This window comes from Stenotrophomonas terrae (assembly GCF_001431465.1).
GTDB classification, from domain to species: domain Bacteria; phylum Pseudomonadota; class Gammaproteobacteria; order Xanthomonadales; family Xanthomonadaceae; genus Stenotrophomonas; species Stenotrophomonas terrae.
This window is the reverse complement of sequence record NZ_LDJJ01000063.1, coordinates 1-50377: the sequence shown is the minus strand read 5'-3', so window position 1 is coordinate 50377 and position 50377 is coordinate 1. Positions and strand designations below refer to the sequence as shown.

At 64.3% G+C, this 50377-nt stretch carries 38 protein-coding genes and 1 pseudogene; 19 read left to right on the top strand and 20 right to left on the bottom strand.

Annotated elements, in window-relative coordinates; all coding sequences use genetic code 11:
- The 8 genes and pseudogenes from ABB27_RS19450 to dnaA form a co-directional block, all read right to left on the bottom strand.
- Nucleotides 1–217: pseudogene (locus ABB27_RS19450) on the bottom strand (energy transducer TonB); the annotation flags it as partial.
- 146 nt (nt 218–363) lie between these two features.
- Nucleotides 364–1548, bottom strand: coding sequence for a heme biosynthesis protein HemY (locus ABB27_RS16540; protein WP_057629955.1), 1185 nt, complete (start codon nt 1546–1548; stop codon nt 364–366).
- 131 nt (nt 1549–1679) lie between these two features.
- Entirely contained in the window at nt 1680–2486 is an 807-nt protein-coding gene (locus tag ABB27_RS16535) for a M48 family metallopeptidase (protein WP_057629953.1), read from the bottom strand.
- 69 nt (nt 2487–2555) lie between these two features.
- Complete coding sequence (locus ABB27_RS16530; protein ID WP_057629950.1) at nt 2556–3380, bottom strand: CPBP family intramembrane glutamic endopeptidase; 825 nt, start codon at nt 3378–3380, stop codon at nt 2556–2558.
- Nucleotides 3381–3451: 71 nt separating this feature from the next.
- Complete coding sequence (gyrB, locus tag ABB27_RS16525; protein ID WP_057629948.1) at nt 3452–5911, bottom strand: DNA topoisomerase (ATP-hydrolyzing) subunit B; 2460 nt, start codon at nt 5909–5911, stop codon at nt 3452–3454.
- Between the two features lie 109 nt (nt 5912–6020).
- Nucleotides 6021–7121, bottom strand: coding sequence for a DNA replication/repair protein RecF (gene recF / locus ABB27_RS16520; RefSeq protein WP_057629946.1), 1101 nt, complete (start codon nt 7119–7121; stop codon nt 6021–6023).
- 1249 nt (nt 7122–8370) lie between these two features.
- The gene (dnaN, locus tag ABB27_RS16515; RefSeq protein ID WP_057629944.1) at nt 8371–9471 is read right to left on the bottom strand and encodes a DNA polymerase III subunit beta; all 1101 of its coding nucleotides are present in this window, start codon (nt 9469–9471) and stop codon (nt 8371–8373) included.
- A gap of 368 nt (nt 9472–9839) precedes the next feature.
- A complete protein-coding gene (gene dnaA, locus ABB27_RS16510) occupies nt 9840–11168 on the bottom strand; it encodes a chromosomal replication initiator protein DnaA (RefSeq protein WP_057629942.1) in 1329 nt (442 codons plus the stop codon).
- A gap of 252 nt (nt 11169–11420) precedes the next feature.
- Between dnaA and rpmH the strand changes: the two genes are divergently transcribed.
- From rpmH to ABB27_RS16465, 9 genes are all read left to right on the top strand, one after another.
- Complete coding sequence (rpmH, locus tag ABB27_RS16505) at nt 11421–11561, top strand: 50S ribosomal protein L34 (RefSeq protein WP_006404565.1); 141 nt, start codon at nt 11421–11423, stop codon at nt 11559–11561.
- A gap of 5 nt (nt 11562–11566) precedes the next feature.
- Nucleotides 11567–12061 (top strand): ribonuclease P protein component, encoded by a 495-nt coding sequence (gene rnpA / locus ABB27_RS16500; RefSeq protein ID WP_152984642.1) that lies wholly within the window; start codon nt 11567–11569, stop codon nt 12059–12061.
- Complete coding sequence (gene yidC / locus ABB27_RS16495) at nt 12061–13770, top strand: membrane protein insertase YidC (RefSeq protein WP_057629940.1); 1710 nt, start codon at nt 12061–12063, stop codon at nt 13768–13770. The genes rnpA and yidC overlap by 1 nt, the downstream gene beginning before the upstream one ends.
- Before the next feature lie 504 nt (nt 13771–14274).
- Complete coding sequence (locus ABB27_RS16490; protein WP_057629938.1) at nt 14275–16956, top strand: polysaccharide deacetylase family protein; 2682 nt, start codon at nt 14275–14277, stop codon at nt 16954–16956.
- 3 nt (nt 16957–16959) lie between these two features.
- On the top strand, nt 16960–18309 hold the full coding sequence (gene mnmE / locus ABB27_RS16485) for a tRNA uridine-5-carboxymethylaminomethyl(34) synthesis GTPase MnmE (RefSeq protein ID WP_057629936.1): 1350 nt from the start codon (nt 16960–16962) through the stop codon (nt 18307–18309).
- Nucleotides 18310–18367: 58 nt separating this feature from the next.
- Nucleotides 18368–18754 (top strand): VOC family protein, encoded by a 387-nt coding sequence (locus tag ABB27_RS16480; RefSeq protein ID WP_057629934.1) that lies wholly within the window; start codon nt 18368–18370, stop codon nt 18752–18754.
- Nucleotides 18755–18967: 213 nt separating this feature from the next.
- The gene (locus ABB27_RS16475) at nt 18968–20581 is read left to right on the top strand and encodes an ATP-binding cassette domain-containing protein (RefSeq protein WP_057629965.1); all 1614 of its coding nucleotides are present in this window, start codon (nt 18968–18970) and stop codon (nt 20579–20581) included.
- 130 nt (nt 20582–20711) lie between these two features.
- Nucleotides 20712–21743 (top strand): glycerophosphodiester phosphodiesterase, encoded by a 1032-nt coding sequence (locus ABB27_RS16470; protein WP_244479259.1) that lies wholly within the window; start codon nt 20712–20714, stop codon nt 21741–21743.
- A 138-nt stretch (nt 21744–21881) separates the two neighbouring features.
- Nucleotides 21882–22892 carry a hypothetical protein gene (locus ABB27_RS16465; protein WP_057629932.1) on the top strand — a complete coding sequence of 337 codons (1011 nt, stop codon included), beginning with the start codon at nt 21882–21884 and terminating at the stop codon, nt 22890–22892.
- Here the strand turns inward: ABB27_RS16465 and ABB27_RS16460 are convergent.
- Both ABB27_RS16460 and ABB27_RS16455 read right to left on the bottom strand, forming a co-directional pair.
- Nucleotides 22889–23674 (bottom strand): rhomboid family intramembrane serine protease, encoded by a 786-nt coding sequence (locus ABB27_RS16460; RefSeq protein WP_057629961.1) that lies wholly within the window; start codon nt 23672–23674, stop codon nt 22889–22891. The two genes, ABB27_RS16465 and ABB27_RS16460, sit on opposite strands and share 4 nt — an antisense overlap.
- 96 nt (nt 23675–23770) lie before the next feature.
- Nucleotides 23771–24730, bottom strand: a complete 960-nt coding sequence (locus tag ABB27_RS16455; protein WP_057629959.1) for a TerC family protein — start codon at nt 24728–24730, stop codon at nt 23771–23773.
- A gap of 282 nt (nt 24731–25012) precedes the next feature.
- Here ABB27_RS16455 and ABB27_RS16450 point away from each other — a divergent pair, with 282 nt between their 5' ends.
- The 3 genes from ABB27_RS16450 to ABB27_RS16440 all read left to right on the top strand — a co-directional run bounded on the left by ABB27_RS16450 (nt 25013) and on the right by ABB27_RS16440 (nt 29598).
- Nucleotides 25013–26182, top strand: coding sequence for a class I SAM-dependent rRNA methyltransferase (locus ABB27_RS16450; RefSeq protein WP_057629931.1), 1170 nt, complete (start codon nt 25013–25015; stop codon nt 26180–26182).
- A gap of 281 nt (nt 26183–26463) precedes the next feature.
- Nucleotides 26464–28203 carry a prealbumin-like fold domain-containing protein gene (locus ABB27_RS16445; RefSeq protein ID WP_057629929.1) on the top strand — a complete coding sequence of 580 codons (1740 nt, stop codon included), beginning with the start codon at nt 26464–26466 and terminating at the stop codon, nt 28201–28203.
- A gap of 153 nt (nt 28204–28356) precedes the next feature.
- A complete protein-coding gene (locus tag ABB27_RS16440) occupies nt 28357–29598 on the top strand; it encodes a dipeptidase (protein WP_057629927.1) in 1242 nt (413 codons plus the stop codon).
- A 302-nt stretch (nt 29599–29900) separates the two neighbouring features.
- Here the strand turns inward: ABB27_RS16440 and ABB27_RS16435 are convergent, their stop codons facing one another.
- The 3 genes from ABB27_RS16435 to ABB27_RS16425 all read right to left on the bottom strand — a co-directional run bounded on the left by ABB27_RS16435 (nt 29901) and on the right by ABB27_RS16425 (nt 32746).
- Nucleotides 29901–31337 carry an amino acid permease gene (locus ABB27_RS16435; protein WP_057629925.1) on the bottom strand — a complete coding sequence of 479 codons (1437 nt, stop codon included), beginning with the start codon at nt 31335–31337 and terminating at the stop codon, nt 29901–29903.
- Nucleotides 31338–31541: 204 nt separating this feature from the next.
- The gene (leuE, locus tag ABB27_RS16430) at nt 31542–32171 is read right to left on the bottom strand and encodes a leucine efflux protein LeuE (RefSeq protein WP_057629923.1); all 630 of its coding nucleotides are present in this window, start codon (nt 32169–32171) and stop codon (nt 31542–31544) included.
- Between the two features lie 29 nt (nt 32172–32200).
- Nucleotides 32201–32746, bottom strand: coding sequence for a nucleoside 2-deoxyribosyltransferase domain-containing protein (locus ABB27_RS16425; RefSeq protein WP_057629921.1), 546 nt, complete (start codon nt 32744–32746; stop codon nt 32201–32203).
- Nucleotides 32747–32865: 119 nt separating this feature from the next.
- Between ABB27_RS16425 and ABB27_RS16420 the strand changes: the two genes are divergently transcribed.
- Nucleotides 32866–34404, top strand: coding sequence for a DNA recombination protein RmuC (locus ABB27_RS16420; RefSeq protein WP_057629918.1), 1539 nt, complete (start codon nt 32866–32868; stop codon nt 34402–34404).
- Between the two features lie 289 nt (nt 34405–34693).
- Nucleotides 34694–35239 (top strand): glutathione peroxidase, encoded by a 546-nt coding sequence (locus ABB27_RS16415; RefSeq protein WP_057629916.1) that lies wholly within the window; start codon nt 34694–34696, stop codon nt 35237–35239.
- Nucleotides 35240–35437: 198 nt separating this feature from the next.
- Here the strand turns inward: ABB27_RS16415 and ABB27_RS16410 are convergent, their stop codons facing one another.
- The 6 genes from ABB27_RS16410 to ABB27_RS16385 all read right to left on the bottom strand — a co-directional run bounded on the left by ABB27_RS16410 (nt 35438) and on the right by ABB27_RS16385 (nt 39781).
- The gene (locus ABB27_RS16410; protein ID WP_057629914.1) at nt 35438–36436 is read right to left on the bottom strand and encodes an MlaA family lipoprotein; all 999 of its coding nucleotides are present in this window, start codon (nt 36434–36436) and stop codon (nt 35438–35440) included.
- Nucleotide 36437: 1 nt separating this feature from the next.
- Nucleotides 36438–36746 (bottom strand): STAS domain-containing protein, encoded by a 309-nt coding sequence (locus ABB27_RS16405; protein WP_057629912.1) that lies wholly within the window; start codon nt 36744–36746, stop codon nt 36438–36440.
- Nucleotides 36736–37404 carry an MlaC/ttg2D family ABC transporter substrate-binding protein gene (locus ABB27_RS16400; RefSeq protein WP_057629910.1) on the bottom strand — a complete coding sequence of 223 codons (669 nt, stop codon included), beginning with the start codon at nt 37402–37404 and terminating at the stop codon, nt 36736–36738. The genes ABB27_RS16405 and ABB27_RS16400 overlap by 11 nt, the downstream gene beginning before the upstream one ends.
- Nucleotides 37401–37925: an outer membrane lipid asymmetry maintenance protein MlaD gene (gene mlaD / locus ABB27_RS16395; protein ID WP_057629907.1), complete on the bottom strand. Its 525-nt coding sequence runs from the start codon at nt 37923–37925 to the stop codon at nt 37401–37403. The genes ABB27_RS16400 and mlaD overlap by 4 nt, the downstream gene beginning before the upstream one ends.
- A 109-nt stretch (nt 37926–38034) precedes the next feature.
- Complete coding sequence (locus ABB27_RS16390) at nt 38035–38784, bottom strand: MlaE family lipid ABC transporter permease subunit (protein ID WP_057629957.1); 750 nt, start codon at nt 38782–38784, stop codon at nt 38035–38037.
- Nucleotides 38785–38983: 199 nt separating this feature from the next.
- A complete protein-coding gene (locus ABB27_RS16385; protein ID WP_057629905.1) occupies nt 38984–39781 on the bottom strand; it encodes an ABC transporter ATP-binding protein in 798 nt (265 codons plus the stop codon).
- A gap of 354 nt (nt 39782–40135) precedes the next feature.
- Between ABB27_RS16385 and ABB27_RS20390 the strand changes: the two genes are divergently transcribed.
- The 5 genes from ABB27_RS20390 to recD all read left to right on the top strand — a co-directional run bounded on the left by ABB27_RS20390 (nt 40136) and on the right by recD (nt 50035).
- Nucleotides 40136–40324, top strand: a complete 189-nt coding sequence (locus ABB27_RS20390; protein ID WP_244479258.1) for a PAAR domain-containing protein — start codon at nt 40136–40138, stop codon at nt 40322–40324.
- Nucleotides 40325–40430: 106 nt separating this feature from the next.
- Nucleotides 40431–40838, top strand: coding sequence for a hypothetical protein (locus ABB27_RS20385; RefSeq protein WP_244479257.1), 408 nt, complete (start codon nt 40431–40433; stop codon nt 40836–40838).
- Between the two features lie 280 nt (nt 40839–41118).
- Nucleotides 41119–44481 (top strand): exodeoxyribonuclease V subunit gamma, encoded by a 3363-nt coding sequence (recC, locus tag ABB27_RS16375; RefSeq protein WP_057629903.1) that lies wholly within the window; start codon nt 41119–41121, stop codon nt 44479–44481.
- Entirely contained in the window at nt 44478–48104 is a 3627-nt protein-coding gene (locus ABB27_RS16370; protein ID WP_057629902.1) for a UvrD-helicase domain-containing protein, read from the top strand. Before recC ends, ABB27_RS16370 begins: the two co-directional genes overlap by 4 nt.
- Complete coding sequence (recD, locus tag ABB27_RS16365) at nt 48101–50035, top strand: exodeoxyribonuclease V subunit alpha (protein WP_057629899.1); 1935 nt, start codon at nt 48101–48103, stop codon at nt 50033–50035. The genes ABB27_RS16370 and recD overlap by 4 nt, the downstream gene beginning before the upstream one ends.
- A gap of 183 nt (nt 50036–50218) precedes the next feature.
- On the opposite strand, the gene ABB27_RS16360 is transcribed toward recD, so the two are convergent.
- The coding region (locus tag ABB27_RS16360) for a Smr/MutS family protein (protein ID WP_211263728.1) at nt 50219–50377 on the bottom strand (159 nt) is incomplete at its 5' end.

Below are 50377 nucleotides of genomic sequence, written 5' to 3'. Positions count from 1 at the left end.
GCGGCGGCGGTGGCGGCGGCGGTGCGTCGACCAGCGTCACCATGACGTTGCGTTCCTTTTCAGCAGCTGCCTTGGGGGCAACAGCCGGGATCAGAAGCATCATCAGGGCTGCAAGATGCAGTGCGATTACAAATGCGATACCCGCGATCCGAGGCCAGCTCAGGCCCGTTTCTTTCTGGGTGTCATACCTGTGGTGGAAGACCAGTTGTTCCGTCATGCGCCAAGAACTCTTTAGTGGGGTCGGGGCGGTGGTGTGGAACCGCCCCTGATTCAGCGGTGCATGACACCGCAGGAACCTCCAAGCTTATACCAATCCTGACCAGCTGCGCATCAAAAATGCAGCCGTTCAGGCGTTATTCCTGCTTACTTCAGGTTGATGATTTTGTTTGCATCGGCAGGGTTTTTGATGCCCTTTGCCAGTGCGTCACGCGCGGCCTGCTTTGCTTCGGGAATACGACCTTCCGCATGCAAAACCCGGGCCAGATTCAGGTACGTTTCACCGTCCTTGGACAGCGGCGCCGCGCTCCGCCAGGCTTCAATCGCCTGCGGCACCTGCTCGGTGTAGTAGTACGACTGGGCCAACGCCAGGTAAGTCTGGTAGTCCGGCTTGAGGATGCCCTTCGACATGCCCTCGTTGATCACCGCAATGACGTCCCGTTCCTTGTTGTCGGTGTTGGCGTAGATCGAATACAGCTGCTTGTATTCGCGCTCTTCGGTGAGCTGTCCAGCCGCGCGCAGCTTGTCCATCACTGCGGCAGCCTTGTCCATCTGGTCGGCCTGCATGTACATGCTGGCCAGGTTGAGCTGGGCCTTCTTGTCGGCCGGGTTCTTGGCCGCCAGCGCTTCTGCTTCCTTGACCGCTTCACCGGTCTGGCCGGCTTCGGCGTAGGAGGCCATCAACAGCTGGTTCCAGTTGTCCTTCGGCTCGGGCGAGGCAGCGATGGCCGCCTTCAGCACCGGGATCGCCTCGGCGTACTTTTCAGTCTGGTACAGCGCCTGGCCCTTGATGATCAGTTCTTCGGGCTTGTTCGACTTGGACTCGGCGAAGTACTTGTCCAGGTTGGCCAGGCCTTCCGGGTACTGCTCGTCCTGCAGCTGCAGCTGGGCCAGCATCAACATCGCCTGGAAGTGGCCGTTGTTGTCCAGCTGGTTCAGCGCGATGGCCTGCTGCAGGTACTGCTTGGCGGCGGCGTTGTCGTCCAGGTTGTAGGCACCCTGCGAAGCCAGCTGGTTGGCCACGGCCTTGTCGTAATCGTTGGCATCGGGCGAAGCGATGATTTCATCGGCCAGGGTGCGGGTTTCCGCGTATTCCTGCTTGTTGTAGGCAGCAAACAGCTTGTTGAGCTTGCTGCCCATCTTCGAGGAGGCCTTGCCCTTCGGATCGACGCGGGTCGCTTCCGGGTACAGCACTTCAGCCTTGGCGCTTTCCTTGTTGCCACGACGCTCGGACGAGCGCGACTGCGCCGCAGCGTCAGCGACGACAACACCGCCCAGTGCAGTGGCGATGAGGATGGAGAGCACGGCGTGCTTTTGGCTGCGGAAGATCATGTTTCACCTCGAAGGAGCCGCCGTGGCGGTAGAAATTCAAACTGTCGGAACGAAACCGAGCACACAAACGTATCAGAAATTATTTGACGGAGAAATCACTTCTGATGGTGTACTGCAGCATTTCCCTACAACTAACCACAGCGAGGGACTACACCAGAGCGCCGCGCCTGCTGATAGACAGGCTCCAACGCCGGGGTGTCGCGCTGCAATTCACGGATACGGTTGGCAGGGTCGGGATGGGTGGAAAGCCACTGGGGAGAACGGTTTCCACTGGCCGCCATCATGTTCTGCCATAGGTTCACCGCTTGTGAGGGGTCAAAGCCGGCCTGTGCCATCAGACGTTGCCCCACCACGTCAGCCTCACTTTCCTGAGTGCGTGAGCCGGGCAACAGGATCAGGCCCTGTGCGCCCATTCCACCGAACTGATTGACCGCGCTGGCGGCTGTATCGCCGTAGGCTGCGCCGGCCAGCGCGCCAAGAATGCCCAGGCCCAGCTGGGTGCTCTGCTGGCGGGTCAGGCGCTCTTCGTGGTGGCGCGAGATCACATGGCCGATTTCATGGCCGATCACCGCCGCCAGCTGGTCCTGGTTCTTGGCCACGCTGAAGATGCCGGTATTCACCCCGACCTTGCCACCGGGCAGGGCGAAGGCATTGGGTTCCTTCTCGACGAAAACGGCCGTTTCCCACCGTACGCCATGGTATTGAGGCGGCAGCTGCGCCACCAGCGCGTTGACCACGCATTGCACGTAGGCGTTCTGCTTGGCATCGCGGTTGAGGGTCTGCTTGGCCTTGGTTTCAGCAAAGGCCTGCGCACCGAGCTGATCCAGCTGTTGCTGGGAAATGCCACCTATGACCTGACGCCGCCCGGTAGGGGAGGTGGTGGTGGCACAAGCGCTGAGCAACAGCGCGGCGACAACGGCTAGTCCGACAGCTTTCATCCGGGTCCCCCAGGTTCACATCTGCAGTGTGCGAGCGTCTTGCTTAATTTTTCGTCAACCGCTGCCGATTTATTGCGTGCCGAACAGGACCATGGCCGCCAACGCAACCGCATTGTTCACAGCATGCGCTATCACCGCCGCCCATAACGTGCCGGTCTTGCGGTAAACCCAGGCGAAAGCTGCGCCCATGCCGCCGTAGATCAGCCACAGCTGCAGCATTGCCGGGAAGCTGTTGGGGCTGATGCCGGGGATTTCGTGCACCAGCGCAAATGCCAGGCTGCTGAGCACGATGCCCAGCAGCGGGCGGCCAGCCGACCACAGGCGCCCGAACAGCACACGGCGGAACAGCAGTTCTTCGTAGGCAGGGGCCAGCAGCACGGCGAAAGCCACCAGAAACACCGGGTATTGCGCCCATGCCTGCTGCATCAACAGCAGGTTGGTAGGCACCGGCTCCACGCCCATCTGCTTGGCCGCCCAGCCAATAAAGCTGCTGCCGAGAAACACGCCGGCAGCGACCAACGCGATCCAACCCCAGGTGGAAGCGCGGCGTAATGCCTGCCGCGAATCTGCACGTTCTGCCGCGCTGGCACGACGGCGCAGGAAATACAGCAGCAGCGCCGCACCACCGGTGGAAAACAGCGCAATCAACATCTGCGCCAATGCGCCAGGCGCGCCCAGCGCGCTGGCCATTCCGGCCGCTGCGGGTGCGGCACCACCGGCGGCGGCCGTTTCAACCGCGCGCCACAGGCCCCATGCCACAGCACCCAATGCACTCAAAAGCAGCAATACAGCGATGCCAATAAGCAGATCCAGGCCGAAGCCCAATAGCGGCGATCCTGACGACGACGGTGGCGAGGAGGGTGAAGAAAGCGGCACGTCGGGGAGGCTGGACATCGCGGACCTGGGAGTGGCACGGATAGGAAGTGGGCGCCGGTGTCGGCGCCCACGCTAGCGGCTGCGCTGGATCAGATATCCAGGTTCATGACCTTCAGCGCATTGCTCTCGATGAAGTCGCGACGCGGTTCCACCACATCGCCCATCAAGGTGCTGAAGATCTGATCGGCTTCCACGGCATCTTCGATACGGACCTGCAGCAGGCGCCGGGTATCCGGATTGACCGTGGTATCCCAGAGCTGCTCGGGGTTCATTTCACCCAGGCCCTTGAAGCGCTGGATCATGCGTCCCTTCTTGGCCTCTTCCATCAACCAGGCCTGGGCCTGGGCGAAGCCGGTGATCTCCGAGGACTTGTTGCCACGGTTGATGGTGGCACCTTCGCGCACCAGGCCGTGCAGCAGCTGCGAGGCCACGTGCAACTGGCGCAGTTCGCCGGATTCAAAGGCAGCCAACGGCAGCACCTGGGTATGTTCCTCACCCATGTGACGGCGGGTGACCAGCACCGCGGCCGGGCGCTGTTCGTTCGGTTCCTGCAGGACCAGGCTGTAACGCGGCGTACCCAGGCTGCCCTGGTTCAAACGCGTGGCCAAGGCGTCCAGGCCTTCGCCCGGGCCTGCAGTGCGCAGATGCTCCAGGTCCATCGGGGTGAAATCCACCAGTGCCTCGAGCAGGCTGCGATCGTAGCGGTGCGCGTTGCGGTTGATGGTTTCCTGCGCGGCGGCGTAGGTCATCAGCAGCTTTTCCAGCGCCACGCCTTCGATCGGCGGTTCGCCGGTGGCCGGAATCAGCGCCGCGTTTTCGACGGCGTTGTTGGCAAGGTAAGCATCCAGCGCCGGGTCGTCCTTCAGGTACAACTCGGTCTTGCCCTGCTTGATCTTGTACAGCGGCGGCAGGCCGATATACACAAAACCACGCTCGATCAGTTCCGGCATCTGCCGGTAGAAGAACGTCAACAGCAGCGTACGGATGTGCGCGCCGTCGACGTCGGCGTCGGTCATGATGATGATCTTGTGGTAACGCAGCTTGTCCGGGTTGTACTCGTCGCGGCCGATGCCAGTGCCCAGCGCGGTGATCAGCGTACCGACCTGATCGGAGGCCAACATGCGGTCGAAGCGGGCACGTTCCACGTTGAGGATCTTGCCGCGCAGCGGCAGCACCGCCTGGTTCTTGCGGTTGCGGCCCTGCTTGGCCGAGCCACCTGCCGAGTCACCCTCGACGATGAACAGTTCGGACAACGCCGGATCTTTTTCCTGGCAGTCGGCGAGCTTGCCGGGCAGGCCGGCGATATCCAGCGCGCCCTTGCGGCGGGTCAGATCGCGGGCCTTGCGCGCGGCTTCGCGGGCACGGGCAGCATCGACGATCTTGCCGGCAATGGCCTTGGCTTCGTTCGGGTTTTCCTGCAGGAATTCTTCCAGCTTGGCACCGAAGGTGCTTTCCACCGCCGGCTTGACGTCGGAGCTGACCAGCTTTTCCTTGGTCTGGCTGGAGAAGCTCGGGTCCGGCACCTTAACCGACAGCACCGCGATCATGCCTTCACGCATGTCGTCGCCGGTGAAGCTGATCTTGGCCTGCTTGGCGATACCGCTCTGCTCGATGTAGTTGTTGAGCGTACGGGTCAACGCGGCACGGAAGCCGGCAAGGTGGGTACCGCCGTCCTTCTGCGGAATGTTGTTGGTGAAGCAGTACATCGTTTCCTGGTAGGAATCGGTCCACTGCAGCGCAACTTCGACCACGATGCCATTGGCTTCGCCGGTCACCGCGATCACGTTCGGATGCAGCGGGGTCTTCACCTGCGCCAGATGCTCGACGAAGCTCTTGATGCCGCCTTCGTAGTGGTAGTCGTCGCGACGGCCTTCGCCGCGCTCGTCCACCAGAGTGATGTTGACGCCGGAGTTCAGGAACGACAGCTCGCGCAGACGGCGGGCCAGGATTTCGTAATGGAACTCGACGTTGCCGTGGAATGCCTTCACCGATGGCCAGAAGCGCAGCACGGTACCGCGGCGGTCGCTGGCTTCCAGCTGCTTCAGCGGAGTTACCGCTGCACCGTCAGCGTATTCCTGCTGGTAGTGGAAACCACCCTGATAGATATCCAGCATCAGCTTCTGCGACAGCGCATTGACCACGCTGACGCCGACGCCGTGCAGGCCACCGGAAACCTTGTAGCTGTTGTCGTCGAACTTGCCACCGGCATGCAGGACCGTCATCACCACTTCAGCGGCGGAGACTTCGCGGTCGAGCTTCTGGCTCATCTGCGCGTGCTTGCCCACCGGGATGCCGCGGCCGTTATCGGCCACCGACACCGAACCGTCGGCATGGATGGTGACCAACACATTGTCGGCATGACCGGCGAGTGCTTCGTCGATGGAGTTATCGACAACCTCGAACACCATGTGGTGCAGGCCAGTGCCGTCATGGACGTCGCCGATGTACATACCGGGACGCTTGCGTACAGCCTCCAAGCCTTCCAATGCGGTGATGCTGTTGGCGTCGTAATTGCCGTTGTTGACCGGGGTGTTCTGTTCTTCGCTCATTGCGCTTGCCGTAGGCTCCGCAGGTCATGCGCCGTTCCGTGGAACAGGCATGAGAGATAGGGGATGACGTTCCGATTATACCTGCCGGGGGGATTTCCGCCCTGAAGGCTCAGTTCGCGGCATTGATAGCGCCATGTTCCACGTGGAACACAGCGGCTGGACGCAGATCGGCTGCAAGTGCGGCCGGTGTTTCGGTGGCGGTAATGAAGATCTGCGCAGGTGTGCCTGCAAGATACTCCAGTACGCGCTGTTGGTGGTTGCGATCCAGCTCCGAACCCAGATCATCCAGGGCGATGACCGGCCATTCGCCGCGCTGTGTTGCATAGTCGTCGGCCTGGCCAAGCAGGCAGGCCAGCGCCGTAAGCTTGGCCTGGCCACGCGACAAGGCGTCTCGCCCCGGAATCTGCGTGAAACCTACGCTCCAATCGGCGCGGTGTGGGCCTACCGAGGTATAGCCGGCGCTGCGGTCGCGTTCGCGCGCCAGCAACAGGGCATCGCCCAACGACATTTCGTGCCGACGCCAACCCGGTTGCAGTTCCAAACTGTTCAATTGCAGGCCGGGTGCCAGATCGGCGCCAATCGCCACGGCTCTATCCTGCAGGCGTTCCAGATAGTGCTGGCGCCTGGAGGTCAGCGGGGTACCTGCTTCGGCCAGCTCCCAATCCCAGGCATCGAGCTGCTTGCCGGGGGCGCCCATCTTCAACAAGGCGTTGCGCTGTTTGAGGGCACGGGTATAGCGCCGCCACAGGGGGAGGAAGTCAGGTTCCACGTGGAACAATCCCCAATCGATGAAGCGCCGGCGCGGTTCACTACCGCCGCTGACCAGCGCATGGCTGCCCGGTTCAAAGGTCACCACCGCCAGCGCGGCGCAGAGATTGCCCAGTTGCAGCACATCTTCGCCATCCAGACGGCCTTTCCAGGCCTGTCCGCTATGGCGCAGACCTGCGCGGCGCGTTGAAACGCCTTGTTCTGCGCCGGTTCGCTCCTGCCATTCGACAAAAACGTCCAGATTCTCCGCACCTTTCTGCACCAGGCCATCGCGCACGCGGCCACGGAAGCTGCGCCCATACGCCATCAAGTGCAGGGCTTCGAGCACGCTGGTCTTGCCAGCGCCATTGGCGCCGGTAATGAGGTTGATGCCGGGGCGGGGAGCCAACTCCACCGAATCGAACCGCCGTACACGGTTCAAGGCAACACGGACGATATGCATTGACGCTCGAAAGAAAGCATGACGCCGCCACGCAGTCCGTGGCTGGCCATGCGCAGCTTAAAGCATCCGCCCAGTTTGAGCTGTTCCATCGACTGTCCGCTGCCGGGCTAAACAGGTGCCACGTGGAACATCCCCGCATTTCTTCAAATCTGAGAGGTGATGTGGGCGGAGCTGCTGCAGATTTCACGAAATCCGCCGTCTTTCTGCCGGATGTATAGAACGGGGTACAAACCCTGTGTATAAGTGGGGCAATCTGTGGATAAGATGACCCCTTGAAGCTCCCTTCGCTCTTATCCACAGATATCCACAGGCTTGAAGGCCAGTTCTACAGGGGGTTTCAAGGCTAATAAGGCCATGTAAAACAGTCACTTAAGGTAGTTTTACATAAAATCTGCTCCTACCATCACCACCAAGCTTTTGATTTATTCTCAGATTTAAAGCATAGAGCTGAGAAAACCGGTAGCCAGAAAGGGCCAAAACCAAGCCCTGTGATTTCTTGAAATCTGCGGGCGGAGATACTGCTGCGGGTTTCAGATTTCACGAAATTCGCAGCTGAGCAAAACCGCTCCGTCTGCCTGCCTCGCTGCCCTGGATACCGGCACGTGGAACAGCGGCAGATTTCTTGAAATCTGATTACCTCTCGCCGGGAAGTGCGCGCGGATTTCAAGAAATCAGGGGCGCATGGAAAGCTCGGAAAGGTCCCTTGCCCAGACGTTGGCCTAGCGGCAGTTGGGCACATCGGGAAAGCTTCAGTGAATCCAAGCGGCTGCTACCGCGCGGATAGCCACACTGCAGGAACTGCGTGCAGTCATCGGTAGATCTTGCCGATCTACTGCGACAGCAATGGGGTAGGGGACTTGGATCCAGGCATCGAAGCCGCTGGCCAGTCCTGGAGTCTTTGGCTCAGCCAAGCCAGAACGTAGCGGGAGTGTCACCGCCTACGCGTAGAGCGCTGAATCGTAAAAGCCAACTTGCTCCGGCAATCGGCAGATGTGCTGTCCAGATCAATGCCCCGCACTGAGGATCTCCCCTCAATTCGCCGGTTCGGCTGGAGAAGGGGAATCGGCCGGGTCCGGCATTGCTCGGCGAATTTCCAGCAGCCCAGGCCGCGGAAAACATCCAGAATCCAGCGAATCAGCGATTGAGATCGCGCTGTTCCACGTGGAACCTGGGTTGGATCCCGGAATTCAGGCAAAAAAAAGCCCGGCATCAAGCCGGGCTTCTTCGTGTTCCACGTGGAACCTGCAGGTCAGAGACGCAGCGGCATCACCACGTGGCGCGACTTCTCGCTGCTGGCTTCACGCACCAGTGCCGAGGAGTTGGAATCGCGCAGCTGGATGACAACGTGCTCATCGCGCAGCGCCGACAGGGCGTCGAGCAGGTAGTTCACGTTGAAGCCGATGGCTAGGTCGCTGACCACGGTATCGGCTTCGATTTCTTCCTGTGCCTCTTCCTGCTCCGGGTTGTGCGCGCTGATTTTCAGCTGGCCCGGGGTGACTTCGACGCGAACGCCGCGGTACTTCTCGTTGGAGAGAATGGCCGCACGCTGCAGCGAGGCACGCAGGGTTTCACGCTCGACCTTCACTTCGCGGTCGGCACCGATCGGGATCACCGCTTCGTAATCCGGGAAACGGCCGTCGATCAGCTTCGAGGTGAAGGTGACATCGTCGCGCTTCATGCGCACGTGGCTGCGGCCAACTTCCAGCTCAACCTCACGCTCGCCGCCTTCCAGCAGACGCTGCAGTTCGGTAACGCCCTTGCGCGGCACGATGATCTGACGCTTTGCGCCGTTATCGTTTTCCAGTGCGGTTTCGCACAGTGCCAGGCGGTGGCCGTCGGTGGCCACGCAACGCAGGATGCTGTCGCGCAGGTCGAACAGCAGACCGTTGAGGTAGTAGCGAACATCCTGCTGCGCCATGGCGAAAGCAGTGCGTTCGATCAGTTCCTTCAACGCCGCTTCCGGCACGACGACGCGCTCGGTGGCTTCAACTTCGTCCACCGACGGGAAGTCGTTGGCGGGCAGGGTGGCCAGGGTGAAACGGCTGCGGCCAGCCTGGACGGTGATCTTGTCACCGGTCTGCGAAACCGTGATGCGGCTGCCATCAGGCAGGGCACGGATGATTTCGAACAATTTACGCGCCGGAATCGTGGTTTCGCCGTCCTGGGCATCTTCGACCGCGATGCGGGAGACCATTTCCACTTCGAGGTCGGTACCGGTCAGCGAAAGCTGGCCGCCTTGAACCTGGACGAGGAAATTAGCCAGAACCGGCAGAGTCTGGCGGCGTTCAACCACGTTGACGACCTGGGCCAACGGCTTGAGAAAGGCTTCGCGCTGCAGTGTGAAACGCATGTGGTTTCGTGCCCCTATGCTTTTAAAAGATGTGGATTAAATCAAAAGCTTGGTGGTGCTGGTAGAGCCAGATTTGGTTTAAAACACACCCAAGTGTTTGTTTTATATGGGTTTATTTGCGTTGAAACCCGTGTATTACTGGCACTGAGCTGGTGGGTGAAGCTGTGGATAAATTTGCCGTGCTTTTGCAAGTCAATTTTATCCACAACTTCTCCAACGCCTGCCCCCGAATCATGCACCGTTTTGTGCGATGACGCCGCTGTGGCGTCGGTGCATGATTCGCTCAACTTCTCACCACCCCGCCGATTTCCCGATGGATTTCCCGCCCAAATTGCCGACGAGAGCCTCCTGAGGTGATGTTGCTGCGCTTACTCGCTGAGCTTGCGGATGAGCTTTTCCCAGTCCTCGCGCAACTTGCCGTCGGTTTCCATCAGGGTCCGGATCTGGCGGCAGGCGTGCAGCACCGTGGTGTGGTCGCGGCCGGCAAACGCATCGCCGATTTCCGGCAGGCTGTGTTCGGTCAGCTCTTTGGTCAGCGCCATCGCCACCTGGCGGGGACGGGCCAGCGAACGGGTGCGGCGCTTGGACAACAGATCCTTGATCTGCAGCCCGTAATAGTCGGCAACCGTTTTCTGGATGTTGGGAATGCTGATCGCCTGCTGCTGGGCACGCAGCAGATCGCGCAGGGTTTCCTGGGCAAACTCGGTGGTGATCGCGCGGCCGGTGAAATTGGCGCGGGCGGTCAGCGTATTGAGTGCACCTTCCAGATCACGCACGTTGGAGCGCATCTTCTTGGCGATCAGGAACGCCACGTCGTCCGGGATGTCGGCGCCGCGTTCGCGGGCCTTGGCCAGCACGATGGCGGCACGGGTTTCAAAATCCGGCGGCTCGATGGCCACCGACAAACCCCAGGCCAGACGCGACTTCAGGCGTGCTTCCAGACCTTCCACTTCGCGCGGGTAGCGGTCGCAGGTCAGGATGATCTGCTGCTTGCCGTCGAACAAGGCGTTGAAGGTGTGGAAAAACTCTTCCTGGGTGCGGTCCTTGCCGGCGAAGAACTGGATGTCGTCGATCAGCAGCGCATCGACCTGCTGGAACTGGCGCTTGAACTGGTCCATGGACTTTTCCTGCAGCGCACGGATCATCGCGCTGAAGAACTGTTCCGAACGCAGATACAGCACCTTTGCCGCTGGATTGGCCTGGCGCATGGCATTGCCGGCGGCCAGCATCAGGTGGGTTTTACCCAGACCGGTGCCGCCGTACAGCAGCAGCGGGTTGTGCGCACGATCGCCCGGTTTCTGCGCGGCCTGGAATGCGGCCGCCAGGCCCAGCTGATTGCTGCGGCCTTCGACGAAATTGGTGAAGGTGTAGTGCGCGTCGAGGTTGCCGTTGAACGGCACCACCGGCGCGGCCGGCACAAAACTGGCCGTCGGGGCGAGCAGCGGAGCCGGTTCCGGCGCCCGCGGACGCGAGCCGATTTCCAGGATCACCTCACCGAAACCGGCAAAGTGGGTCAATAGTTCGCCGATGCGCGGCAGGTAACGTTCGCGCACTTGGTCGACAATAAACGCATTTGGCGCGTACAGCACAAGGCTGTCAGCGCGTTGGTCAGCCTGTAGTGGCTTCAACCAGGTGTGGACATCTTCGGGCGGGAATTCCGCCTCCAGACGTTCGAGACAACGTGTCCAGGCATCCATCAGCAATAGTCGTCAAAGGCTTGTCAGCCGGGCGCAGAAAGCCGCCGGGCCACAGGCCGGAAGGGGGAAAGTGGATGGCCCAGACTACCACCGCAGGCCCGATGCGGGAATGCTTGTCCCGGATTTATTCACAGGCTCATCCACAAGATGTACACCGGCCTGTGGATAGCTTTGTCAGCCAAGACTTGACGAGGCCCCGTTAGGGTCTATAGAATTTCCGGTTCTTTCCGTCCACTTCATACAGGTGCCCCAATGGCCACCAAGCGCACGTTCCAGCCCAGCAACCTCAAGCGCAAGCGCGATCACGGTTTCCGTGCTCGTATGAAGACCGCCGACGGCCGCAAGATCCTGTCGCGTCGCCGCGCCAAGGGCCGCAAAGTCCTCAGCGCTTGATTGCGTTGCCGCGTGAAGCGGCAATCGCAACACCGATCGTGATCAGTACCTGCCCGCGCAAGCGATTTCCTCGCTCTGCGCGGGTTCGTACGCGTGCCGAATATACAACGGTCTTCAACGGCGCCCGCCGTGTATCCGATCCTTTGATGACACTCCACTGGTTGAAAGGGGATAGCCCCGCTCGACTAGGTCTGGCTGTGTCACGCAAAGTGGATACGCGTGCGGTCGGTCGTAACCGTATCAAGCGTGTGTTGCGGGATGCAACACGCCACCTACGGTCGTGCCTGAGCGGTGGCGATTACGTCATCGTTGCCCGCTCGGCGGCCAAGACCGCCAGCAATCAACAGATCCGTGAGGCGTTCGAGCGCCTGCTGCGCCGTGCCGGCGCATTGCCCCCTGTGGCTGCGGGCGGCACAATGCCGCCGCGCGAGGGCGTTGATGCCCCTCTTCCTTTGAACGTACCGGACACCTCCTCCGGTCGAGCCGAGCCTGCCTGCTGATGAACCAGACCCGTGTATTCCTGATTTTTGCCTGGCTGATGGTAGCCGTGCTGCTGTGGATGGAATGGGGTCGCGAAAAGGCCGCACCGGATCCGGCGACCGTAGCCACCACCCAGCAAGCCGTACCCGGCGCCAATGACGCCGATCTGGCCGCTCCGGGCACCGCTGAAGTGCCGCAGGCCACTGTGCCGGGCCAGCCGCCAGTTGCCGCTGCCGCACCAGGCATGGAAGCGGCGACCAGCGCACAGCGCGTCACCGTCACCACCGACGTATTGAAGCTGGTGCTGGACGGCCGCAGCGTGCTCGACGCCGATCTGCTGCAGTTCCCGCAGACCAAGGCCGCCGGCAGCCCGCCGGTGCAGCTGCTCACCGAAGACAAGGCGCACCCGTACAGCGCCACCGCCGGTTGGGCCAGCCAGAACAACTCGCCGGTCCCCGGCGCCAATGGTTTCCAGCCGGCCGCCGGTGTCACCGCCGTTGCCCTGGCGGAAGGCCAGGATGAAGTGCAGGTGCCGTTCGTCTGGAACGGCCCGAACGGCGTCAGCATCCACCGCACCTATACCTTCAAGCGCGGCGATTACGCCGTCAGCGTGAAGGACGAAGTGGTCAATACCGGCACCGCGCCGTGGCAGGGCTATGTGTTCCGCAAGCTCGACCGCGTGCCGCCGGTGATCACCAAGGGCATGACCAACCCGGATTCCTTCAGCTTCAATGGCGCCACCTGGTTCAGCCCGGCCGATGGCTACCAGCGTCGTGCGTTCAAGGATTACCTGGAAGACGGCCCGATCAACCAGACCATCAGTGGTGGCTGGGTGGCGATGCTGCAGCACCATTTCTTCACCGCCTGGATTCCGCAGGCTGATCAGTCCTCGCTGTACCTGCTATCGCAGAACGGCCCGCGCAACGTGATCGAAGCGCGCGGCCCGGGCTTCACCGTGGCCCCGGGCCAGAAGGTCAGCACCGAGGCGCGCCTGTGGGTGGGCCCGAAGCTGGTCAACCAGATCGCCAAGGAAGACGTGAAGGGCCTGGACCGCGTGGTCGATTACAGCCGCTTCTCGATCATGGCCATCATCGGCCAGGGCTTGTTCTGGGTGATGAACCAGGTGCACAAGCTGGTCGGCAACTGGGGCTGGGCCATCATCGGTCTGGTGATCCTGCTGAAGATGGCGCTGTTCCCGCTGGCCAATGCGCAGTTCAAGTCGCAGGCCAAGATGCGCAAGTTCCAGCCGCGCATCGCGCAGCTGAAGGAACGCTACGGCGACGACAAGCAGAAGTTCCAGACGGCAATGATGGAGCTGTACAAGAAGGAGAAGATCAATCCGCTGGGTGGCTGCCTGCCGCTGCTGATCCAGATGCCGATCTTCTTCGCCCTGTACTGGGTGCTGGTGGAGTCGGTGGAACTGCGTCAGGCGCCGTGGCTGGGCTGGATCCAGGATCTGACCGCACGTGACCCGTACTTCATCCTGCCGATCATCAACATCGCGGTGATGTGGTTCACCCAGAAGCTGACCCCGGCTGTGGGCATGGACCCGATGCAGCAGAAGATGATGCAGTTCATGCCGCTGGTGTTCGGCGTGATGATGGCCTTCATGCCGTCCGGCCTGGTCCTGTACTGGGTGGTCAACGGCGGCCTGAGCCTGCTGCAGCAGTGGTGGATGATCAAGAAGCACGGCGAAGATGCGCCGAGCAAGGTGATCGAAGCCAAGTAAGCAAAAGCCCGCCGCAAGGCGGGCTTTTCGCATGTGGGGGAAGCTCCTGCAGGCCGAACGGCGGTTCAGCTGCTCAGCTGTTTGTGGGAGCGGCATCAGCCGCGAAGCTGACATTGCTGGAACCCTGGGAACCCATGCGATCTGATGCTACGTCGGCTTCGCGGCTGATGCCGCTCCCACAAACGTAGCCCGGGTAAGCGCAGCGCACCCGGGAAATGGGAAGCCAGCGAATCTTCCTGCTCTGCGCCAACAGCCCCGGGTGCGCTGTGCTTACCCGGGCTACGTCGCACTACGCCGACCGGCTGTTTGTGGGAGCGGCGTCAGCCGCGAAGCTGACGTTGCTGAAATCCTTGGCACCTGTGCAATCCGATGCTGTGCGTGCTTCGCGGCTGACGCCGCTCCCACAGCTCCCACAACGTTGGCCGCATTGCGCAACAAACCGGCTTGTTCGCCGGTGGCGTTAGAATCGCCAGATCTGCTGCACCCTTTCATCCCGAGCCTGCCATGCCCCGTTCGTTGTCGCGTCGCCTGACCTTGCCTGCCTTGTTGCTTGCCGCACTGACGGTTGCAGGCTGTTCCAAGCAGAACGAAACCGGCACCGCGACGCCGACCCAAGCCAGTGCGCAGGCCGCCGCTGCGGCAAACCCTGCAGCCGCACCGTTGTTGACCGCACTGCAGAAACAACTGGACGGGCACCGCCGCATCGTCGTATTGCTCGCCGACGAAGCACAGCAATCGCCAGCCGACCGGCAGACTTCCAGCCGCATCGGCCAGCAGCTGTTCCATGACGGACTGGAGCAGCGCCAGGCCATCGCCGCGCAGTTCGATGCGTTGTTGCGCGATCCCAACCCGCAGCGCTTTGCCACGCTGGGCACGGTGCTGGATTACATCGAATCCTCGCCCGAACTCTACGACGCCGACCGCCTGGCCTTCCGCGAAATACTGCGTGAGCTGCATCAGCGTGTCGGTGCGGATTCCTCGCTGCCGGCGGTGAAGCTGCACCAGCGCATCGGCGAAGACCTGGAGGCGCTGGATGAGATCGAGCGCAACTACAACCAGGAATTGACCCGCATCTTCAGCCGCTTCGAACGCACCCGTGCGATCGAACTCAAGCGCGAGAAGTGGGACGACTATGTCGCCCACCTCAACACCTTGTACAAGCGCGAGGCGATCCTGCGCGACTTCGGCGTGATCGAGCCCTATCCGATGTCGATGCAGGACAGCGACCGCGAAATCTTCGGCCGCGACCTGCCGGCCAAGACCGTGGTGCTGACCTTCGACGACGGCCCGCACAAGGCCTATACCGATGAAATCGTCGCCATCCTGCAGCGCTACGACGTGCCGGGCGTGTTCTTCGAAGTGGGCCGCAACCTGGGCGCGATTGAAGCCGATGGCAAGGTCAAGCTGGGGCCGATGGCCGGCATCAGCCGCAACCTGATGGAACACGGCTATGCGGTGGGCAACCACAGCCTGACCCACGCCCAGCTCTCGCGCACCAGTGGCGATGCGCTGCGCCAGCAGGTGCTCGACACCGATACCCTGCTCAAGGGTGTGGACAGCAAGCGCGCACCGCTGTTCCGCTTCCCGTATGGCGCACGCAATGCTGAAGGCCTGCAGCTGCTCAACGAAGCCGGCCTGAAATCCATCATGTGGAACATCGACTCGATGGACTGGGCCGACCCTGTGCCCGAATCCATCGTGCAGCGCGTGGTCGACCAGGTACAGAAGGAACAGCGCGGCATCATCCTGTTCCATGACATCCACGACCGCGCGGTGAAGGCGCTGCCGCAGATCCTCGACAAGCTGATCGCCGATGGCTACCAGTTTGCCGGTTGGAATGGCCGCGATTTCAGCGTCAGCCGTGCGCGCAAGGGCGCGGTGGCCGATGCCACGGTAACCACCGGCTATGAGAAATCCTGGGCGATTGTCATTGGCATCGATGAGTACGCCAAATGGCCGAAGCTGGAGTATGCCGGCCGCGATGCGCAGTCCATCGCCGATACGCTGACCGGCCAGTTTGGCTTTCCGTCCTCGCAGGTGATCGTGCTGAAGAACCAGCAGGCCACCCGCAACAACATCCTGGCCGCCTTCCACGACCGTTTGGCCGATGAACGCACCGGCAAGAACGACCGCGTGTTCGTGTTCTTCGCCGGCCATGGCGCCACCCGCCAGCTCGCTTCCGGGCGTGATCTTGGCTACATCATTCCGGTGGATTCGGACCCCAACGAATTCGCCACCGATGCGATCGCGATGACCGATATCCAGAACATCGCCGAGAGCATGCAGGCCAAGCACGTGCTGTTCGTGATGGACGCCTGTTACAGCGGGCTGGGCCTGACCCGAGGCAGCGGTTCTTCTTCGTTCCTGCGCGAGAACGCGCGCCGCAGCGCGCGGCAGATGCTGACCGCCGGTGGCGCCGACCAGCAGGTCGCCGACAGCGGCCCGAACGGACATTCGGTGTTCACCTGGGTGCTGCTGCAGGCGCTGGCCGGCAAGGGCGACCTCAATGGCGATGGCCTGATCACCGGCACCGAGTTGGCCGCCTATGTGGCGCCTGCGGTGTCGGCGGTATCGCGGCAAACCCCGGCCTTCGGCAGCCTGCCTGGTTCGCAGGGCGGCGAGTTCGTGTTCCAGGTGCCGGACAGCCAGGAATACCTCAATGCCGGCAGTGACCAGCTTTCAGCCGATGCCATCGCCCTCAATAGTCGCGTCGATGCCGCCGCGCAGGACGCCAAGCCCGCCGGCAAGGCCGAGGCACCGGTGACCGTGGCCGACCTGCAAGGTGGCAAAAGCACGCTGGTGGTGCCGGCGGCGGTACCGACCTCGGACCGTCAGCGCGCGCAGCAGGCAAACGACCGTGGCCTGCAGCTCTACCGCGAGAAGCGCTACGACGAGGCTGCCGTGCAGTTCACCGAGGCGCTGAAGCTGCGCCCCGATTTTGCCCAGGCCGCCAACAATCTCGGTTTCGTCTACTACCGCCAACAGCGCTATGCCGAAGCCGCGCGTTGGCTGGAGAACACCTTGAAGATCGATCCCTCGCGCGCGGTGGCCTATCTGAATCTGGGCGACGCCTACTTCAACGCCGGCGACAAACCCAGGGCCAAGCAGGCCTACAGCACCTACCTGGAGCTGCAGCCGCAAGGCAGCGGCGCCGCCCAGGCCCGCGCACAACTGCAGAAGCTGTAAGTCATGAGCGAGATATCCACAGGCCAGACCATCGTTGCCATCGCCAGTGGCGCCGCCGCCGGTGGCGTCGGCATGCTGCGCGTGTCCGGCCCGCAGTCACTACGGATTGCGGTTGCCTTGGGTTGTCCACAGCTCAAGCCGCGCCACGCGCACTACGCCAAATTCCGTGATGCGGCCGGCGAAGTGATCGACGACGGCATGGCGCTGTATTTCCCCGGCCCACGCAGCTTTACCGGTGAAGACGTGGTGGAGCTGCAGGGCCACGGCAGCCCGGTGGTGCTGCGGCAGTTGCTGGCCCGTTGCATCGAGCTGGGCGCACGCCAAGCCCGTGCCGGTGAGTTCAGTGAGCGGGCCTTCCTCAACGGCAAGCTCGACCTGGCCCAGGCCGAGGCCATCGCCGACCTGATCGCCGCCGGTGATGTGCGCGCCGCGCGCGCTGCCCGCCGCTCGCTCGATGGCGTGTTCTCGCGCCGTGTGGAAGAAGTGGGCGAACAGCTGGTACGGCTGCGCATCCACGTCGAGGCCGCCATCGATTTCGCCGACGAACCGCTGGACACCTTGGGCGGCGCGCAGGTCCGTGCCGGCATCGAACAGGCCAAGGCCTTGCTGGCCCAGCTGCGCATCGACGCCGAACGTGGCCGCAAGCTGCGCGATGGCTTGCATGCGGTACTGATTGGTCCGCCCAATGCCGGCAAGAGTTCGCTGTTGAACGCACTGGCTGGCAGCGAGCGGGCCATCGTCACCGATATCGCCGGCACCACCCGCGACACCCTGCGCGAGACCATCCGCATCGATGGCCTGGAGCTGGAGCTGGTGGATACCGCCGGCCTGCGCGAGGGCGGCGACGCCATCGAGCGCGAAGGCATGCGTCGCGCCCGCGCCGAGATGCAGCGCGCGGACCTGGCCATCGTGGTGCTCGATGCCCGCGACCCGCAAGCGGGCAGGGCCGCGATTGGTGACGCCGCTGCACAGGCCGCGCGCCAGCTGTGGATCTACAACAAATGCGATCTGCTGCCGCAGTGGCCGCAGAACCTGGACCAAGACAGCATCGCTCTCTCCGCTGCCAATGGCGAAGGCTTGGAGCAGCTGCACGCGCGCCTGCGCGAGATCGCCAATGACGGAGCGGGCGAGGGCATGCAGGGCGAGTTCTCCGCGCGCCTGCGCCATGTCGAAGCACTGGCGCTGGCCAGCGAGCACCTCGACGCGGCCGATGGCCAGCTGCACTACGACCAGTTGGAACTGGCCGCCGAGGAACTGCGCCTGGCCCATGATGCACTGGGCGAAATAACCGGCCGCATGACTGCGGACGATCTGCTGGGCAGGATATTTTCGAGCTTCTGCATCGGAAAGTGATGCAGAAGCGCAACTACGGGTCCGCAGGGCCAGGTACACAATAGTCAGGAGGTAGTGGATGTTTTCGCACATCGTGGTGGGTGCCAATGACCTGGACGCATCCAAGGCGTTCTATGACGCCCTGCTTTCCACGCTCGGCGCAAAGCCGGGTTTCATCGACGCCAAGGGCAACGTGGTGTACGTCCATGGCGGCGCCTTGCTGATCGTCGGCCATCCGCGCAACGGCGAGCCGGCCACGCATGCCAATGGCGGCACCATCGGCTTCAACTGCAGCACCGCCGAGCTGGTGGATGCATGGCATGCGGCGGGTGTGGGCAACGGCGGTACCAGCGTGGAAGACCCGCCGGGTCCGCGGCAGACGCCATTCGGCCCGCTTTACCTGGCCTACCTGCGTGATCCGGCAGGCAACAAGCTGTGTGCCACGCATCGCCCGGCCAAGGCCTGAGTTAATTGCTTTGCTGGCACGGCGGCGCGGTTGGCAACGCGCCGCCGGTTACTGACGGTTCGGTTTTCCGCCGTTAGGCTATACGCGTTACGGGATGCCCCCGCCAACGGAGTCCGGTCCAATGCGCCATTGATGTCACCGTCTTGAAGACGGTCCCTACCAGTCCCTGCTGCCATTGGCGGCCGGGTGCTTCGGGCATCGATGGAAAACCGCATGACAACTTCTGTTTCCCTGACGCTGGACGGCGTCGCTTGGCAGACGCCTGACGGGCGCTGCCTGTTCTCCAAACTCAATGCACAGTTCGACCCGCGGCCTACCGGCCTGGTCGGTCGCAACGGTGTGGGCAAGTCCGTGCTCGCGCAGATCATGGCCGGGCTGCGTCAACCCAGTGCCGGGCATTGCCGTCGGATCGGTGAGGCCTATTACCTCGCCCAGCAGATACAGCCGCGTAGCGGCCAACGTGTAGCCGAGCTGGCAGCTGTGGATAAGCGTGTGGATGCATTGCGCAGGATTGAAGCCGGCAGCACGCTGCAGGCGGATTTCGACGCCGTTGGCGAGCATTGGACGCTGTGTGAAACGCTGCAACAGGCCTTGGCCGATGCAGGCCTGCATGACGTCGACGCCGACACACCTGTGGATAAGCTCAGTGGTGGCCAATGCATGCGCGTGGCTTTGGTAGGTGCACTGCTGCAACCGGTGGAATGGCTGATCCTCGACGAACCCAGTAATCATCTCGATCACGCGGGCCGGCATTGGTTGGCCGAGCAGCTGCAAGGCAGAAAGCAGGGCCTGATCCTGGTCAGCCACGATCGCCTGCTGCTGCAACAGGTGGAACGCATCGTCGAACTGTCGCCACAGGGCCTGCGCAGCTACGGCGGCAACCATGCTTTTTATGCACAGGCACGCGCGGCCGAACGCGCGGCTGCCGATGCCCTGCTGCAGCAACGCCGGCACGAACGTCGCAAGGGCGAGCAGGCCTTGCGCGATCAACGGCAGCGGCTGGAGCAGCGCAGCGCGCGCGGCAACCGTGATGCGGCAAACGCCAATCAAGCACCGATCCTGCTTGGCCTACAGCGGCAACGCGCCGAAGCCAGCCTCGGCAAGGCCCGCGCACAGCTGGATCAACGCCAGGCACAGCTGCATGACGCGGTACGCGAAGCGCAGGCCGACAGCGAAGCCGCAGCGCCGGTATTGCTGTTGCCGGATGTGCAATCGACCGGACCGGAATGGGTGGTGCGCACCAACCAACTGCAGTTGCCCTATGTGGCACCGGCACTGCGCGCGCTGGACTTCCAGCTGCGCCGTGGCGAACGCGTTGCCATCACCGGCGCCAACGGTGTGGGCAAGTCGACCCTGCTGAAGGTGCTGGCCGGGCAACTGCCGGCGCTGGCCGGCGAGGTCAGCGTGCAGGTGCCGATGGCCCTGCTCGATCAGCAACTGCAGTTGCTGCCGGCGCAGTGCAGCGTGCTCGACACCCTGCGCCTGCGTAACCCCACATTGGCCGAAGCGGAGCTGCGCAGCCGCCTGGCCCTGCTTGGCCTGGATGCGGATCTGGTGCAGCTGCCCTCGGCCCGGCTCAGCGGCGGGCAACGGTTGAAAGCCGGCCTGGCCTGCGCGCTGTACGCCGATCCGCCGGCACAGCTGCTATTGCTGGATGAACCCGGCAACCATCTGGACCTGGAGGCGCTGGCTGCATTGGAAACCCTGCTGCGGCAATATCAGGGCAGCCTGCTGCTGGTCTCGCATGACGAGGCCTTGCTGCAGGCCATCGGCATCACCGCGCGCCTGCATGCCGGTGAGGACGGTTGGCACTGGCAGCGCGATTGATACCTGCGCGTTCTTACGCACGTCACATGCAGCCGTCATGCTGCGCGCCTTGTTTTCGATTGGAGTGCTGACGGTGCGAAGCTGGGCCTGGTTGATGGCGGTGGGGGTTGGCGTGGCATGCTGCGGGGCAATGGACAGCTCAGCCGCGCAGACTTATCCCCAGGTTTCGGTGTACGCGCACCGTGGTGCCAGCGCGTTGCTGCCCGAGCACACCTTGGCCGCTTATGCACAGGCCATCAGCGACGGCGCCGATTACATCGAGCCGGACCTGGTGATGAGCAAGGACGGAGTGATGCTGGCCCGTCACGAAAACGAGATCGGTTCCACCACCGACGTCGCCAGCCATCCCGAGTTCGCCAGCCGCCGCACCCGCAAGCTGATCGATGGGCAGGCGGTCGAGGGCTGGTTCACTGAAGACTTCACCGTCGCCGAGCTGAAAACGCTGTACGCGCGCGAACGCCTGCCGCAGATTCGCGGCACCGCTTTCGACGGCCAGTTCCGCATCGCCACCCTGGACGAGATCATCAGCTTCCTGGTGCAGCAGGCCGGCCGTGCCAACCGTGGCATCGGCCTGGCCCCGGAGATCAAGCACGGCAGCTACTTCCGCGGCATCGGCCTGCCGATGGAAGACAAACTGTTGAGCACCCTGCAGGGCAACAGCTACACCAAGGTGGCGCCGATCCTGCTGCAGTCGTTTGAGACCGCCAACCTGCGGCAGATCCGCGGCAAGCTCGGCAAGGACAGCAATATCCGCCTGCTGCAGCTGCTCGATGGTGGCGACCAGAAACCGGCCGACGTCGCCCTGGCCGGTGGCAGCCTGACTTATACACAGATGATGACACCGGCCGGATTGCGCGATATCGCCCGCTATGCCGATGCGATCGGCGTGGAACGGCGTGCGCTGGTGCCGCTGGATGCACAGGGCAAACTGGCCGCACCCACCGCGCTGATCGGCGACGCCCATGCCGCCGGCCTGCAGGTGGTGGCCTACAGCTTCCGCCCGGAAAACCCGTTCCTGCCGCCGGCACTGCGCCAGGGCGCGGAGAACGCACGCAACCCGGAAGCCTCGGTAGCCGAGATCCGCACCTATCTGCAGGCCGGCATCGATGCGTTCTTCACCGATGATCCGGCACTGGGGCGGCGGGCGGTCGACGGCAACTGAGCGTAGTTGGTTGGCAGCGAAGGTGCCTTCGGACCCTATGGATTTGCCCTGGCCGTGGTCCAGCGCTGGCTGGTGAGATAATGGCCGCCATCGGAGCGGCCATCATGGGTCGTTGCCCATCACGGATGAGGGCGGAGCATGTTGATTGGGTATCGCTACGAAGAAGGACCGGTGCTGCGGATCCACGCGGTCAATTGGGTGCTGCGGGCGGGGTTGCTGCTGATGGTGCTGCTCCTCTTGGGTTTGCCCGCGCTACTGATTGGGGACGTCGATTTTCGTTGGAAGTGGATGCGAGGCGGATTGCTGGATGCGCTGCTAGCGCTGCTGGCTTTGATGGCATTGCCGGTGATGGGGCTGGCCAGTGGCTGGTACACCCGGGTACGAGAAACACTGGAAATCGATGTGCCCGGCAATCGGGCGATACGTCGCTCGTGCAATATGTTCGGGGCTGCTGCGAAGGTTGAAGTCTTTGCTCTGGATGAGCGACGGAAGCTTCAGCTTCGTCGTCTGGTGATTGCCAGCAGATCGAGCGGCCGTGGCCCGACGCGATTCCCGGCCCAGTTGTGGCTGATCAACAACGACAGCAGCGAGCACCAGCTCAGTTTTGAAACCGTGCAGATAAGGCCAGGCTGGGCAAAAACGCAGGCGTTCTTGCAGCGGGTTGCTGACCAGCTGGGGCTGAGCGTTCCCAACGATGTCATTGAGCTGCCGCCTCCAGCGCAGCACGCAGCCTCAGGCTCTCAAAACCAGCCCAGGGACAGATGGCAGCCGCCAGTAGCAAGGCGTCGGGCCAAGCGCAGGAACAAGGATCGTGGCGGAGCACAACCGAGTCAGGCCGCACCTTCCGCCGGGCCAAATAGCAACGATGCTGTGCCGGCCATCATTCGTGCCGTAATGGCATTGTTTGGTGCAATGCTTGCGGTCTATAGCCTCGGCAAGGGGGTTGCGTTGGCCTTGGGGGTGATGCGTGGTGTCCTGATCGGCGGGTCACTACGAAACAACACGGTCCACTACTATTACTGGGCTGATGATCGGCTCTCTTTTTTGTTCCATCTGATGTCTAGTTCGATGGTAATGCTGATTTTGGCAGCGGCGGGTTGGGGGTGCTTGCGTGTGGCAATGAACGGAGACTTGCCAAAGCAACCTTAGTCATCCTGCCTGGGCGTTGGTCGCCGCAACGGCACCACCACCTCATAGTCGCGACCTTCGCGCGGCTGCCACAGCACCGGCACATCTCGCGGCAGTGGTGGCTCCAGCTCGTCGTTGGCTTGAGCCAGCTGTTCTTCTTCCTCGTCTTCCCAGCTGTAGCGCTTGCGGGCAGCGCGCGGGTCGGCGTTGCGGAACAGCAGCGCGGCGATCACGCCTGCGGCGGCGCCGCCCATATGCGACTGCCAGGACACGCCCGGCTCGTGCGGCAGGATGGTGATCAGCATGCTGCCGTAGAACAGGAAGCCGATCAGGCTGGCGGCAATCGCCGGCCGGTCGCGGCGCAGCAGGCCGAGTACGAACACCAGGAACATCAGGCCGTGGGTCAGGCCACTGGCGCCGAGGTGGCGGCTGCCGGCCTCGCCCAGCATCCAGGCCCCCAGTCCGGAACCCAGCCACAGCAGGGGCAGGGCACGCAGGGTGGCCTTGGGATAAACGCTGCCGGCCAGGGTGCCGAGGATCAGCAGGGCCACCGCGTTGGCGCCCAGGTGTTCGATCGAGCCGTGCAGCAGGGGCGCGCCCAGCAGGCCGGCCAGGCCGCTGGCTTCCAGCGGGGCTACCGCCCACGGCCGCCAATCCCAGCCGCTGCTCTGCAGGGCGAACATCGCCACCAGCAGCAGGACGAAGCCCAGGCTGATGTTGAACGCGCGCAGCACGCGGCTGCGGTCGTTGCGGGCGGCGGTGGCCGGCGTGTCGCCGGTGTCAGGCAGGGTTGGCGTGTCCATGATCAAGTGATTGCGGCGCCCGCTGGCAAAGCCAAGGGCGCCGCGCATGGGAACTGGCGTGCCACCGGCGGGACAATCCCGCCGGTGGCGCGTGGATCAGGCCTTGTGGCCGCCCTTCGGCGGGATCTTCAGACTCAGGATCACCGTGGCCACCAGGATCGCGGCAACCACGCCCAGCGATACCGGTACCGGGATCTTGAATATGTCGATCAGCAGCATCTTGGTACCGATGAAGGCCAGGATGACGGCCAGGCCGTAAGGCAACAGGTGGAAACGGTCGGCCATGCCGGCCAGCAGGAAGAACATCGCGCGCAGGCCAAGCACCGCGAACACGTTCGAGGTCAGCACGATGAACGGGTCGGTGGTGATGGCGAAGATGGCCGGGATCGAGTCCACCGCGAAGATCACGTCGGTGACCGCGATCAGGATCAGCACCACGAACATCGGGGTGAACCAGCGCACGCCATCCTTCTCGGCGACCAGGCGGTTGCCGTTGTACTCGTGGGTGATGCGCAGGTGCTTGCGCATGAACTTCAGCGCCGGATTGTTGTCCAGGCTGGGTTCCTCGCTGGCGGCAAACCACATCTTCCAGCCGGTGTAGAGCAGGAAGGCGCCGAACACGTACAGCAACCAATGGAACTGGGTAACCAGTACCGAACCGGCGAAGATCATGATCGTACGCAGCACGATCGCGCCCAGGATGCCGATGATCAGCACACGTTGGCGCTGCGTCTCGGGCACCGCGAAGTAGCCCATGATCAGCAGGAAGACGAAGATGTTGTCGACCGCCAGGGCTTTTTCGATCAGGTAGCCGGTCAGGAACTGCAGGCCGACTTCATTGGCCACCGCCGCGCCGGCGGTCTCGTGCAGGTAGTACCAGAGGCCGGCGTTGAAGGCCAAGGCCAGCGCCACCCAGCCCAGCGACCAGTAAATGGCCTCCTTGAAGGTGACCTTGTGCGGGCCACCGTGGCGCATCAGCACCAGGTCGATCAACAGCGCGGCGATGACGACGGCAATGAAGCCGCCCCACAGCCAGGGATTACCAATTGTCTGCATCATGGAAAAATTCCGGTCGTGAACGGGGGTATCTCGGAACCACAAAGGCCAAGAGCTGGACACGGAATAAGGAGACCGGGGACAGAGCTTCGCCAATGCGGCGAAGGTCTTGCTCACAGTTCCAATGGCTGGAACTGCCGTTGCACCGGAGTCTTGCGACTCGAATTGACGGCGACAACGTCTGGGAGCTACTCCCCTTCTGGGGCGAATAGTGCCGCCTGTGCCCATTCCAGTCAATGAATACGCTGCAGGCAGGGGGCGCTGCGCGGCTACAATAGCGCCATGAATACCCCACTTCCCGTCGTACGCCTGAAGAACGCGTGGCGCTCCAGCCACCCGTGGATTTTCCAGAAACTGGTCGAAAAGCCGACCGTCAAGCCCAAGTCCGGCACCATCGTCGACGTGGTCGGGGTGGACGGCGAGTGGATTGGCCGTGGTTTCTACAATGGCCATTCGCGCATCGCCGTGCGCATCCTGGAAACCAACCCGGACGTGGCGGTGGACCAGGCCTGGTTCGCGCAGAAGCTGGCGCAGGCGGTGTCATTGCGCCGCGACGTGCTCAAGCTCGATGCAACCTCCAATGCCTGGCGTGTTGTCCACAGCGAAGGCGACGGCCTGTCCGGCCTGGTGGTTGACCGTTATGACGACCTACTGGTGGTCGAGTTCTTTGCCGCCGGCATGTTCCGTCACCGCGAGTGGATCTACGAAGCACTGCGCGACCTGTTCCCGGGTTGCCGCTTCCACAGCTTCGCCGACGAACACGTGCAGAAGCAGGAAAGCTTCGATTTCCACGGCAATACCACCACCGAACCGGCGGTCATCAGCGAGTACGGCATCAAGTTCCGTGCTGATCCGGCAGGCGCGCACAAGACCGGTTTCTTCGCCGACCAGCGCGAGAACCGTGAGTGGCTGAGCCAGCAGGTGGAAGGCAAGACCGTGCTCGACCTGTGCTGCAACACCGGCGGTTTCGCGGTGTATGCCGCAGCGCGCGGTGCGGCCGACGTGCTGGGCGTGGACATCGACCAGGACGTGATCCAGCTGGCCAAGGGCAATGCGCGTTTGAACAACGCCAAGCCGCGTTTCGTGCAGGCCGATATCTTCCCGTGGCTGCGTGATGCGGCCAACCGCGGCGACCAGTACGACGTGGTGATCCTGGACCCGGCCAAGATGACCCGCGACCGCGACCAGGTCATCACCGCGCTGAAGAAGTACCTGGACATGAACAAACTGGCCTTGGGCGTGGTCAAGCCCGGCGGCCTGTTTGCCACCTTCTCCTGCACCGGCCTGGTGGCCGAGGACCAGTTCCTGGACATGCTGCGGCGTGCCGCGTTCTATTCCAACCGCACCATCCAGATCCTGAAGGTGGCCGGCGCCGGCCCGGACCATCCGTTCATGGCGCATGTGCAGGAATCGCGTTACCTCAAGGCGGTGTTCTGCCGCGTGCTGGACTGAATACAGCAGCGCTGCCGCAAACGGCGCCACGCCCGTGCAAGCGGGTGTCGGCGCCTTTTGTGGATGCGCCAAGCACGGCTTTCAGCTTTCTCATTACGCCGTGAATTGATACTTCCATCACACTTCGCCATGCAGACTCGCCCCCGCTGATCTGCCGCCGAAGTCTTCGGTGCCGGTGTTTCAGCCCGGCGCGGTGGCTGTTATCGGGGGGCACCTGCTCGGAAGCACACACAATCCTGGCCCGTGGCCGGTCCCCGTATAGCTGCACGAGGACGTGGCCCATGGGGTTTCAATCTATCCATCGATTCCAGCGCTGTTGCCTGCGCGCTGGCCTGCTTGCCCTGCTGTTGCTTGGCACCGGCCAGGCGCTGGCGCAATCGGTGCTGTGGGAAGACTACCGGGGACAGAGTGCGGTACCGGCGGATGCCAATTACATCGGCCCGGCCGGCAAACCCAAATACGACAATCGCAACGAAGCAGCGCCACTGGACGGCCTGCGCGCGCTTGCCAGCAACGTCAACAACGCGGTGCGCACCGGCACCGCGCCCGGCATCGATTTCCGTGTCACCGACTTTGCGCTGTGTGACAACCGTGCTGCCGGCGGTGACCCCAACAGTGCTTCCTGCAGGAACCAGGTGATGGGCCGGGTGATGTATGCGCTGGTGCGCTTCCCGCGCGCTGGCACCTATACCCTGGACGTGGCCCATGATGACTGGGTGGAGATCAACTTCGCCTCCGACTACACCAATACCAACTACCGGACGGCGTCCTACGACATTCCGGTTGGCACGCTGAGCAACTGGACGGACAACGAGAACAGCTATCAGGTCATCGGCCGCTTCAACGCCGCCAACGACAATGCCTGTGCCCTGCTGCGGGTGCTTTGGACCAACAATGCCGGCCTGGAATACAACCGGTTGCGCTGGCAGCACCCGGCGATCAACGGCGGCAACGTGCAGATCATCCCCGCCAGTCAGTTCAGCAACCCGTCGCAGGCCAGCAGTTCCGCCGGCTGCAACGGCAGCATCACCTTCCCGATCCCGGCAATCATGATCGACAAGGTGGTCGAGAACCGCCGCATCCTGCCGGCCGACCAGTTCGCCGTTTCGCTGCGGCAGGGCGGTACGGTGCTGCGTGAGGCAACCACCAGCGGCAGCGGCACCGGCCTGCAGGTCAGCACCGGCGCGGTCCAGGTCAACACCGGCGCCACCTACACACTGCGCGATGCCATGGCCGCTGGCAGCGGCATGGCCATCAGCGACTACGACAAGCGCATCAGCTGCCGGGCCATGCGCCTGGGGCAGCAGGAACAGGCCTATACGCCGGCGGGCAGTGGCCCGGATTGGACCATCAACGTAGCCGCCAATACCCAGTACAGCTGCATCATCACCAATACGCCACGGCCGGTACTGACGACGCGCAAGATCAGCCAGGGCGGGGTGGGCAGCTTCAACTTCACCGGCACCAATGGTGTTGCCGCGCACGCCATCACCACCAGCACGGTGGGTCAGGCCAGCGCCGGCAAACCACAGGCGTTTGCCAGCTTGAACACGGCCACCACCCTGACCGAGGCACAGACGCCGGGTTTCAGCCTGACAGGAATCCAATGCACCGGTATGGGCGAAGGCATCAACCCCACGGTCAACCTGGATGGACGCAGCGTCACCGTGCCGGCGGCTGCCGTCACCAACGGCGCCAACATCGTCTGCACCTTCACCAACAAGGCCGGCGCCGAGTTGTCGATCAGCAAGAGCAATGACGCCAGCAGTCTGGTCGCCGGTTCAACCACCCAGTACAAAGTGATTGCCAGCAATGGTGGGCCGGACGCTGCCGACGCTGCGGTATTGCGCGATACCCCCACCGCCGGCTTGAAGAACTGTGCGGTCAGCGCCTGCGAGGCCCTGGGCGGCGCCAGCTGCCCGGCCACACCGGCGGATCTGTTGCAACCGTCAGGTGTCACCGTTGCCCAGTTCCCCGCAGGCGGCAAGCTGACCCTCAGCGTGCAGTGCGAGGTGGAATAAGCCGGCGTTACCTGGTGGGGCGCTTATCCACAGGCGGCTGTGGATGGATGGGACAGCCGCTAATGGCGCGCTGCGCGCTCTGTGCCGTCCGTCACTGGCTGTCATCCGGCGACTGGCGTTAAGGTCGGATTTTCCTGAATCCGGTGAGGCTCCATGACCCTGCGTCCCCTGTCCGTGCTGGTATCCCTGTCGCTGTGCTTTCCGTTGGCGGCGTCGGCAGTTGAATTCAGCCAGGCCGAGCTGAGCAAGGCCACTGCCTTGCAGCAGGAGCTGCTGACCCTGGATACGCACCTGGATACACCGGCCAACTTCCCGCGCGCTGACTTCAACATCATGCAGCGGCACGACCATAACGCGCTGTCGCAGGTGGATTACCCGCGCATGGTGGAAGGTGCACTGGATGGCGGTTTCTTCGCCATCTACACCCATCAGGGCGACCGCAGCCCGGCCGCACACATTGCCGAACGTGACCACGGCCTGCAGCGCATGCAGGAAATCCACGAAATGCTGGCCGCCAACCCGGACAAGTTCCAGCTGGCACTGAGCGCCGATGATGCCGCCCGCATCAAGGCCGCCGGCAAGCGCGTGGTCTATATCAGCATGGAGAACGGCAGCCCGCTGGTCGCCGACCCCACCCTGCTGAGCTTCTACTACAAGACCGGCTTGCGGCTGATGTCGACCGTGCATTTCGCCAACAACGAATTCGCCGACTCGGCCACCGATCCCAAGGGCGCCGAATGGAAGGGCCTGAGCCCGGCCGGCAAGGCGCTGGTCAACGAGGCGGTGAAGCTGGGCATCGTGATCGACCAGTCGCACGCTTCCGATGCGGTGTTCGACAACCTGATCGAGATGATGCCGGTGCCCTTCATCCTGTCCCACAGCTCGGCCAAGGCGGTGTTCAACCACCCACGCAACCTCGACGACGCGCGCCTGCGCCAGCTGGCCGCCAAGGGCGGGGTGATCCAGGCCAATGCCTATGGCGGCTATCTGGTCGACGAAACCAAGAGCGCCGAACGCAAGCAGGCCGAAGATGCGCTGGAAGCGCGCTTGGGCGGCTGGGACAACATGACCATGGCCAAGGGCGTGGAGTTGCACAAGGCGATGGCCGAACTCGACCAGAAATACCCGCAGCGCAAGGCCACGTTGGATGATTTCTTCCAGCACTTCGGCCACCTGCTCGACGTGGTCGGCCCGGACCATGTCGGCATCGGCATGGATTGGGACGGTGGTGGCGGTGTGACCGGCATGGAAGACGCCGCCGACCTGCCCAAGATCACCGCGTGGATGCAGCGCCGTGGCTTGAGCGATGCGCAGATTGCCAATATCTGGAGCGGCAACGTGCTGCGGGTGATGCGCCAGGCGCAGGATTACGCGGCGGCGCAGAAGAAGCCCTGATCGCGCGCTGTTGGATGCAGGAATGACGAAGCGGGCTCAGGCCCGCTTTGTTTTTATCCACAAACGGCTGGGGATAAGTGGCTTATCCACATGCGGGGCTGAGCTTTGAGGCTTCAGGGCAGAAGCACCCCTCCCCAACCCTCCCCTTGCCTGCGGCAAAGGGAGGGAGCAGAGCCGCCCCCTCCTTTGCGCGTAGCGCAGGGGAGGGCCGGGGAGGGGTGCTCTTCAAGCAAGACCCAACACCCCAAATACAAAAAGCGGGCCGAAGCCCGCCTTTCGCTTTATCCACAACAGCCTGTGGATTACTTGCCGCGCCCCAGCACCGCATTGCGGCGGCTGTACAGCGCATACACCACCAGGCCCAATACGTTCCAGGCCAGGAACCACAGCTGGGTGCGCATCGGCAGGCTGATGAACAGATAGATGCAGCCACCGATGGCCAGCGGACCCACCAGCCACGCCAGCGGCGTGCGGAAGGTACGCGGACGGTTCGGCTCACGCTTGCGCAGCACCAGCAGGCACAGGCCCACCGCGGTGAACGCCGCCAGCGTGCCGGCATTGGCCAGCGCGGCGATTTCATCCAGGCGTGCCACACCGGCCAGCGCTGCCACCAGCACCGCGGTGAACAGGGTGATGGTCACCGGCGTGCCGGTGCGCTGGTTGACCTTGGACAGGCCACGCGGCAGCAGGCCATCACGCGACATCACGAAGAAGATGCGGCTCTGGCCGTAGAAGAAGGCCAGCAACACGGTCGGCAGGGCGATGATGGCGACGATGCCGATCACCAGGGCAGCGGTGCCGTGGCCGAGTTCGCGCATGATCAGCGCCAGCGGCTCGGCACTCTTGCCGAACACCGTGTAGCTCATCGCGCCCACCGCAGCCAAGGCCACCAGCAGATAGATGATGGTGCAGCCGACCATCGAACCGATGATGCCGATCGACAGGTCGCGCTTGGGGTTCTTGGTCTCTTCGGCCGCGGTGGAGATCGCATCGAAGCCGTAGAAGGCGAAGAAGATGATCGCCGCCGCTGCCATCACGCCGCGTTCCACACCGTCCGGGCCCAGTGACTTGGGGAAGCCATAAGGCATGAACGGCTGCAGGTTGGCGCTGTCGAATGCCGGCAGCGCCACTGCCACGAATACCGCCAGCGCGATCAGCTTGAACACCACCAGCACCGCGTTGAGCGTTGCGCTCTCCTTGGTGCCCACCATCAACATGCCGGCGACCAGGAAGGTGATGACGATGGCCGGGACGTTGAGGAAACCGCCTTCCACGTGCGGGCCGGCAGCCAATGCCTGCGGCAGTGCCACGTTCCAGCTAAACGAGGTGTGCAGCCACTCCAGGAAGCCGACGAAGTAGCCGGACCAGCCGACCGCCACCGTGCTGACCACCAGCGAGTACTCCAGGATCAGGCTCCAGCCCACCACCCAGGCGATGGTCTCGCCCAGCGCGCTGTAGCTGTAGGTATAGGCACTGCCTGCGGCCGGCATCATCGTCGACAGTTCGGCATAGGCCAAGGCCGCGCAGGCGCAGATCGCACCGGCAATGATGAAGGACAGCAGCACCGCAGGGCCGGCCTTGTCCGCACCCACGCCGATCAGCGTATAGATGCCGGTGCCAACAATGGCACCAATGCCCAGGGCAACCAGATGGGGCCAACTCAGCGAGGGAATAAGCCGACGGCCTTCTTCGTGTTCGGTGAGTTGGTCGATGGGCTTGCGCCGGAGCCAGGACTGCATGCGGACCTCACGGTTCGTGGTGGTTCGGGGAAGCGGCCGAGTTTGGCTTAACGCAGTGCAGCAAAGCTAGAAAAAACCGTCATTTGGCGTGCTTTTACCGCGTACGGGTGTCATCGCGCCGAATTCGGCATAAAAGCGACCTGCGCGCGGCCGCTTGCGGCGCGCGCCTGCTGCGGACACGGTCAGGGACGATGCCGTGGCCCATTACTCGGCAATGCCCAGCCGCAGCCCGAACACCACCAGGCAGAGGCCGACGCCGCGCCGCAGCCACACTCCGACGCGCGGGTAGCCGGCTAGCCGCCGGGCGATGAACTGGCCGCCGAAGATCAGTACCGAGCACCAGCCGATGCTGAGGATGGCGATCAGCACCGCCATCGTTGCCAGGGTCAAGGCGCCGCGCTGCCGCACCGGGTCGATGAACAGCGGGAAGAAGGCCATGTAGAACAGGATGGCCTTCGGATTGAGCACACCGACCAGCAAGGCTTGGCGGAACCAGCGCCGCCCGTGTTGTACCGGCGCACTCTCGCCGGCCACCGCAGCCGCCGGTTCACGCAGCAGGTTGATGCCGACCCAGATCAGATAGACCGCACCCACGTAGCGCAGCCCGGCAAACAGCAGCGGATGCGCCTGCAGCAGCGCGGCCACGCCGGTGGCGGCGATGGCGATCAGGATCTGATCGCCCAGCATCAGCCCTGCCAACGTCGCGTAACCGGCACGCACGCCGCCGCGCGCGGTGGCGGTGAGCAGGGTGAAGGTGCCCGGGCCGGGCAACATCAGGAACAGGATGACGGCCACCACGAAGGTGCCCAGGTCGTTGATGCCCATCCACGGCATGAGGCTTCTCCGTATGTCTCAGTGGTGGCTCAGGGCGCGCGCTGTTCGGCCAGGCGCTGCTTGACCGCGCTGATCAGCGCCGGCAGGTCATCAAAGCGCGGCACGCCATAGCGATCGCCGGTGATGTCCAGGTTGCCCTTGCGCCAGTAACCGGCGGGCGCGGCTACCAGCAGCTTGCCCGAGCGCGCGTACAGGCCGAATTCGAGCAGGGTGATCGGGCTCTGCGTGCCCGGCGCGAAATACATCAGCACGATGTCGGCCTGCTCCAACGCGGCCAGTTCCCATTCCACCTGGCGGCGGAACTCGGGCTCGTCGGCCTCGGCGCGCCAGGCCGGGTTCCAGTCGGCGCGGCGCGGGTTGAGCATCAGCACGCCCTGCTCGGCCAGGGCCGCCTGCACCTGCTGCTGCCAATCGCCGGCCTTGCCCATCTCGATGCTGCCGGCCAGGAACACCTTGGGCCGCGCATCGTTGGCGGGCAGGGCATGGGGCGAGGTGATGGTCTGCGAATCGGCGGCGCGGGCTGCCATCGGCAACAGGCACAACAGGCTCGACAACAGCAGGGACAGAGACTTCATGTCGGGGGTGCAGCAGGTGGGGGTGCCTATGATCGCAGATGCACGCTCAGGGAAGTTTTCGCCACCCGCCGAATGCTGCCGGATCAGCTTCTGAGACGGGCAGGGCTACACTTCTCCCCATGCAAACTGAAACCCTGATCCTTGGTGGCCTGCTGGTCGCCGTCCTCGTGCTGCAACTGCTGTTGCTGCTGCGCCGTAACGATACCTCCGCGCTGGAAACCACCTTGCGCGACGAACAGCGCAGCGGCCGCGGCGAGTTGCGTGAGCAGCTGGAAACCATGGCGCGGCAGCAGGACATCCGCATCGATGGCTTCGGCCGCAACCTCAGCGACCTGTCCACCCGCACCGACCAGCGCCTGGACCTGCTGCGCGACAGCCTCAACGACGACGCCCGCAAGGGCCGCGAGGAAACCGCCAACGCCCAGCAGTTGCTTGCGCAGTTGCTGGGTACGCGGCTGCAGGATGTGCGCGGCCAGCTCGACGTGTTCGGCCAGCAGCAGGAAGCGCGCATGGAAGCGTTCGCGCGCCAGCTGGCCGGCCTGCAGCAGAGCCTGGTCGAGGAAACCCGCAAGGGCCGCGAAGAAGGCGCACAGGTGCAGCTGCGCTTCGGCGAGACCCTCAACCAGAAGCTGGGCGAACTGACCCAGCGCAACGAGCAGCGCATCACCGAGATGCGGCAGACCCTGGAAGCGCGGCTGAAGGACCTGCAGGGCGACAACGCCGCCAAGCTCGAACTGATGCGGCAGACCGTGGACGAAAAGCTGCAGAGCACGCTCAATACGCGCCTGGATTCCTCGTTCAAGCTGGTCTCCGAGCGTTTGGAGCAGGTGCAGCGCGGGCTGGGTGAAATGCAGCAGCTGGCCACCGGCGTGGGCGACCTCAAGCGCGTGCTGAGCAACGTCAAGAACCGCGGCGGCTGGGGCGAAGTGCAGCTGGACAACATCCTTGAGCAGACCCTGACCGCCGAGCAGTACGCACGCGGGGTCAAGCTGCGCGTCGACAGCGGCGAGATGGTGGATTTCGCGGTGCGCCTGCCCGGCCGCGGCGATGCCGATACGCCGGTATGGCTGCCGATCGATTCCAAGTTCCCGCGTGAGGACTACGAGCGCCTGCTCGATGCGCAGGAAGCCGGCGATGCCGACGCGGTACGCAACTGCGGCAACCAGCTGGAACGGGCAATCCGCATCCAGGCCAAGTCGATCAGCGAGAAGTACATCGTGCCGCCGCACAGCACCGACTTCGCGGTGATGTTCCTGCCGACCGAAGGCCTGTATGCCGAAGTCATTCGCCGCGCCGGTCTGGTGGACGCCTTGCAGCGCGAGCACCGCGTGGTGATCGCCGGCCCGACCACGGTCACAGCGTTGTTGAACAGCTTGCAGATGGGCTTCCGCACCCTGGCCATCGAGCAGCGCTCCTCGGAAGTGTGGAGCCTGCTGGGCGCGGTGAAGAGCGAGTTCGGCAAGTTCGCCGGCATCCTCGAAAAGGCCGAGAAGCAGATCAACACCGTCGGCAAGAGCCTGGGCGACGCCAGCCGCAAGACCCGCACCATCGAACGCAAGCTGCGCGGCGTGGAGTCGCTGTCCAGCGACGCCTCGCAGGCAATGCTGGGCACCGATGATGAAGCCGACGAAGACAGCCCCGAAAGCAGCGACAGCTGAGGTAGTGCCGAGCCACGCTCGGCAGAGGCTCGACAAGCAACGCCCACTGTAGTGCCGAGCCATGCTCGGCAGAGGCTCTACCGGTAAGGCCCAATGTAGTGCCGAGCCATGCTCGGCAAGGGCTCTACCGGTAAGGCCCCAGCCGAGCATGGCTCGGCACTACAGGTAAAGCAGCACCCGAACGTGGTTCAGCACCACCACAGAACCCAGCGTTACAACCTGTTGGTCGTGCCAGCGCCACGGCCGCCGTTTATGCTTGGCCTTTCCCAACCCCCAAGCAGGCAACCGCATGACCGCTTCCGTTTACGACATCGCGCTGACCACCATCGACGGCGCACCGTCATCGTTGGCTGACTACCGCGGCAAGGTGCTGCTGGTGGTCAATACCGCCTCCAAGTGCGGCCTCACCCCGCAGTACGAAGGTCTGGAAAAGCTGTACCGCGAAAAGAAGGACGCCGGCCTGGAAGTGCTGGGTTTCCCGGCCAACAACTTCAACGGCCAGGAGCCGGGCAGCGAGGACGAGATCAAGCAGTTCTGCGCATTGACCTATGACGTCAGCTTCCCGATGTTCTCCAAGATCAGCGTTGCCGGTGACGATATCCACCCGCTGTACCAGCAGCTGACCGCCGCCCAGCCGGCCGCCATCGGCGAAGGCCCGATGCGCGAGAAGCTGGTCGGCTTCGGTATCGAGGCCAACCCGGCCCCGGCCGTGCTGTGGAACTTCGAGAAGTTCCTGATCGGCAAGGATGGCAAGGTTGTCGCCCGCTTCGCCCCGGACACCACCGCCGATGACGAAGGCCTGCGCAAGGCAGTGGACGCAGCACTGGCTGCGTAAAGCACCGGCTGATGTGTTCTTGTGGGAGCGGTGTCAGCCGCGAAGCTGACATTGCTTGGCGACCGGATCCAACCGCGATCTGCTGATCCGTCAGCTTCGCGGTTGACACCGCTCACACAAAAAATAGAAGCAAACAAAAAGCCCGGGTTTCCCCGGGCTCTTCGTATGTTGCTGAGTACCAACCAGCAACAACCAGGATCAGTCGCCCCAGTTCGGCATCGGCATCGCGTCGACCGGAATCGGGGTCTGGTCGTCGTCGTCGCGCTTGCCGCCGTGGCGCAGATCTTTTTCGATCTGGTAGGTGCGGCGCTGCAGCCAGGCATCGCGGGTCAATGCGTATTCGTCCACCGCGGTGTCACGCAGCGAATCCACGGCCATCAGCTGTGCACGCATGTCCACCAGCTGCAGGCCCTGCAAGCCGATGCGGACCTTGTCCATCTCGATCTGACGCATCGGCGACAGCGGGATATCACCGGCCAGGCCGAATACGTCACGCACGGTGCGCGGGCCGAAGAACGGCAGCTCCACGTAGCGCGAACGACGCCAGCCCCACGCGCCCAGGGTTTGGCCGAAGTCTTCGCTGCGCTTGGGCACCATGGCCTTGCTGGCCGGATCGAACAGGCCACCAATACCGAAGGTGGAGTTCATCAGGAACCGCCCCAGCGTGTCCCAGGCATCGTCGGCATGGCCCTGCAGCAGCTGGTTGACCATGGTCAACGGCGAACGCAGGTTGCTGAAGAAGTTGCTCACGCCGGTACGCGCGAACTGCGGCACCACGTTGACATAGGCGGTGGCCAGCGGGCGTGCGACCGTGCGGTCAACCGCATTGTTGAAGCGGTGCACGCCGCGGTTGTACTTCTCCCACGGGTCGTAGGTCATGCTGGCGCCAGCCGCGCCGTCCTGGCCTTCGCTGCCCGGTGCCGGGCCGCCGTAAAGCGCGGCGAAGTCGTCTTCGGCGCCGGTCGGTGCGGTGGCATCGCTGGCACTGGCAGTGGCATTGTCCTGCGGCGCATCGCTGCTGGTGCTGGCCGTGTCCTGCGTCGGAGCGGGGGCCGCTGCGGCGGTGTCGGCTGCCTGTTCGGTGGCCGCCGGTGCAACCAGCGTGGTTGCCGGCATGGCATCGCGCGCCGGCTTGCCGGCACAGGCCGCAAGCAGGGCCACGGCGAGCAGAAGGAGAAGGGTGCGGAAAAGTTTCATGTCAGCTTCCTGCTGAGGAGGCGTTGAAATCAAGGGACGGTGAGAGCCGGTAGGCTGCACACAATTCGTCCAGTCCAGCCGGCGCACCGCTGACGTTGCCGTCACCTTGTGCGCGCAGCCGTGCAGCAAGCTCACCCAACAAAGCCAGGCCGGCACTGTCGATGCGCTCCACTGCCTGCAGATCGAGCTGGCGTACGGGGCCAAGCCCACGCGCCAGCTGCGGCCACAGTGCAACCACCGCCGCGCGGTCGATCACGCCTGCCAGCAGCAGGGTGTCGCCATCGGTGCGGAAGCTGGCTTTACTTGCCACGGGGAGCCGGGCCGGCGTTGGCCTGCATGCTGCCGCTGCGCAGTTCGGTGGCCACCTGCTTGATCGACTTCTGTCGCAGCGGTGCATCGAACTGGTTCTTGAAGGTCTGCACGTAGGAGATGCCTTCGATCATCACGTCGAAGATCTTCCACTGGCCATCGACGTTGCGCATCAGGTACTCGACCGGGGTCGGCTCGCTGCCAGCGCGCACCAGTTCGGTGGACACCTTGACGCCGCGGTTGCCCGGCAGCGGCTGCTCGCTCTTGTAACGGAAGCTGGGCTTGCCCTGGATATCGAGCAGGGCCGAGCCGTAGCGCGACATCAGGTTGTCGGCCATGGCATCGGCGAACAGCTTGACGTCGGCATCGGCAGCACCGCGGCCGTGCACACCCAATACCAGGCGGGCAGCGTAGTCGCGGTCGAAGGCGCGGCTCAGCTCACCATCGATGTAGCTGCGCAGCGTTGCCGGATTGGCGCGGAACTCGGCGCGACGGGTCTGCAGGGCGTTGATGATGCGGGTGCTGGAATCCAGCACGGTGCGGGCGGCGGCCGAAGGCTGCGCGGCGGTTGCGGCCGGGCGCGCCTGCGCCAGCGTGACCGACGGCGCGGTGGCCAGCAGGGCCGCAGCGAGCACGGCGGTAAGCAGTTTCACTTTCATGGTTGCGGTTCCGTAGCGGGCGCGTCTGCGCCGTGGGTGTCATTGCCAGCAGCGCCGGTGTTGCCGCCACCGCTGAACATGTACTTGCCTACCAGCTGCAGTAGGTCCACCGCCGGCTGGGTGAAGACGATTTCATCGCCGGACTTCAATACATCCGGATCGCCGCCCGGCTGCAGGCCGATGTAGCTTTCGCCCAACAGACCGCTGGTGAAGATGCCGGCGGAGGTGTCGGCGGGCAGATCCTTGAACTTGCTGTCCAGCGACAGGGTCACGATGGAATCGTATTTAGTCGGGTCGAGCTGAATGTCAGCTACTTGGCCGATGGTCACACCGCCAACCTTCACTGGCGCCTGCTTGCGCAGCTGCCCGATCTGGCTGAAGCGTGCCTTCAATTCATAGTCGCCACCGCCCATGCCGAAGCGCTGGTTGGTGGAGGCCACGGCCAGCACCAGCAACGAAGCCAGGGCCAGCAGCAGGAAGGCGCCGACGGAAAATTCGAGTCTGGGTCCACGGATGGCCATGTTGTGTCTCACTCCTGATCCAGCTGTTGCTTCGCGGTGCGAAGCGGATTGTTCGGGTTTTTATTGACGCCCCGCACACGGATGCGCGGGCTTCTGCGAAGAAATCGCATCATTGAAACAGCAGTGCCGACAACACGAAGTTGAACATCAGCACCAGCAACGAGGCATTTACAACGGCGCGGGTGGTGGCCACCGAGGTGCCTTCGATGGTCGGCTCGGCGTGGAAGCCAACATAGGCCGCGACCAGCGCCGCGGTACCGCCGAAGATCGCCGACTTGAGCAGGGCCACCGCAAAGTCGTCCCAGAAATCGACGCTGCCACGCAGCCCCGACCAGAACGTGCCGTTGTCCTGGCCCAGGATGTGTACCGCTTCGAAGTAACCACCGGCGATGGCCAGCGAGCAGAAGATGCCGGTCAGCAACGGCACGGTCAGCACTGCCGCCCAGAAGCGCGGCGCAACTGCCTTGGCGATCGGATCGATGGCCATCAGCTCCAGCGCCTTGATCTGGTCGGTGGCGCGCATCAGCCCCAGCTCGGCGGCGATCGAGCTGCCGGCGCGGCCGATGAACAGCAGCGCGGTCAGCACCGGTGCCAGTTCGCGGTACAGCGACAGGCCGAGCAGGGTGGACAGCGCATCGGAGGCACCAAAGGTGGTCAGCGTGCGATAGCCCTGCAGGGTCAGCACCAAGCCGACAAACGCGCCGCCAACGGCGATGATCGGCAGCGAACGTGCACCGATCTTGTAGATCTCGCGGGTCAGCTCGGCCAGGAAGTCACGGGTCGGCAGGGAACCGCGCAGCACCGTCAGCGAAAACAGCCCGGCACGGCCCAGCGAGCGGATGGAGGAGGTGAAGGGCATCAGCAAGCGGCTCCAAAAGCACCAGCATTGCTGGGTGACGATACCTTCTCCCGTTTACGGGAGAAGGTGCCCGAAGGGCGGATGAGGGCAGCTTTGGCAACACCAGCTTCAAAAGCGCCTTCAAGAGCGCCCTCACCCCATCCCTCTCCCGCTGCGCAGGAGAGGGGGCAGGAATCACGCATTTCGCGCAGCGTCAGCATCACGCGTTCTCCAACCCGTAATTGCGCGTGGGCGCATCAAACGGGATCGGGCCGTCCGGCTCGCCGTGCAGGAACTGCCGCACCAGCGGGTCGGTGCTGGCCTGCAGTTCGTCCGGAGTACCAGAGAACACGATGCCGCCATTGGCGATCACCACCGCCTGATCGCAGATCGGCAGGGTTTCATGCACATGGTGGCTGACGATGATGCTGGTCAGGCCCAGGCTGTCGTTCAAACGCTGGATCAGGCTCATGATCACGCCCGAGGCGATCGGGTCCAGCCCGGTCAGCGGCTCGTCGTAGATCATCAACGGCGGGTCCAGCGCCAAGGCGCGGGCCAACGCGACGCGGCGCGCCATGCCGCCGGACAGCTCACGCGGCCAGGCATCGGCAGCGGCCAGCAGGCCCACCGCATGCAGCTTCATCTGTACCAGGCGCCGCAGCACCGGCTCGGGCAGCCTGGTATGTGCCCGCAGCGGCAGCGCCACGTTGTCGGCCACGCTCAGGTCGGTCAGCAGACCGTTGCCCTGCAGCAGCACGCCAACGTTCTTGCGCATCTCCAGCAGCTCACGGTTGCCGTGCGGGATATCCCGACCAAACAACTGCACGGTGCCGGAGATGGGCCGCAGCTCACCGGTCAATGCCGCCAACATGGTTGACTTGCCACTGCCCGACGGGCCCAACACGGCGGTGATGCTGCCTTGCGGTACCTGCAGCGAAACATCGCGCAGAATGGTGCGTCCGCCGCGATCGATTCGCACGTTGGACAACTGCACCAAGGGAGTCCGAGCTGAGGGCATGGTGGCCTTTAACGGAAAACCAACGTTCTAGGATTGCCAGCCGCGCCTGAACATAAGCGTACTGGACCGTGCAGTATTGTCGCATCCCGCGCGCCTCCCGGCATGCGCCGCAGGTCGGTATTGGTGGCAACACACTGTCCCCCCAGTGGTCGAATCGGCGTCCGGAAGCTGTGCACAGAGCGTGAGGGGTCCGGCTGTCGGGACAGTCCCTACGTCCACCTGCCGCCATCGCGGTGACCGACCGTGCTGCAGGGACAGCCACTTCCAGACATATCCCATTCTTGATCAAGAGCCAGGCCACTAAGGTCGAGCCCGACTGCAATCAACGCACCGGCCACGGAGGGGCCGAGCACGATGGCAAGGACGCTGATCGTAGTGGGCGATGCCCTGCAAGCCGGTGGCTCGGTATTGACCGGCTCGCCACAGACCGATATCGACGGCCACGCGGTCGCCCGCATCGGTGACCGCGTCATCTGCGCCCGCCACAGCCCGGGATCCATCATCACCGGTGATCAATGCCCAGCCGCTCGCACACCATGGTGACAAAGCCCGTTGCGGCTGCGCCAAGCCGGGAGGTCGTGTGCGTCGTCTCTTCTTGATCCTGATTCTATTGCTGCCCTTGTCCGCGCATAGCGGGCAGACTGCTTCCATGATTGAGCTGCGCGCTCATTGCCCTGGCGGCAAACCCTGCCCATTTACCGGTGAGATGATCCACGTGGAGTTGGAGCTGTTCAACGCGAGCGAGGAGCCAGTGTCGCTGCCAATCGATTACTACCGCAGGCGCGAACCAAAGGTGATCCTTGTGGACAATCACTCGGGAAAGGAGAGCCGACTGTGCATGGGACCACCCAGTTCAACTTTGGCCAAACAGGTGCAAGTTCTCTCTCCTGGCGAAGCGGTTCGAATCCCTTGGCTGGTAGCGCCAGATTCGATAAACCGATTTGCCTTGAAACCGGTAGATCTGACAGTTCGATTTTCTTTCGATCTGACACCGATGCTCTCCGCTTCGGATTCGGTATTTGTAGCGACGACACTGCAGGTTGTGGAGGCCAGGTAACGTCATCAAATTGATCTCTTCGATCGAAGTAAAGGGTTGATGGACGGCGTCGTCCGTGGAGTGGAGTTTTGAACCTGACCTGCCGTTTGATTCTTGGTGTTTCATCAGAAGATTGATGTTTGATCACTCCGCCGCGCCGGCTGGACATTGTTTGAACCGGCAAGCCACTGCGGCAGCTTGCTGTCAGACATAGCTGCCAAGCGCCGCAACCCAGCCGCTCTTCCACGACATACCCCGCGGATCACTCGTCGAAACCATCCCACTGCGGCAAGATGGCGCGATGAGCAATGCCCCCGATTTCCGCCTGTACCACTCCAATGCCCTGGACGTGTTGGCCCAGCTGTTGGCCCACGCGCTGCGTGAGCCGGCGTCAGGCCAGCCCTTGTTGGCCGCCGATATCGTGCTGATCCCGCAGGTGGCGATGCGGCGCTGGTTGCAGTCCACCCTGGCGGCCGAGTACGGGGTGTCGGCCAACCTCGAATTCCTGACCCCCGGTGAGTTCGTCGCCAAGGCGCTGAAGGCCAATGTGCCCGGTGAGCGCGATGACCTGGGCGCCACGGGCCTGCACTGGCGGCTGTATGGGGCGTTGACCGACAGCACCGTGATGCAGAAACCGGCGATGGCCGGGCTGCGCGCCTACCTGGACCGCGACGATCCGCTGCGGCCCTGGGCGCTGGCGGCCGAGTTGGGTGGGGTGTTCGAGAAGTACCAGGCCTGGCGCCGCGATTGGCTGCTGCGCTGGGAGGACGGTGCCGAGCCGGACGACCCGCAGGCCATCCTGTGGCGGCATATCGCCGGTGGCCAGAATTACCGCGCGCGCCGCATCAACGACTATCTGGCCCGCTTCGAAGGCGAGCACCAGCCCTTGCCGCAGGGCCTGCCGCAGCGGCTGTTCGCCTTCGCCACGCTCAATGTCTCGCCGGACGTGCTGCGGGTGATCGCTACCCAGGCGCGGGTCGGCACGCTGCACTTCTATATGCCGACGCCGACCCGCTCCTACTGGGGCGACCTGCAGACCTTGAAGGAAAAACTGCGCAGCGGGCTGGCCGAGCCGTTCGGCATCGAGGCCGGCGAGAACCCGCTGCTGCAGGCCTGGGGCGAAGCTGGCCGCGACTTCATGGCGGTGCTGGGTGATTACGAAGTGGTTCACCCCAGTGGCGAAATCGCCGCCTATGTCGATCCGGAAAGCATCCCGGTGCCCGGCCTGGATGCAGGTGGCCTTGGCGACAGCCTGCTGCATCGCCTGCAGGCCGACCTGTTCCATCGCCGCGCGCTGCCCTCGCCACCGCTGCTCGAGGCCTTGCGGCTGGACGACCCCAGCATCCAGATCCACGCCTGCCACACCCGTCTGCGCGAGATGCAGGTGCTGCACGAGCAACTGCGCGCGCTGCTGGAAGACCCGCGCTTCGATCCGCCGCTGCAGCCGCGCGAAATCGCCGTGTTGGCGCCGGATATCGATCCCTACGTGCCGTACCTGGAATCGGTGTTCGGCGGCCGTGGCGGCAACGATGCGCATATTCCCTGGGCGCTGGCCGATGCCAGCCCGCTGCAGGGCGAGCCGCTGGCCGAGGTCTTCGTGCAGCTGTTGGGCCTGCCGGTATCGCGTTTTGGCCTCAATGAAATCCTCGACCTGCTGGCCAGCGCACCGTTGGCGGCCGCCTCCGGCCTGGATGCGGCGGCCTTCGAACGCCTGCATGCCTGGTTGCAGGCGGCCGGCGCGCGCTGGGGGCTGGATGCCAGGCACCGCCAGCAGCATCAGGCGCCGGCCGACGATGCCTACACCTGGCAGTTCGCGCTGGACCGGCTGCTGCTCGGCCACGCCAGCGGCAGCGATGAGGACATCGGCGGTGTCGCCCCTTGGCCGGAACTGGAAGGCGGCGGCCTGGCCGCGCTGGATGCGCTGATCCGCCTGTTGCGGGTGCTGGCCCGCCACCAGAAGACCCTGGCCGAAGCCCTGAGCCCCAACCAATGGCGTGAGCGCCTGCTCGGCCTGTTGAACGCACTGCTGCCTGAAAACCCGAGCGAGCCGTCCGCCGTGCGCGCGCTGGACCGGCTGCGCAAACTGGTCAACGAGTTTGCCGAGGAGGCCAACAAGGCCGGCTTCGATGCGCCGGTGCCGGCCGAAGTGGTGCGTGCGCATTTCGCCTCGGTATTGTCCGAGGCCGATACGCGCGCGCCGCTGCTCACCGGCGGCATCAGTTTCGGCCGCATGGTGCCGATGCGCCTGCTGCCGTTCCGGGTGATCTGCGTATTGGGTTTGAACGATGGCGATTTCCCCCGCCGCGACCCGGCCGCCGGCCTGAGCCGGCTTACCGCCGAACTCGGCACCGAGCGCCGCCGTTATGGCGATCGCTCGCTGCGCGAGGACGACCGCTTCCTGTTCCTGCAGTTGTTCGCCTCCGCCCAGGAAGTGTTCTACCTGAGCTATCTGGGCGCCGATGCCCGCGACGGCAGCGTGCGTGAGCCGTCGGTGCTGGTCAGCGAACTGGTCAATGCGGCGGCCGCCTATCACCAGGATCCCACCGCTGCCCGCAAGCAGTTGGTGGTGCGCCACCCGCTGCAGCCATTCGCCCCGGCCGCGTTTGGTGGCGATGGCGAACCACGGCGTTTCAGCTACCGGCGCCAATGGCACCCGGCCGCCAGTGCGGTCGGCGGCAGCCGCCAGCGCCTGGCACCGTGGTTCGATGGCCCGCTGGACGCACCGCTGCCCAGCGCGCTCAACGACGACAGCCTGTCGCTGGACGCACTGCGGCGTTTCCTCAGCGATCCGGCCGGGCAGTTCCTCAGCCAGCGCCTGGGTTTGCGCCTGGCGGGCGAAATCGACGACAGCGAAGACATCGAGCCGCTGCTGGTGCCCGGCGGTGGCCGCCTGCACTCCTCATTGCAGCAGCATGTGCTCAGCGCGCTGCTGCAGGGCCGCGAAGCCGGCCTGTACCAGCGCCTGCGTGCCCGCGCTTTGTTGCCATCAGGCGCATTGGGACGGCAACAGTTCGAACGCATGCTCAGCCGCATCCGTCCCTGTGCGGAGGCGTTTTCGCAGTGGTACGACGGCCAGCCGCTGGACTCGCAACGCTACGAAGTGGAGCTGGATGGCGTGCGCCTGCATGGGCGTGTCGATCAAATCCATCCACAGGGGCTGGTGCGCCTGCATGCCGGTGCCGCAGGTGTGGCCTATGTGCTGCGCGGCGGCCTGGATTGGCTGTTGGCCAATGCAGCGGGAACACCGTCGGCGATGCTGCAGTTCCATGACAACGGCCAGGCCGGCTATGGCCCGCACCAGCTGCCGGAGCTGTCGTCTGAAACCGCAAAAACAGCCTTGAAAGCCTTGCTGCAGCTACGTTCTGAAGGCATGCAGCAACCGCTGCTGTTTGCCCCGTACACCGGCTGGGAGGTCTACAACGCTGCCGATGACAAACGTGAAAGCGCCGCCCAGGCGCGCTGGTTCGGCAGCGAACACAGCTGGGGCGAGCGCAATGGCGAAGCCCTGCAACTGGCCCTGCGCGGCCGCGATCCGTTTGCTTCGCCGGTCACTACACACAGGTTTATCCACAACGCCTTGTTGATATTTACCGCCCTGCGCGAGGGCCGCGCATTGCCCGATTTTGACGACGAAACCGATGCTGTCACCGGAGCTGGCGCATGAGCACTGAAGCGCTGCAATCCGATCCCTATCTGCACCTGCCGCTGGATGGTCTGCGCCTGATCGAGGCCAGCGCCGGCACCGGCAAGACCTTCACCCTGGCCACGTTGTTCACCCGCTTGGTGGTGGAGCAGGGCCTGCGCATGGGCCAGATCCTGGCGGTGACCTTTACCGATGCCGCCACCCAGGAGCTGCGAAAGCGCATCCGCGAGCGGTTGGAACTGGCCGCGCGCGTGGTCGACAGCACGCCCGCAGACGACGACAGCCCGGAAACCACGCTCACCCGCGCCATCCTGCAACGCCACCTGCAGCAAGGTACGGAAAGCGCCGCCCAGCTGGGCCGGCGCCTGCGCATTGCCGCCGAAGAAACCGACCTGGCCTCGATCTTCACCATCCACGGCTTCTGCACACGGGTGCTGGGCGAATACGCGCTGGAGAGCGGCCACACCTTTGCCGCGCCCGAGCTGTTGGCCAATACCCGCGCGCTGCATGACGAGTTGGCGGCCGACCTGTGGCGCCTGCATGCAGGGCAGGGCGAGCATCTGGAGGCCTTGCTGGGCCTGTGGAAAAGCCCCGATGCCCTGGCTCGTGATCTGCCCGCGCTGGCCGCCGAGCTGCCGCTTTATCCACAGCCACCGCAGACCCTGATCGAAGACACGCGCCCCTTCCGCGACGGCGCCGCGCAGCGTCTTGCCGCCAGCATTGAAGAACACGGCGAGAGCTACCTGCAGCAGCTGCGTGGCGCGCTTGATGGCGGCATCCTCAACAAGGCCAGCTACAAGCCCGACTGGATCGAACCGCTGTTCCAGCAACTGCTGCAGTGGAGCCGCCATCCGGATCCGGGCGCCGAGCTGGACGAACGCCTGGAGCGGCTGACGCTGGAGGCACTCACCGCCAAGACCAACAAGGCCAAGGCCGGCAGCACCCCGCAATCGCCGTTGCAGCCACTGATTGCCGACTACCTGCAGGCACTGGCGCAGGTCACGCAGTGGCAGCGCCAGCAATCGATCGTGCTGCTGCACCAGCTGCGCGACGAGGTTCGCCAGCGTCTGGCCAAGCTCAAGCAGCTGCGCCGCCAGCAGACCTATGACGATTTGATCGACAACGTCGCCAATGCCCTGCACGGCCCGCATGGCGCACATCTGGCCGAACGCCTGCGCGCGCAGTACCGCTTTGCGCTGGTCGACGAATTCCAGGACACCGACCCGCGCCAGTGGGACATCTTCCGCCGCATCTTCGCCGCGGACGACGAGGCCGCCGCGCTGTTCCTGATCGGCGACCCCAAGCAGGCCATCTACGGCTTCCGTGGCGGCGACGTGCATACCTATCTGCAGGCCAAAGCGTTGGCCGAAGCGGCGCCGGCGCTGGACCGCAACTTCCGCTCGCGTCCCGGCGTGCTGCGCGCGATCCAGGCGCTGTACGACAATGCCGGCCCCGAGGCCTTCCTCGACGAACGCATCCAGTTCGAGCCAGTCCTGCCGGGCAGCAAGCGCAGCGACGCCGACTATCTGTTCGACGGCAAACCCGCCCCAGCGCTGACCCTGCAGCTGATCGCCGCTGATGCCGATGGCAAACCGTTGAAGGCCGACGCCTCGCGCGATGCCGCCACCGCGGCTTGTGTTGCAGATATCCACAGGGTGCTCAGCGCCGCCCGCGAAGGCCGCGCGCTGGTCGATGGCAAACCGGTGCAGCCGGGCGATATCGCCGTGCTGGTGCGCTCGCACAAGGAAGCCTCGCGCGTGCAGCAGGCCTTGGCTGCACTGGGCATTCCGGCGGTAGCCGCCGGCAAGCAGAGCCTGTTTGCCAGCGCCGAAGCCCACGAACTGCGCCTGCTGTTGCTGGCCCTGCTGCAACCGGCCGACGAAGGCCGCCTGCGCGCCGCGTTGGCCACCGTGCTGCTGGGCGAGAGTGCCGCCCGCATCGCCGCGATGGAATACGAAGGCGAACAACAGCGCCTGCACCAGGAGCGCCTGCTGCAATGGCGCGAGCGCTGGCAGCGCGGCGGCGTGCTGGCCCTGCTGTCGGACCTGTGCGCCGAACAGGCCGAGCGCCTGTTGCTGCTGATCGACGGCGAGCGCCGCCTGACCAACTACCTGCAGCTGGCCGAAACCCTGCAGGAAGCCAGCAACCGCAGCATCGGCCTGCACGGCCTGCTGGACTGGCTGCAAACCCAGATCGCGCACGCCGACGAAGGCGACGAAGCGCAGCTGCTGCGCCTGGAATCGGACGCGCGCCGCGTGCAGATCATCACCCTGCACAAGAGCAAGGGCCTGGAATATCCGCTGGTCTACCTGCCCTTCGTCGGCATCGCCACCAATGCGCCAGACAGCAGCAACCATCGCACCGTGCACGATGGCGAACAACGTGTGCTGCACTGGAAGATCGACAAGGAAGACCCGGACTGGAAGGCCATCGGCCAGCAGGTCAACGCCGATGAAGAAGCCGAGACCGCGCGCCTGCTCTACGTCGGCCTGACCCGCGCCGAGCATGCCTTGTGGATAAGTGGCGGCGCATTGACCGGGCTGGCCAGCTCGCGGCTGGGGCCGATGCTGCAGGGCTTGCCGGCGCATGCCGACATCGCGGTGATCGAAGGCGACACCGGCCCGGTGCCGGCGCGGCTGCCACCCGAGCGTGAGCAGGCCTTGCCGCCGGTGCGCGACGTACGCCGCAGCGTGCCGCACGACTGGTGGGTGTACAGCTTCACCCAGCTGGCCCATGCCGAAGGCGGCCACGACACCGCCGCCGCCTCTACCGAAGACAGCGGCGGTGCTGCCGACGAACCGGCGCAGGTCGATGTGGATGCCGAACCGGCCAGTGAGGCTAGCACCGCACAGCCGGAAGTATTCGATCCGCGTTTTGCCGGCAGCCGCTTCGGCAACGTGCTGCATGCCGCGCTGGAAAACGTCGACTTCGGCGCTTGGCGCGACTGGCGGCCCGGCGATGCGGCACCGGAGGGGCAGGGCGAGATCATCGAGAAAGCCATGCGTGCCGACGGCTATATCGACGAAGAAATCGCCGACGGCGTAGCGCTGCTGACCCAACTGATCGGCCAGACTCTGACCGTGACCCTGCCCGAAGGTGGCGCCCTGCATTCACTGGACGAGGGTGAGCGCCGCGCCGAAATCGAGTTCCACTTCGCCATGCAGCCGACCACGGTGCCGGCACTGCTGCGCGTGTTGCATGCACACGGGGTGGTACGAGGCCGCCACGGCTTTGGCCTGCGCCGCCAGCTGGAAGGGCTGATGACCGGCAAGATCGACCTTACCTACGTCCGCGACGGGCGTTGGTATGTGCTCGACTACAAATCCAACCGCCTGCCCGACTACGCCCCAGCGCAGCTGGACGCGGCCATGCGGCATAGCGAATACGACCTGCAGGCGCTGATCTACACCGTGGCCCTGCATCGTTGGTTGCGCTTCCGCATCGGTGCTGGTTACGACTATGCGCGTGACTTCGGCGGCATCCGCTACCTGTTCTGCCGCGGCCTGGATGCAGCACGCACGCCATCGCCGGGCCTGTACGCGCACAACTTCGCCGCGGAACTGGTGCACGCGGTGGATGAATTGTTTGCCGGTGGCCGCGACGGCCACGCGGCCTTGTTGGCACGACTGGGAGGCGAGGCATGAGCCTGCTGGCCGCATTGAACAAAGCCGGTGCCTTGCGCGCGCTGGATCATGCCCTGGCGCAGAGCCTGCGCCGCCTGGACCCGGACACGCCGGATGCGGTGCTGGCGGCGGCGGCCTTGGCGTCGCTGGCGGTATCGCAGGGCCACGCCGGCTTTGATCCGACCCAGCCGCAGCGGCTGGTGGATGCCGGCGTGGAATGGCCGGTGGCCGAAGAGTGGATTGCACAGCTGGCGGCATCGAAGTGGATAGCCAGTGCTGTGGATAACAACGCGGCGTCGGAACAGGCACCGCTGGTCTGGGAAAACGGGTTGCTGTACCTGCGCCGCTATCGTGAGTACGAGCGCCGCTTGGCAACGGGCTTGCAGCGGATCGGGCAGGCACCGGTTGTTGGCGGCGATGTTGCCGGCTTGGCGGAGGTGTTTGCGCGCTTGTTTCCGGGGCAGGCGGCATCGCAAGACTCACAGACCTCAGCGCAGCCGGATCTCTTCCTTCTCCCGCAAGCGGGAGAAGGTGCCCGAAGGGCGGATGAGGGTAGAGCTCCAGACCACCAAGCAAGAGCCGCAGCCACCGCCCTGCGCCACAACCTGCTGCTGATCACCGGCGGCCCCGGCACCGGCAAGACCACCACCATCACCCGCCTGCTGGTGCTGCTGGCCGCACAGGCGCAGGCGGCAAACCAGCCGGCCCCGCGCGTCGCCCTGGCCGCACCCACCGGCCGCGCTGCCGAACGCATGGCCGAAAGCCTGCGCCACGCCCTGCAGAAGCTGCCGGCCGCCGGTATCGACAGCGCCCTGTGCGAACAGCTGCCCAGCACCGGCACCACCTTGCATCGCTTGCTCGGCGTGATCCCGGATTCCCCGCGCTTCCGTCACCACGGCGACAACCCATTGCCCTACGACGTCATCGTGGTCGACGAAGCCTCGATGATCGACCTGCCATTGATGACCAAGCTGGTCGAAGCAATCGCGCCGGGCACCCGGCTGGTGCTGCTCGGCGATCCCGACCAGTTGCCGTCGGTGGAAGCCGGCGACGTACTCAGCGCCATCCTGCGTGCCGCCGGTGATGGCCAGCGCAGCAACGCGGCCGATGCCGAAGCTCTGCGCACACTGTTGGGCGAACTGCCGGCCGAGGCAATTGAATCCAAGCCTTCCGACTTCGCCGGGGCCCGCGTGCAACTGCAGCGCGGCTACCGCCAGAGCGAAGCCCTGCAGCTGGCGCCACTGGCCAATGCCATGCGCGACGGCGATGCGGAGCAGGCATTGGCCTTGCTGCGCGAGGCGCAACTGGCCGGCGTGCATTTCCACGAAGGCGATATCGATCCGCTGCAGGCCTGGCGCGAGCCGCTGCAGCACTACTGGCAGTCACTGGCCGATGCCGCCAGCCCGGCCGATGCGTTGGCCCTGGCCGGCCGCATGCGCCTGCTCACCGCCGTGCGCGAAGGCCCGCAGGGCGCGCGCGGGCTCAACGCCCGCATCGAAGACCTGCTGGCAGGCAACCGTGGCCGCGCGCTGGGGCCAGGTTGGTTCCACGGTCGTCTGCTGATCATTGGCGAGAACAGCTACCGCCACCGGCTGTTCAACGGCGATGTTGGCATCTGCCTGCGTGATGGCAGCGGCATCAGCGCCTGGTTCCCCGGCGACGACCCGGCCAACCCGCGCGCCTTCCACCCGGCGGCATTGCCGCTGCACGAGAGCGCCTTCGCGATGACCGTGCACAAGGCACAGGGCTCGGAGTTCGACCAGGTCTGGCTGCAGCTGCCACGCCGCGATAACCGCGTGCTCAGCCGCGAGCTGCTGTACACCGGCATCACCCGCGCGCGAAATGGTCTGCATCTGGCCGGTAGCGCCGAGGTGATCGAAGCGGCGCTGGCCCGCCATGCCAGTCGCTGGTCGGGCTTGGCGCAGCGGTTGGCGCCCGCGCTTTTGCAGTAGGCGAAGGGCGGCGCCTTGGAGCGGCAGCGTTCTGCACCCGATGTAGCCCGGGTAAGCGCAGCGCACCCGGGGAACAGTGATCGGGAGGTCTTTCAGCTTCCCAGCCAACAGCCCCGGGTGCGCTGCGCTTACCCGGGCTACGGTGATGGGTGGGCTGGCCAGGTGGCAGCACACGCGCGCAACTCAGCGGTTGGCCAGCAGTACCAGTACCGCACCGGTGCCGCCCTGGGTGGGCGGCGCCGAATGGAAGGCCAGCACATCATTGCGTTGGCGCAGCATGCGGTCGACCAGATTCTTCAGCACCGGCGCACCGCCATCTGACTGCAGGCCCTTGCCGTGGAT

Bases quoted from the DNA above. Each gene is read 5' to 3' on its own strand.
- ABB27_RS16540 (WP_057629955.1), bottom strand. From the start codon at position 1,548: ATGATCTTCCGCAGCCAAAAGCACGCCGTGCTCTCCATCCTCATCGCC.
- ABB27_RS16535 (WP_057629953.1), bottom strand. From the start codon at position 2,486: ATGAAAGCTGTCGGACTAGCCGTTGTCGCCGCGCTGTTGCTCAGCGCT.
- ABB27_RS16530 (WP_057629950.1), bottom strand. From the start codon at position 3,380: ATGTCCAGCCTCCCCGACGTGCCGCTTTCTTCACCCTCCTCGCCACCG.
- gyrB (WP_057629948.1), bottom strand. From the start codon at position 5,911: ATGAGCGAAGAACAGAACACCCCGGTCAACAACGGCAATTACGACGCC.
- recF (WP_057629946.1), bottom strand. From the start codon at position 7,121: ATGCATATCGTCCGTGTTGCCTTGAACCGTGTACGGCGGTTCGATTCG.
- dnaN (WP_057629944.1), bottom strand. From the start codon at position 9,471: ATGCGTTTCACACTGCAGCGCGAAGCCTTTCTCAAGCCGTTGGCCCAG.
- dnaA (WP_057629942.1), bottom strand. From the start codon at position 11,168: ATGGATGCCTGGACACGTTGTCTCGAACGTCTGGAGGCGGAATTCCCG.
- rpmH (WP_006404565.1), top strand. From the start codon at position 11,421: ATGGCCACCAAGCGCACGTTCCAGCCCAGCAACCTCAAGCGCAAGCGC.
- yidC (WP_057629940.1), top strand. From the start codon at position 12,061: ATGAACCAGACCCGTGTATTCCTGATTTTTGCCTGGCTGATGGTAGCC.
- ABB27_RS16490 (WP_057629938.1), top strand. From the start codon at position 14,275: ATGCCCCGTTCGTTGTCGCGTCGCCTGACCTTGCCTGCCTTGTTGCTT.
- mnmE (WP_057629936.1), top strand. From the start codon at position 16,960: ATGAGCGAGATATCCACAGGCCAGACCATCGTTGCCATCGCCAGTGGC.
- ABB27_RS16480 (WP_057629934.1), top strand. From the start codon at position 18,368: ATGTTTTCGCACATCGTGGTGGGTGCCAATGACCTGGACGCATCCAAG.
- ABB27_RS16475 (WP_057629965.1), top strand. From the start codon at position 18,968: ATGACAACTTCTGTTTCCCTGACGCTGGACGGCGTCGCTTGGCAGACG.
- ABB27_RS16470 (WP_244479259.1), top strand. From the start codon at position 20,712: ATGGACAGCTCAGCCGCGCAGACTTATCCCCAGGTTTCGGTGTACGCG.
- ABB27_RS16465 (WP_057629932.1), top strand. From the start codon at position 21,882: ATGTTGATTGGGTATCGCTACGAAGAAGGACCGGTGCTGCGGATCCAC.
- ABB27_RS16460 (WP_057629961.1), bottom strand. From the start codon at position 23,674: ATGGACACGCCAACCCTGCCTGACACCGGCGACACGCCGGCCACCGCC.
- ABB27_RS16455 (WP_057629959.1), bottom strand. From the start codon at position 24,730: ATGCAGACAATTGGTAATCCCTGGCTGTGGGGCGGCTTCATTGCCGTC.
- ABB27_RS16450 (WP_057629931.1), top strand. From the start codon at position 25,013: ATGAATACCCCACTTCCCGTCGTACGCCTGAAGAACGCGTGGCGCTCC.
- ABB27_RS16445 (WP_057629929.1), top strand. From the start codon at position 26,464: ATGGGGTTTCAATCTATCCATCGATTCCAGCGCTGTTGCCTGCGCGCT.
- ABB27_RS16440 (WP_057629927.1), top strand. From the start codon at position 28,357: ATGACCCTGCGTCCCCTGTCCGTGCTGGTATCCCTGTCGCTGTGCTTT.
- ABB27_RS16435 (WP_057629925.1), bottom strand. From the start codon at position 31,337: ATGCAGTCCTGGCTCCGGCGCAAGCCCATCGACCAACTCACCGAACAC.
- leuE (WP_057629923.1), bottom strand. From the start codon at position 32,171: ATGCCGTGGATGGGCATCAACGACCTGGGCACCTTCGTGGTGGCCGTC.
- ABB27_RS16425 (WP_057629921.1), bottom strand. From the start codon at position 32,746: ATGAAGTCTCTGTCCCTGCTGTTGTCGAGCCTGTTGTGCCTGTTGCCG.
- ABB27_RS16420 (WP_057629918.1), top strand. From the start codon at position 32,866: ATGCAAACTGAAACCCTGATCCTTGGTGGCCTGCTGGTCGCCGTCCTC.
- ABB27_RS16415 (WP_057629916.1), top strand. From the start codon at position 34,694: ATGACCGCTTCCGTTTACGACATCGCGCTGACCACCATCGACGGCGCA.
- ABB27_RS16410 (WP_057629914.1), bottom strand. From the start codon at position 36,436: ATGAAACTTTTCCGCACCCTTCTCCTTCTGCTCGCCGTGGCCCTGCTT.
- ABB27_RS16400 (WP_057629910.1), bottom strand. From the start codon at position 37,404: ATGAAAGTGAAACTGCTTACCGCCGTGCTCGCTGCGGCCCTGCTGGCC.
- mlaD (WP_057629907.1), bottom strand. From the start codon at position 37,925: ATGGCCATCCGTGGACCCAGACTCGAATTTTCCGTCGGCGCCTTCCTG.
- ABB27_RS16390 (WP_057629957.1), bottom strand. From the start codon at position 38,784: ATGCCCTTCACCTCCTCCATCCGCTCGCTGGGCCGTGCCGGGCTGTTT.
- ABB27_RS16385 (WP_057629905.1), bottom strand. From the start codon at position 39,781: ATGCCCTCAGCTCGGACTCCCTTGGTGCAGTTGTCCAACGTGCGAATC.
- ABB27_RS20390 (WP_244479258.1), top strand. From the start codon at position 40,136: ATGGCAAGGACGCTGATCGTAGTGGGCGATGCCCTGCAAGCCGGTGGC.
- ABB27_RS20385 (WP_244479257.1), top strand. From the start codon at position 40,431: ATGATTGAGCTGCGCGCTCATTGCCCTGGCGGCAAACCCTGCCCATTT.
- recC (WP_057629903.1), top strand. From the start codon at position 41,119: ATGAGCAATGCCCCCGATTTCCGCCTGTACCACTCCAATGCCCTGGAC.
- ABB27_RS16370 (WP_057629902.1), top strand. From the start codon at position 44,478: ATGAGCACTGAAGCGCTGCAATCCGATCCCTATCTGCACCTGCCGCTG.
- recD (WP_057629899.1), top strand. From the start codon at position 48,101: ATGAGCCTGCTGGCCGCATTGAACAAAGCCGGTGCCTTGCGCGCGCTG.